Raw genomic sequence first — 57671 nt, forward strand, 5'->3', positions numbered from 1 at the left:
TCGGCGATAGGTTCCGTAGCCGGGTTTCAGAGGCGCGGGAGGCGCTCGCAGATGCTGTGGGTGAGGAGCGCCTAGCTGGCGTCGAGGATGCAACTCGGCGCAGTCTCGGGGTGGCCGGGCGCGTTTACGGCAAGGCTGAGGACACCGTTAGCCAGAACGGGGCCTGGGCTGAGGCGCGGTCCACTATGGAAGACCTAGTGGACGTCGTGAGTACCCAGCACGCGATGATCTTGGACCTCTTGGACCGTGTCGAACGCCTCGAGCGGGGACACGGCGGTGCACATGAGTAATGCTGGAGGGTTAGGTCCCGAGGCCGCTCAGGCGTTGCAGTGCCTGGCCTTGGACTGCCGTACTCGCGTGATCCCGGCGCCCAGCTGGCAGGACGTCGTTCGCGACACTGTGCAGCTGCGTGTGGCCTCGGGCTACTTCGAGGCGGCGACCGCGGCCGGCCTGCTCACGGATGAGGTCAGCCTCGCATCGGCTGACCAATGGCCGGCGGATGTGTCTGCGGCGTTGGAGCACCTGGGACGGTTGGACGCGTACTCGCCCACCACGCTGCGTGGGCTATTCACGCACCTGACGAGGGCCCAGACCAACGGTTTGATCAACTCGGTGAAGGGTGCCACGCTGGAGCTGCACGTGGTCGACCGAATTAACCACGGCGATACTTTGGATCTGCCGGGAACGCCTGACCACGCTGTCCTTGCCCACGATCTCAACCAACCGGGCTGGGACGTAGAGACGTTCCAACAGGGTCATCACGTCGGCTACCTCCAGATGAAGGAGAGCGCGCACCCAGGGCTCCTTGCGGAGCACTTGGAGCGTTACCCCCAGTACCCGGACGTTGCGACCAGCCACGAGGCGGTCGCTGCGGCGAGAGCGCGAGGCATGGACGTATCGCACTTTCATGCCGTCACTAACGACGCCGCAGTGACGCACCATGTGCAGGGCGCTCTTGGTCACCTAACTGCAGCGCACGCTGCTCATGAGGCGATTCCAGAGTTCGCGCTGGCCGCGATCCTGGTGGCCGGTGTGCTCCGGCTCCGCGCCGGTCAGCAGCCCCAAGAGGCCGGCCGGTGGGTAGCCGAACAAGCGGCCACGGCCGGTGTTGCCAACCTTGCCGGTTTGGCAGTCCAGGTCGCGACCGGCACGGTAATCCTCCGGCCCGTGGCAGCTATCGGAACGCGCTTCGCAGTTGCGCGTGCCCGGACAGGATGGGTGGCGCTCAAACACCTCGGGGCGCTGCGCCAGCAACTCGGTGGTGTGAGGAAAGCGGCGCGCGAGCGCGGCTACACGTCGTGGGTCCCGGCTGACCTAGCCGGCTCGAACTGAGGGTGGCGGCCGGGCGTTAAAGCCCCAATACGCAAGGGCGGGCAGCGGGGCATGCCATGGTGTCGTCGAACATCGGCTCCACAACAGGGCTTTGACCCGCCACGACGCCATCACCGGATACCTGCTCCATCTCCGCAAGCATGGCCTTGTCGCCTTCGAGACCGATGGCAGCACCATCAGCCACACATCCTCGTCACCGCGCCGGTTGGGCGCGGTGACCGCTCGGTCAGCTGTGCACTACGTAGTGCAGGATCACGTCGTGCGCGTGCCTGGCCTTCTCGTCGCCTCGGAATTCGACCTCATACATGCGGCTGCCGACCTGGATGGCCACGGTAGAGGAGGCGACGAACTTTCCGAACATGGACTTGTCCGAGACGAAGGAGACACTCTGGATGCGCTTGTAGGGCAGGCTCGTGACGGCTGATTTCCCACCCACGAACGAGTTGTCTTGGATGATCACGCGTCGATCGGTCAGGCCTATGAAGCCGGTCCCGACGCCCTTGCCGTCGTACACCGCAAACACCTGCTCTCCTTGGAGCAGGGCCGCCTGGATTTTGGCGAGCTGGTCCGGTTTGTCGTGAATGACTTGGGTCATGAATCTGCTCCGTTCCATCGAGTGCGATTCAGGGTCAGGTCCGCGGCGGGGAGGCCGGGCGGGCCGCACTCCCCGCCCACCAAGTGTTTGTCAGGAACCGGTGATGTCAAGCGTCGCCGCGCTGCTTCCGGTCCCCAGGCCTGCAAGAGCGCAGTGACCTCGGCATGCATGCTGTCGCGGGGAGGCCCTTTTGGCGGGATCGGGCTGGCGCCCTCCCCGCACCAGCCCTAGCGGGTCAGGACGGGTGCTGATCGGGATCCAGGGAGGCGATCCAGCGGGCGGCGTCGGGTTCGCGGTCGATCCAGAGGATCGACCCGGTGTCCTCGCCCTCGAGCCGTTCCAGGTACCTGACTGAGCCGTCGTCGTCCACGACCGGCCGGACGGACCCGGCCTTGATAAGCGGGACGTAGTAGAGCCGGCGTTGACGCACGTGCAGGCGCCGCCGGGCCTCGGCGGTGTCTGGGATGCCTTCCCGGTCGGCGAGCCACTCCGGGTCGAAGCGGTACCGCCACCAGCGGCGCTGGCCGTCGCGGAAGGCAAGGCCCAGCCTGTGGAGCTTGTTCAGGCGCCCGCGCACTGTCGAGGTGGGGACGTTCATCTCCTGCGCGAGCTGGGCCACGGTCTTTCCGCGACCGGTGGGCGGGTGCGGGATGGCCCGCGGCCCCTGGACGGGGTCCGCGGGCCTGGCGCCGGAGGCCGCGGTGCCGGGCGTGACGCGGACCAGATGGCCGGACCGGCCGCGGACACGTCGACGCCATTCGGGAAGCCGGGCGAAGGTGGCCGCAGCTCCGGGGCCCGCCCCGGCCGGCCCCAACACCTGGTGCACTCCTCGCGCGGTAACGAGAACAACTGAACTACCCGCTGCGGTGGGTTTTTCAGTTGTTCTCGTTACCGCTGCTTGGGGCACCAGAAGGTCAAGGCGGTCGGGGTAGCCGGCCACGCTGGTCCGCTCAACCCAACCCTGTTCTCTGAGTCGCTTGAGCGACTGGGAGACGTTGGCGAGCGAGACGTCGGCGGCCTCGGCGATCTGGCGCTGGGAGACCTGGATGCGACGCGACCGGCCCCGGCGGGCGCTACTGAGCAGGCAGTCGATGACCACCCGGTCCGTTGCCCGTTGCCGACCGTTGAGCGTGTGCAGGTGCGGGGGCGCTTGGTCGTAGTCGCGCAGGTACTGCTCAAGCCAGCAGTCGCAGGCTGCGGTAGGTCGCACCCCAGTCCCCTGGTGGGGGACCTTGGCGACCGCGCCCGCCAGGGCGCGGTCCCATTCCTGCACCGACGCCAGCTCGCGCACGCCCCCTCGGATCTGCGCCCGGGACACGAAGTCCTTGCGCAGCTCTGCCAGCGCGGCGTCAAGTCCCTGATGGCCGCTGGCCGCGCCGCGGACCATCCGCAGGACGGGCCCCATGATGCCCCGGTGAAGCTGGTCGCCGGTCAGCACCTTCGACGCCGCGTTCGCCGCGTCCCGCATCCACCCGCATGGAGGGCCGCCGGGGACCCGGGCCAGGAACGCCGCGACGACGGAGTCGGCGTCGGCGTCGTCGTCTGTGTCGTTGTCGTTGTCGAGGCGAGGGGGGAGGCTCTCAGCCGATCTGGGGCAGTTCGGCGCACGGGGACCACCGGCGCGCGTGCGACCCTCCGAGACCAGGGCCGCGATCGCCGCGCCACTGTCGTCGTCCTGTTCCGGACGACGTCTTGGCGGGATGACCCACGCATACTGCGACAGCTGCCCGGTCGACTTCGACAGCTTCACCGTCGGCGCCAGGAAGGCAATGCCGTGTCCACCGCCACCGGCCCCGGCCTTGACGTCCAAGCCAGGACGGACGCCGTCGCGGGACCGGACTCCCAGCGGGGCCACGAAGTCGTGCCGCCCGCCCGAGGGCGTCGCCGCGCTGCAGTACACCTCCGGCCACAGGCCATTGCGGGCGAGTTCGGCGAAGGTCGCATCCCCGCCGTTGCGGGGATCGAGGTCCAACAGGTCCAGTACGTGGCCCGTCACCGCGCACAGCGCGTCACCGGGCCGCCAGCGGTCGACCACCGACTGGTCGGGTCGCGACTCCTGCCAGCACTGCGGAAACCAGAAGCCCGTGCTGCCGTGCCCACCAGTGGGCCGCCACCGGCCCTGCTTGTCGAGGTCCGGCTTGGCGATGAACAGCGGCACTCCCCACGACACGAGGGTTCGGGCGGTGGTCAAGGCCTGTTCTACGTCGGCGTCCCCCGGGACCGAGGTGAGCCTGTGGTCGGCAGCAGCCCTGGGCGCCGCCTCGCCCCCGCTGGGGCGAGGCGGTTGCGACCTCACGGTGAGGACGAGGCCAAGGCCCGCCGGCCCGACGTGTGCACCGGGCCGGCGTTCCTGTCGGCTCACCGTGGTGTACCGGGCACGGTGGGGTCGGGATCGTCGCCCGCGCCGACCCCGGGGTCGAACAGCGCGCTGGGGGCGAAGGGCATCGGGGACAGGTCGCGTGGGTCTTCGAAGGTGACCCGCAGCAGTGTCTCGGGTGGGTCGTAGGCGTCATAGTGGTGCCGGTAGAGCCCGCCGCCGAAGAGGCGGTGTTCCTCCTGCGTGGTCAGCTCCACGAGCCGGATCCGGGGGGTGCCTTCGTCGACCCGGTCGGAGTAGGCCTCGACGTCGTAGGAGTGGGGGCTGGCGTGGATGTAGCGGTGTTCGTGGACGACCCGGTGACCCAGTCCGAACAGCACCATCCGGGCCGCCTCGGGCGGGACGCCGATGATGATGAGCTCGTGGTGGTTGAACTGGATCAGTCCCACCGTGTAGACGCAGTAGTTGGCCAGGGAGTCACCGCCGAAGTCGGCCACGGTGAAGCCGAAGTGTCCGTAGCACCACGCCATCTGACCGGTGACCGGGTGCTCCTGCGGTTCTTCCGGTTCCACCTGGTTCAGCTCCTTGGGGTCCGGACGCCGGAAGGCGTCGACCAGGAGGTCGCTTGAGTTCGTCATTTTCCGTTTCTCCTTGTTCGTTGTTGAGCGTGTGGCGGGGGCATCTGGTCGCGGTGAGCCGCCCCCGGTTGGCCGGCCCAGCGGGGCCGGCCCTGGCCGCGCTTTTGTTGTTGCGCCTGCCGTGGGCCCGCCCGCCCGGTGAGCCGGGATCAAGTGCCCGGCGGCGCTTGGGTGGGCGGCGTGCGGCGCGAGGCGTGTCGATGGCCGCATCCAGCGCCGCGCGCCGCCGTAAGGGGCATCCGATGATGCGCTTCTAGGCGGCGAAGGCCAGCACCTGCAGTGCGCGCGGCTGCCGGCCGTTGAAGGACCGCTCGGGGAACCCCGGGATCAGGCGCTGCGCGTCCTCGTGGGTCAGCTCGACCAGACGTACCCGGGCCCTGACGATGTCCAGCCCGTTGACGTGATAGAGCTCGCCGGCGCGCAAGCGCGTGCCGGAGCGCACGACCTGGTCCGCGAGACGGGAGAGCACCAGACTTGCCGTCAGCTGTAGCACATCGACGGTGACGAGCTCGGGGTGGTCGAACTGAGTCAGCCCGACCGTGTAGACGCAGAAGTGGTCCAAGTCATCGCCCCAGGAGTCGGCCAGGCCGTACCCGAAACGGCTGATCCCCCACGCCGTGTCCTCCGCGTTCTGGCGCTGCAGGCCCGTGGCGCCCGGGGGTGGACCGGGAAGGTCCGAGAGGCAAGCGGTGTAGGTCTCTCCCGGGGCGGTGGACCTCACCGGGCCCGTGGGGCCACGGTCGGTGTCGTCCGGCTCGCCGCCTTCCGTCGCCGGGCCCGGTTGCTGCGGGTCGGGGTGCCGCAGCGCCCCGTTTTCCTGTGGTTCTGAGTTGCGCATCATGCTTCCTTTCAGACTGCTGAAGGTTTCGTAGATCGGTCTTCAGTCGCGGCTAGCCGCGGAGGTGTCATGCGGACCGTTCACTTTCCGTTTCGCCTGGCGACTTTGTTGTCAGGCCGGGCGATGGGCGGGAGCCGGTCGGCCGACTCGTCGAGATGCGCGGCGCCCTTGCCGCCGGTGACCTGGCCCGTGGCGAGGACCTGGTCATCGGCCACCGCCGGGCACCCTGCCTCGCTGCCGCCGACACGTGCCGGCTGGCTCACCACGGCACCGGAGGTGGCCGCAGCGCCGAGTTGCGGGCGCTGTGGGCTGGCCTTCGGCGGTTCGGCGTGGTGGTCTGCAGGGTCCACCCGCGGTGGGTACGCCACGTGGCCGCGCTGGGTCTGGGGGACTATGTGGGCTCCCTGGCGTGCCCTGTGCGGGCCATCGGCGGCGCCGAGACACGGGGTGCTCAGGCGGGGCTCTGGACAGGTCTGAGCGGCTGCGGATACTCATCGGAGACTGCCCGGGCTCTTACCGCGCCTGTAGTCGGAGGGACGTCGACTTGCGAACGTGACGCCGGCGTTGATGAGCCGTGACTGGCGATCGGCCTCGCGGAGCGCGTCGCGGGCGCACGCCGCATGGAGCGGCGCACCCTCGATGTGACTGCTCCGCTGACGTGCGGTGATGGGCATGTCACACAGCAGGCAGATCCGGTTGGCGTCCACGCGTGCCCCGCCCCGGGTGGCGCCGACATCGCCTGCCGGGCCTTGCGGGGTGTTGAGCGGTTGGCGCCGTCCCTGAGGGCGGTCGCGGCGTGCCCCACTGGACGGCGTCACCGTGCCGGCTGTATCCGGCGGTGCCGACCCCCGGACCTCCGTGGCATCGTTCGTCGGCTGGTCCGGCCCGCCGATCGGGCGCGGTGCATCCGGGGTCACCGACGTGCCCCCTTCGCCACCGGGCGGACCTCGTGGAGGAGGGAGCGCAGGCGCGACAACTGGTCCGGCGTCAGCGCCGGGGCCTGCGCTAGGACCCGGTCGACGTACTCTGCGCTGCGCTGGGAGCACAGCGCAGAGTCATCTGGGTGGCGGTTCTGCTGTGGGCCGCTTGGCGCGCGCAGCTGCAACTCATCGTCGTGGCGTTTGGGCATGCTGAAACCCCTTGGAGTCTCAGGCCGCAACACCTGTCATTCTCACGCCGCCCGCGGCGCCCGTTTGGATGAGCGATGGATTTGTGTGCCAGCCAGGATAGCGACTCAGACCATGAGCTGGAAAGCCGCCGGATGACCTTCCTCGTCAAGGGCCCCTTCGAGCCAGGCCCTCAACCCGTTCGGCGCGTCGATGGGTACATGCCAGTCCCGGAGTCGAGCCTCGTATGCGCGCATAAGCTCCTCGTAGTGACGAAGCTCCTGGCTGGAGGCGAACCTTGGCGGCCGGGGGAGCGTCGGCTCCCGGCCGACCCCCTCGCGCTCATACCTGTCATAGGCCCTGCGGATCTTCGGTCCCAGGCTCGACGGTGCCGGCAGTCGGTAGCGCCGCTCACACTGGCAGGCGTTCCCTGGCTTAGCAGGTTCGCTCCACGTGGAGTGGTTGAGCACCTCCTCGACGGAGGAGGTGTACTCCTGGTCGACCAGCAGGTAGCCCATCGACTTCCGGCACAGACGACATCGCGCGTGGATGACGCGCCGGTTGCGAACCGCTGCGGCAAATTCCGCTGCACGCCTCCCAAAACTCGGCGTCACCATCGTCGCCTCGTCCCTAGCTTCCACGGCCGGTAGCTCCTCATCTCGTTCGGGCATCCTGAAACTCCTAGAGTCTCAGGCCGCAACACCTGTCGTGCACGCCACGCGCGGCGCCCGTTCCGAAGAGCGTTCTGGAAATGTGCCTCGACGATACAACTCAGCTCGCGCTCCGGCATCCCAAGCCTCCGCTCCCTGGACGGAAGAACGAGGTCACCTCGTCCCTGACGTCCGCTCACTGTGAGCGACTTGCGCCCTTCCAGGCGATGGCGACGGTGGAGGGGTCGAACGTTCGTCGGCCCCGCCCGCTGGGCCCGAGGGTGACGTCCATCAGCACGCGCAGTACCTCCCGCTGGTTGTCCACATGGAGCGCCTGCCAGGCGGTCTGGACGTCGTCGGCGGTGACCAGCCGGCCCAGGGCGGGGGAGCGGGCCGCCCTGGCCAGTGCCTGGGTGGTCTCGGCCAGCTGGGCGTTGAGGCGCCGCGAGCCGGCGGCGAGCTGGATCCGATCGATGTCGCCGGCCGCGTACGCCTCGGCCAGGCCGTCCAGCCGCTGCCGCAGCCCGCGTTCCTGCTCCACCAGCTGGGCGGTCTCGTCCCGGGCGTCGTCGCGGGCGAACAGGTCGACGGCGTCGGGCATCGACAGCCGGCCCACGACGGTCGCGACGACGAGCTGGTCGACCGGTTCGCCGCGGCGTACCACGTGGCGCCGGGTCTCGCACAGGTACACCGGCCCACGGGGTTCGGTGCTGCCGAAGATCCGGCCCCCGCACACCCCGCACCGGGCCACCCCCGACAAGAGATGGCTGCGGGGGCGGCCGCGCCGGTGCCGGGACGGGTCGGACAGGACCGCGCGCACGCCGACCCAGGTGTCGGCGTCCAGGATCGCCGGCCACGCCGCCGCGCCGACGACCTCGCCGCGGTGCACCCGAAGCCCGGCGTACCGGGGGTTGGCCAGCATCCGCCGCAGCTCGGTCGGATGCCACGGCCCGCCGGTCGCGGTGGTGACACCGCGGGCGTTGAGGTCAGCGGTGATGCCCCGCACGCTGGCGCCGCCCAGCAGGGCCTCGGCGGCCCGTTTCACCTCGATGGCCTCGTCCTCGCGGACCGTCATCGCGTCCGGCTCGAACCCGAAGGGGCGCCGCCCGCGGTGCGGGGCCCCGGCATCGGCCCGCTGGTCGCTGGCAGCCCGCTGCCGGGCGGTCTTGCGCTCCACCTCCGCCCGGGCCACGGCCCCCTTGATCCGGGCGAACATGCGCCCGTTGTCCGTGGCCAGGTCCACGTCCCCGCCCACCGACGCCAGCGCCACCTGCCTGCGGTCCGCCAGGTCGATGAAGTGCTCGATCTCGATCGGCCGCCGGGTCAGCCGGTCCAGGTCCCACACCACCACCGCATCCACCTCGCCCGCCTCCAGCGCCCCCAGCATCCGCTGGTACGCCGGCCGCGGCTTGGCACTGCTCGCGGACACGTCATTGTCCTCAAACACCTCGCCGACGGCCCAGCCCATCGCGGCCGCCTTCGCCTGGCAGTCCTTCAGCTGACGGGTCACGCCCAGGCGCTTGCCCTCCGGGTCGGAGGAGATGCGGACGTAGATCGCGGCGGTGCGCTGGGCCATGCGGGCTACTGTACTAAACCTGGGCTCGTTCTGAAGATCCCCTTGCGCGACGTGGCTTCGATGCAGTGCCGGCAGCCGAGCCTTGAGGGGACCGGCGAGATCCCGCTGCGCCGTCTGGTCAAGGAGGCCCTGCGGATGCGTCCCTCCCGGATCATCGTCGGCGAGGTACGCCAGGCTGAGAGCCTCGACCTCCTCATCGCCCTGAACAGTGGCTTGCCGGGGATGTGCACGATCCACGCCAACAGTGCCCGCGAGGCCATCACCAAGATGTGCACGCTGCCGCTGCTGGCCGGCGAGAACGTGGGGAGCCGGTTCGTCGTCCCGACGGTGGCCGGCTCGATCGACGTGGTCGTGCACGCGGCACTGGACTATGACGGCGTTCGTCGCGTGCGCGAGATCGTCGCCGTCCCGGGCAGGGTCGAGGAGGACGTCGTCGAGGTGGCTGACCTCTTCGTCGAGCGTGAGGGAAGGCTCGACCGCGCGGACGGCTTCCCCCCTCATGCTGAGCGGTTCCGCCGTGCGGGCTACGACCTGGCGACGCTCCTCGCTCCTGCGGATCGCAGCCGGTGACGGGCGTCCTGCTCGGCCTGACGTTGGGGTGCGGGCTGTTCTGCATGTGGTGGTCCACCTGGGCGCCGAGCGAGAAGCCCGATGAGCCGCGTTCGGCAACGATGTCGGACCGGCTCCGCGACCAGCTGGTCCAGGCCGGCTACCCCTCGGTAGGGCCGACCGCACTGCTCATGGCGAGCGCACTCGGGTTCGCCTTCGTCGCGCTCGCGATCTACGCGACCACCCGGGTCGCGCCGGTCGCCGGCTGCTTCGGCGCGATGGCGGGCTACGGCCCCCTCGCCCTGGTGCGGATGCGAGCGCGGCGTCGGCGGGCGAGCCTGCGTGACCTCTGGCCGGACGTGGTGGACAACATCGCCTCGGGCGTACGAGCCGGCCTGGCACTGCCCGAGGCGCTGAGCCAGCTGGCCCGCCGAGGACCCGAAGAGCTCCGGCCGGCCTTTCAGTCGTTCGCCGAGGACTACCGGACGTCGGGACGCTTCCATGACTGTCTCGACCTGCTGAAGGACCGCCTCAGCGACCCGGTGGCCGACCGGCTCGTAGAGTCGCTGCGCATCGCCCGTGAGGTGGGCGGAAGCGATCTGGGCCGGCTGCTGCGGACGTTGTCCTCGTTCCTGCGCGAGGACGGCCGCACGCGCGCGGAGCTGGAGACACGTCAAGGGTGGACGGTGAACGCAGCGCGTCTGGCCGTGGCGGCGCCCTGGCTCGTCTTGGGCACGCTGTTGGGCCGCCCAGAGTCCGTGCAGGCCTACAGCACCGGGCCTGGCATCCTGGTTCTGCTGGTCGGCGCTGGAGTGTCCCTTGCTGCCTACCGCTTGATGACCCGCATCGGCCGGCTGCCCGAGGACGGCCGGGTGCTCCGGTGACGGGCTGGTCGCCTGGCACGGAGAGCGCCTGGAGCCGTGCGAACGACGTGTCCTTCGCGGGAGCCGGCGTGGGTCTGGCCCTGGGAGTGGGTGTGCTCTTGGTGTGGCGCGGGCTTCCGCGCAACCGCCGCCCGACTCTCGAGCTGCGCCTGCGTCCGTACGTGCAGGATGCCCCGCGTCCCTCGCGGCTGTTGGCGAACCGTCAGGTGGGCGGGCGCAGCGTTCTCGTGGTGCTGGCCCGGCCCGTCGTGGCCGACCTCGGCGCACGGATAGGTCGGGTGCTCGGTGGCGGACCAGCTGTGCGCCGGATGCTGCTGCGGGCCGGTAAGCCGGCGGACCTGGAACGGTTTCGAGCCGAGCAGGTGCTGTGGGGAGCCGCCGGCCTGCTGGGCGGTGCCGCCTTGGGGAGTGTGGTGTGGCTCGGGCAGGGAGGTGCCGTCCTACCCCCTGTGATCATCACGCTGTGCTCGGGCGCAGCGGGAGTGGTGGCGCGTGACCAGTGGCTCACGCACGAGGCGAGGCGCCGGGAGGACCGCCTGCTGGCCGAGTTCCCGACCGTCGCCGAGCTCCTGGCGCTCGCCGTGGCGGCTGGTGAGGGGGCCGCCGGAGCCCTGGAGCGAGTGTGCCGGCTGTCGGGTGGGGAGCTCTCCGGAGAGCTCGGGCGCTGCCTCGCCGACGCCCGGGCCGGAGCAAGCCTGCCTGTTGCCCTCCAAGGACTCGCGGACCGCACCGGGCTGGTGAGCCTGGCTCGCTTCGTCGACGGCATGGTGGTCGCCGTCGAACGCGGGACGCCGCTGGCCGAGGTGCTGCGCGGGCAGGCGCAGGACGCCCGCGAGACCGGTCGTCGTGCCGTGATGGAGGCGGCCGGCAAGAAGGAGATCGCCATGATGGTGCCGGTCGTCTTCCTCGTGCTGCCAGTCACCGTCCTGTTCGCGGTCTTCCCCGGCCTCGCCTTCCTGAACTTCTCCATCTGAGCAGCTCACCGAGAGGAAATGATGATGACCTGGATGACCCGCACCGTGATCCGAGCCCGGCTGGCGCTGGACGAGGTGGTCCGTGGACGCGAGCGAGGTGATGTCCCAGGCTGGGTGATGGTGACCCTGATGACCGCCGGTCTCGTCGCAGCCTTGTGGACCCTGGCCCGAGGCGCACTCGAGAGCCTGTTCACCGAGGCGATGAACAGCGTGCGAGGGTAGCGCTGTGCCACCGGGGCATGCCCTCCCGCAAGGTCGCGAAGGAGGCGCCGCCGTCGCTGACTTCGTCATGGTCGGTGCTCTGGTGACCCTGCTCTTCGTCGGTGTGTTCCAGCTTGGCCTGGCCCTCCACATCCGCAACACCTTGATCTCGTGTGCCTCCGAGGGCGCACGCCTGGGGGCGAGGGCCGATGCAGACCCCGAGCTGGGCGCGGTGCGGACCAGAGAGCTCATCACCGAGTCGCTGTCCGGTCGGTTCGCCAAGCAGGTCACCGTGTCCCTGGTCGACGCGGCCGGCGTGCGAGCCGTGGCGGTGCGCGTGGTCGCGCCACTACCGATCCTCGGGCCGCTCGGGCCTGCGGGTGGTGTGGACGTCGTCGGCCGTGCCTTCCTCGAGAGCCAATGATGCAGCTTCAGACCATGGCGCGGCGCCCTCGGCCAGCTCCACGGTGTCTGGGAGCGCGTGAACGGGGGAGTGCCGTGGTGGAGTTCGTCTTCCTCGGCGTGCTGCTTCTTGTCCCGCTGATCTACCTGGTGATGACCCTCGCCAGGGCGCAGGCGGGGGCCTACGCCGTCTCGACCGCCGCCAGGGAGGCGGGACGGGCGTTCGTGACCGCGTCCACCGAGAGCGGTGCGCGCCAGCGCGCAGGCGTCGCCGCGCGCCTGGCATTCGAGGACCAAGGCTTCGGCGGCCGCGGGACGCTGTCGCTCTCCTGTGACGGCGCACCGTGTCTACGCCCGAACGGCCGGGTTCAGTTGACGACCACCGTGACCGTGCCGCTTCCACTCGTACCGAAGTTCGCTCGCGGCGTCGTTCCCTTGGAGCTGCCACTGCGCGCGACCCACGTGGCGGTCGTCGACCGGTTCCGCGCTGAGCCGTGAGGCGAGCCGTGGACTGGCGCGGACGGCTGCGTCAACCCGAGGCCGGGCAGGTGAGCGTCCTGATCCTGGGGTTCACCATGGTCATAGCTGTCCTCGTCATGGGAACCGTGGCGGTCACGTCCGTCCAGCTCTGCCGGATGCGACTGCTCGACGCAGCCGACGGGGCGGCCCTCGACGCCGCCGACTCCCTGGACGTCCGCAGCTACGAGACGGGACTGACCGGCGCGGTGGCGGTCAGCACCGCCACGGTGTCCCAGACCGCTGTCAGCTACCTGGCCGCGCGTCCGCGGCCGGTCGGTATGCGGTCGTGGCACGTTGCGCCCGGAACCGGGAGTCCGGACGGCCAGACGGCGGTGGTTCGACTTACGGGCCAAGCCGACCTGCCCCTGGTCGGTGGGGTGCTCTCTCGGTTCGGCGGCTCACTCTCCATCACCGTGGAGTCGCGCGCCCGAGCCGTGCTGCGCTGAGCCTCGCCGTCCAGGCTGACTGATCCCGGCCGTCGTGGACCAGCAGCCCGGACGCCACACGGTGAAGATCCCGGGCGTCGCAGCCTCAGCTCCGGCGCCGGCCCCGACCGCCCATGAGCCGCTCTCCGACTCCCTGCCGAACCTCGGAGGCGCGCTGCTGCTCGCCCGCGAACGAGCTGACGACGACGAGGACGCCGGTCAGCGCGGGCACCGCCCACTGCAGCATGCGCAGGCGGCGCTGGGCCGCCGCGACGTCCTCCGGGGTGGCGGCCGCCGGCTCCGTGCCTGACTGGGCCGGCACGTCGGTCTGGGCGGAGACCCGGCGGCCCAGCATCCGGCTGTAGGCGGTGGCGCCCAGGGCCGCGACGGTCAGTGACGTCTTCAGCGCCACCATCGACGGCACACCCCTTTGGGCGGTGATCCGGCCGGCGTTCCCGGCAAGCTGTCCGACGCTCCCGATCAGGTGCATGCCGATGGCCGCCGCGTTCACCGGCGTCCATCGATCCCACCCGGTGTTGGCCACCGACCCCGTGGCCGACTGCGTCCCGGCCTGCGCCGCTGCGGCGTTGAGCGCCACGGCATTGGCCAGGGTCCCGCCGAACCAGGCCGCCAGACCCACGTCGTGCATGGAGCGGGAGATGGTGTCACGAGCCACGACGGCCCTCCTCAAGCTAGGTGGACGTGCTGATGTGTGGGCTGGTTACCCGGCCGCCCCCGTGCCACGCAGGATCGGAGTGTGCTTTTCGCCAGTGGCGCTCGAATGCGTCACAGCCCCGCTCCCTGCGCAGGTTCCGCCGACAGGCGTGGTACGAGGGTGTTGTCGACGAGCGACATCGCCGAAGCGATGGCCATGTGCATGTCGAGGTACTGGTACGTCCCCAGCCGGCCGCCGAAGTAGACGTCGGGCTCGGCCGCTGCTCTCTCGCGGTACCGCTGGAGGACCTGTCGGTCGGCGGGGGTGTTGACTGGGTAGTACGGCTCGTCGGCGGCCTCGGCCGCGCGCGAGTACTCGCGCACGATCACGGTCCGGTCGCTCGGGTAGTCGCGCTCGGGATGGAAGTGCCGGAACTCGTGGATCCTCGTCCATGGCACGTCGTTGTCGGCGTAGTTCATGACCGACGTCCCCTGGAAGTCCCCGACCGGCAGCACCTCCTGCTGGAAGTCCAGTGTCCGCCAGCCAAGCCGTCCCTCGGCGAACTCGAAGTAGCGGTCGAGCGGTCCGGTGTAGACCACGGGAGTGCCCTGGGGGACGAGCTGTCGGATGTCGAAGAAGTCCACGTCCAGCGCCACGTCGACCAGGGGATGCGCAGCCATGCGCTCGAGCCACGCGGTGTAGCCGTCCACCGGCAGACCCTCGTAGGTGTCGTTGAAGTACCGGTTGTCGAAGGTGTAGCGGACCGGGAGGCGGCTGATGACCTCGGGAGGAAGCTCCCTGGGGTCGGTCTGCCACTGCTTCTCGGTGTAACCCCGGACGAACGCCTCGTACAGGGGCCTGCCGATCAGCGAGACGGCACGGTCCTCGAGGTTGGTGACCCGAGCGGGGTCCATCTCCCCGGACTGCTCCCGCACCAGCTCCCGGGCCTGCTGCGGGGTCAGCTGCATGCCGAAGTACTGGCAGATCGTCCCGAGGTTGATCGGCAGTGGGTACACCTGTCCCTTGCTGACGGAGAACACCCGATGCTGGTAGCCGGTGAAGTCGGTGAAGCGGCGGACGTAGTCCCAGACCCGCTGGTTCGAGGTGTGGAACAGGTGCGCGCCGTAACGGTGCACCTCGATCCCGGTCTTCGGTTCGAGCTCGGAGTAGGCGTTGCCGCCAAGATGGTTTCGCCGCTCGAGCACCAGGACTCGGCGGCCCAGCTCGGAGGCGACGCGTTCGGCGACGGTGAGCCCGAAGAACCCCGAGCCCACCACAACGAGGTCGCTGCTCTCCAGGCCTGCGGCGAGGTCTCGAGCCGTACGGGGCTGGGTGTGGGTCCCTGATGACGGGCGTGGGTGCACTCTCGGCCTCCAGAGAGACATGCCGGCGTGACGGCAGGTGGGTGCTCTGGGCTGGCTGTTCAACCGGGCAGGACCGACATACCCCGCTCCGGAGGCCCAAAACCGAGCCCGTAAGGGGGGCAGCGCAGCGCTGCCCCCCTTACGGGCGGACGGAGGTCAGCCTCGAGGTTGCGCGGGGTTCGTCGGGTCGCCCTGGGACGGCGGGTTGACCGGTGGGCCCTGGGTCGCCGGCGACACCATGGAGCCTCCGTCCGGCGGTGGCGCCTTCGAGGCGCTCTCGCCCTGCCGGGCCTCGGACGGTTCCTGGCCGGAGTCGAGCCTGTCCAGCCGATGCTCGAGGAGCTGCACCACCGGGAGGCGCGCTGCGTGGCTCTGCTCGTAGGCCAGGAGCTGCTCGACGCCGGTGCGATCTAGGCTCGCGATGCTCGCCGAGAGCGCGCCCACCTGCAGCTGGTCGTAGTCGGGCACCGGGAGGTCGCGCTTGGTCAGGTCGTCGGTCACGATGTCACCTTCTTCCCGCGCACCTGGGCGCGCAGTCGTGGGCCGTGGGTGGCCACCGGGACAGCTAGGGCGCGCCATGGCGACCGCTGCCACCGGCGGCCCCGGGCAGCGTCACGGATCCCTGGGATGCCGTCTCGCCTACCCTGCGCGGCTGGGCGGGAAACCGTCAGCCCGCCTTCATTCCCATCTCAGTCCTCCACGTGTCACTCGACAGGAGCCGTCGGCTCGTAGTCACCGTAGGCGAACTCGCTCACGGCATCTCCCGCCACCGCAGCCGAGACCCGCGAGGTGACGGCGCGAAGGCGTTCGGGAGCCACCTTCGGGACGCGGTCCGCAGTGAGCAGGCCGTTGCGCTCCTGCTGGGTGTCGGTCAGCTGGGTCCAGCAGAACCCGGCGATGGCCGGGCTGGACAGCAGCGCGCCCACGAGATCCGCGTAGCGCTCCAGCAGCGCCTCCGGGGACCCCACCGAGCCGTACCCTCGCCATCCCGCACGACGCTCGAGGTCGAGGGAGATCCCGCCGAACTCGCTGATGAGGACCGGCACCTCCTCGTGGTGCTCTCCCGGAAGGAGCACGGAGCGGTACATCGGCTGGATGTGCTCCAACGTATGGCGTAAGGCGTGCCGGTCCCCGTAGCGCTCACGGAGCACGTGGCCCTGGGACGTGTAGTCGTGGACGGTCAGCATGTCGGTGACCGGCTGCTCCCAGCCGTCGTTGCCGACGACCGCCCGGTGCGGGTCCATCGTCTTGGTGAGGTGGTAGAGCGCGCGCACCAGGTCGCGCTGCTGAGCCGAGCTTGTGAGCGCCGGCACTCCCCAGCTCTCGTTCACCGGGACCCACGCCACGACACAGGGATGGCTGGCATCGCGCTCCAGCACGTCCAGCCACTCCCGGGTGATACGGCCGACGGTCTGGGTGGAGAACTCGTACGCAGCGGGCATCTCCGCCCAGACCAGCAGACCGAGGCGGTCGCACCAGGCGAGGAACCGCGGGTCCTCGACCTTCTGGTGCAGCCGCACCCCGTTGAAGCCGAGGTCCTTGACGAGCTGCACCTCGCGGCGCAGCGCGTCCGGGTCCGGGGCTGCCAGGTGCGACTCGGGCCAGAAGTTCTGCGCCAGGACGAGCTTGAGGTAGTAGGGCCTGCCGTTGAGCAGCACCCGGTCGCGGGAGGTGGTGAAGCTCCGCAGCGCGGTGTAGCTGCCCACCTCGTCGACCACCGTGTCGCCGTCGAGCAGGGTGATGGTGGCCTCGAGCAGGTTCGGCGTCTCGGGCGACCACAGCAGGTTGGAGCGTCCCAGGCTCATGTCGCTGTCCGCCAGGGTGATGCGTCTCTGGACCTCCTGGGAGCAGACGGCGTAGGTGTCGTCGGCCACCAGGCCGCCCTCGCGGCGGATCACGACGCGAAGCCGCAGGTCGTGGTCGACTGCGAGAGCGCGCAGCCGTACGGTGAGGTCGAGGCTCCGGTTCTCCACGTCGGGGGTCCAGCGCAGGTAGCCGATCCGGGTCTCCGGCACGTTCTCGAGCCAGACCGACTGCCAGATGCCGGTCGTCCGGTCGTACCAGATGGCGTGCGGCTCCCGCTGCCAGTCCTGCTTGCCTCGGGGCTGCCGCAGGTCCGCCGGGGGGTCCTCGGCGCGCACCACGACGACCTGTTCGCCACCCGGGTGCAGGACCGAGCTGATGTCCGCCGTGAACGGCGTATGGCCCCCTTCGTGCGAGGCGACCGCATGCCCGTTGACCCACACCTGCGCCCGGTAGTCCACTGCCCCGAAGTGCAGCAGCAGTCGCCGGTCTGCTGGTACGGGGTCGGTGTGCACGACGCGCCGGTACCAGACGACCGGATGGAAGCCGGTGTCGCCGATCCCGCTGGCAGAGGACTCGAACGGGAACGGCACCTGGATGACTCTGTCGAACACGTCGTCACGTCGCTGCCACTGCTTGGTCATCCCCTCTCCGGCGTCGTCGAACGCGAACTGCCACGGTCCGGAAAGGTCCTCCCACGACGGTCTGGTCAGCTGCGGCCGCGGGTGGTCGACGGGGCTGGCGTTGCTGGGGCGCTCAGGCATGACGTAAGAGTTCCACCGTCGTGCGGGTGCAAACCCTCGGCCACACGGACAATTTCACCTGTGGCCAAGGCCACCCGTGGACCCCTCCGGAGCCGATCGGCTCACGGCTAGAGTGAAGTGAGGTAATCCCCCCGATGGCGTTGGAGGCCTTCACCATGACCGCACAGACCGACCGCCCGACCTCCGTGATCGTCGCGGGCGCTCGCACGCCGATGGGCCGCCTCCTGGGCTCGCTGAAGGAGTTCTCCGGCTCCGACCTCGGCGGTTTCGCGATCAAAGGTGCCCTGGACCGGGCGGGGGTCGCCCCGGACCAGGTCGACTACGTGATCATGGGCCAGGTGCTGCAGGCGGGCGCGGGCCAGATCCCCGCTCGCCAGGCGGCCGCGAAGGCGGGCATCCCGCTGAACGTGCCCGCGCTGACCATCAACAAGGTCTGCCTCTCCGGGATCAACGCTATCGCGATGGCCGACCAGCTGATCCGCGCCGGCGAGGTTGAGATCGTGGTGGCTGGGGGTCAGGAGTCCATGTCCAACGCGCCTCACCTGCTGGAGAAGTCGCGCGAGGGCTACAAGTACGGCGACGTGACCATGCGGGACCACATGGCGTTCGACGGCCTGTGGGACGCCTTCACCGACCAGGCCATGGGCCTGCTCACCGAGCAGGCCAACACCGGAGACCAGCACTTCACGCGCGAGCAGCAGGACGAGTTCTCGGCCCGGAGCCACCAGCTCGCCGCGCGGGCGTGGAAGGACGGGCTGTTCGACGAGGAGGTGGTCGGCATCTCCATCCCCCAGCGCAAGGGCGACCCGGTCGAGCTGAAGAACGACGAGGGGGTGCGGGCCGACACCACCACAGAGACGCTGGCGCGGCTGCGGCCCGCGTTCTCCAAGGACGGCACGATCACCGCCGGCTCGGCCTCGCAGATCAGTGACGGTGCGGCCGCCGTGGTCGTCATGAGCAAGGCGAAGGCCGAGGAGCTGGGCCTGACCTGGCTCGCCGAGATCGGGGCTCACGGCATGGTGGCCGGCCCGGACTCCACACTCCAGCAGCAGCCCGCCCGAGCCATCAGCAAGGCCTGCGAGCGCGAAGGCATCGCCGCGGCGGAACTCGACCTCGTGGAGATCAACGAGGCGTTCGCCGCGGTCGGTCTGGCGTCCGCCCAGGAGCTGGGCATCGGGCTGGACAAGGTGAACGTGAACGGCGGAGCGATCGCTCTCGGGCACCCCATCGGCATGTCGGGGGCCCGGATCGCCCTGCACCTCGCGCTGGAGCTCCAGCGTCGCGGGGGCGGCGTCGGCGCTGCCGCGCTCTGCGGTGGCGGTGGGCAGGGCGACGCGCTCATCGTCCGGGTTCCTCGCGCCGGGAACGGCTGACGCTTGGCCCCGCGTCCCGTCGACGTCCCTGCCCTGGTCGAGTCGGCCAGGGCAGGCTCGCCTCGCGCCGTCGCACGTCTCATCTCCCTGGTGGAGGACGCACACCCGGCGCTCCGCGAGGTCATGGCGGCCCTCGCACCGCATACCGGGTCGGCCCACGTCATCGGCGTCACGGGCAGCCCGGGCGTCGGGAAGTCCACCTCGACGAACGCCCTCGTAGCCGCCTTCCGCGCCCAAGGCAAGCGGGTGGGCGTGCTCGCCGTGGACCCCTCGTCACCGTTCTCCGGGGGTGCTCTGCTCGGTGACCGGGTCCGCATGCAGGACCACGCTCTCGACCCCGACGTCTACATCCGCTCGATGGCCAGCCGGGGGCACCTCGGTGGGCTGTCGTGGACGACGCCGCAGGCGTTGCGGGTGCTCGACGCGGCGGGCTGCGAGGTGATCCTGGTGGAGACGGTGGGGGTCGGACAGTCGGAGGTCGAGATCGCCGGCCTCGCCGACACCACCGTGGTGCTGCTGGCGCCCGGCATGGGGGACGGCATCCAGGCCGCCAAGGCCGGGATCCTCGAGATCGGCGACCTCTTCGTCGTCAACAAGGCGGACCGCGAGGGGGCCGATGCGACGGTACGCGACATCCGGCACATGATCTCCCTCGGTGACCGGACCGAGCCCAACCTGTGGCGGCCGCCTGTCGTCAAGACGGTGGCTGCGCAGGGCGTCGGAGTGGAGGAGGTCATGGAGGCCCTCGAGAAGCACGTGGCGTGGATGGCACAGACGGGGACGCTGCGCGCCCGGCGCGTGCGCCGGGCCGGTGACGAGATCGAGTCCATCGCCCTGCAGCAGCTCCGCGCGAGGATGGGCGACCTTCGCCACGGCAAGGGCGTGGACGAGCTGGCGGGCGCGGTGGTGGACGGCACCACTGACCCGTATGCCGCCGCGGACGAGGTCGTCGCCGCTCTCGGCTGAGTGTCCCGGGGGCGGTCCCCGTCATAGGGTGAGCCCCGACCCCACGGAAAGGATCCCTGTGCAGCCCCAGCTCATCGCCGGACGCTACGAGGTCCTCCGCTCCATCGGCAGCGGCGGGATGGGGACCGTCTGGCTGTGCCGTGACAAGGTGCTGGGACGCGAGGTCGCGGTCAAGCGGGTCGGCGCCCTCCCCGGCGAACCGGCCGCGGCGGCAAGGGCCATGCGCGAGGCCCGGATCGCGGCGTCCCTCAACGACCCGCACGCCGTGGGCGTGTACGACATCGTGGACGAGGACGACGCCCACTGGCTCGTCATGGAGTACGTGGAGGGGCAGAGCCTGGCGGAGAAGATCCGCGACGAGGGCGCGCTGCCGCCCCTGACCGTGGCCGCCATCGGCAGCGCCATGGCCGGCGTCCTCGCGCGCGCGCACGAGCGCGGCATCGTGCACCGCGACATCAAGCCCGGCAACATCCTCATCGACCGGGCCGGTACGCCGAAGATCAGCGACTTCGGCATCGCCCGGGCCCAGGCGGACGACCAGCTCACCCAGACCGGCTTCATGACGGGCACGCCGGGTTACCTCTCACCGGAGCTCGTTCGCGGCGGCGACCCGACGTCGGCTTCTGACGTGTGGGCTCTCGGAGCGACGCTCTACTACGCCGTCGAAGGCCACCCGCCGTACGAGGCGCAGGCGAACCCGCTGGCGACGCTCCAGGCGATTGCGCAGGGCCGACCCCGGCCGATGCAGCACGCCGGCCCGCTCGGCGGGGCCATCGCGGCGATGATGGAGCCCGACGCCTTGCGGCGGTGGGACATGCGGACCGCATCGGAGCGTCTGGACCGGGTGGCCCACGGCGACCGCACCCTGGCGTTGCCAGCCGGTGCGGTCATCGGCGCCGCCCCCACCGAGGTCCTGCCCGACCCTGTGGAGTCGGCCCCACGCACCTCCCCCCTCCCGCTCGCGGCGCCGCCGTTGGGGGCGCCCGCCTTCGACCCGACGCCATACGGCGCAGGACCCGACGACCCGGGAAGGCCGGTGCCGCCGGACCAGCAGCGGGGCTCCGGCCGCGGCTGGGTGGTCGCGCTGGCCCTACTGGCCCTGCTGGCAGCCCTGGCGCTGGCGTATGTCCTGACCGACGGCTTCGGCGCCGGCCGGGACACGCCCGCGGCCGGGCAGACGACGACGGTCACCTCCACGAGGACCCAGACCCAGTCGGCATCCTCCTCCTCGTCCTCGAGCAGCAGCACCTCGTCCTCGTCCACGACCAAGCCGACGACCACCACCTCCACCACCACGAGCACCACTACCACCGCGGCGTCGGGCAAGGACGCCGCGGCCATGCAGAAGTTCGTCCGCGACTACTTCAAGGACGTCACGAACGCCGGAAAGCGCGACGACACGTTCGCCCGGCTGACCCCCGCCATGCAGGCCAGGGCCGGAGGCCGGGCGGGGTACGAGGCCTTCTGGAGTGGCATCGACTCCGTGCGCGTCGGCGACCTTCAGGCGAACCCCTCGGCCCACACCGTCCTCGCAGCCCTGACGTACGACCGCAAGAGCGGCGGGTCCTCCCGGGAGATCCACCAGCTCACGCTCGTCGACTCCGGCGGCTCCTTGCTGATCGACAAGGACGAGAAGATCGGATGACGGTCGACGCGCGGACACGCCCGGCCATCGTGCTGGTCGTCGCCGCCGACCACCTGCCCACGGTCGAGAGCGAGTTCGCGCGGTACGGCAGGGACTACGAAGTGCGGTGCGCCGACTCGGCGGACTCGGGCCGGGCACTCGTCCAGACGCTGGAGGCGGCCGGCCAGCCGGTGGCTCTGCTGGGCATCGGGTGGCAGCTGCCCGGCGTCGGCACCGGGCTCGAGCTCCTCGACGAGCTCCATGTCATGGTCCCCACCGCCCGCCGCGTCTGCCTCACGGCGCGCGACGACTACGCCCGGGCCATCCCGGCGTTGCGCGAGGCGCTGGGTCAGGGGCGGCTGGACACCTACCTCCTGGTCCCGCAGGGCCCTCGCGACGAGGAGTTCCACACCGCGATCACCGAGTACCTCTCGGACTGGGGCTGGACGGCGTCCACCCCCGAAGTGGAGGGAGTGCAGATCGTCGATGGCAACGGGTCGGCGGAGGTGTCCCGGATCCGGGACTTCCTCGACCGCATGGGCATCCCGCACCGCGTCTACAGCCCGGACAGCCCGGTCGGCCGTGACCTCATCAGCGACCTGCCTTCGGTCCGGAGCGGGGCGTCGCCGGCGTTTCCCGTCGTCGCCGCCGGCATCGTGGCCGGGGTTCTGGAGGGTGCCACCGCCCGCCAGGTGGCGAGGCTGGTCTACGGCTCACCGCTGACGGTGGACCGTGAGGAGGTGGACCTCGTGGTGATCGGCTCCGGCCCCGCAGGGCTCGCGGCCGCGGTCTACGGCGCCTCAGAAGGCTTGGAGACGGTGGTGATCGAGGCGGACGCCGTCGGAGGCCAGGCCGGGACGAGCTCGATGATCCGCAACTACCTCGGGTTCCCGCGAGGGATCTCGGGGATGCGGCTGGCTCAGCGCGCGCGGTTCCAGGCTGCGAGGTTCGGAGCCCGCATCTACACCGGCGTCTCGGCAGAGGCCATCGTCCCCGGAGACGGCGCGGGACGGCCGCACGTGGTGCGCACGGAGGGTGGCGACCTCAAGGCCAGGGCCGTCGTCCTCGCCACGGGGGTCAGCTACCGCCGCATCGGCATCGAGGCGCTCGAGGACCTCGTCGGTCTCGGGGTCTACTACGGCGCGGCCACCAGCGCCGCGCGGGAGATGGAGGGCAGGGACGTCTTCGTGGTGGGCGGCGGGAACTCGGCTGGCCAGGCTGCGGTCTACCTCGCCCGCTACGCACGGTCGGTGGCACTGCTGGTGCGTCGGCCAGACCTGGCGGCGACGATGTCGGACTACCTCGTCCGCGAGATCGACTCGACCAGCCGCATCACGGTGCGGACCTCCACCCGGGTGCTGGACGGCGGCGGGCACGGCTACCTCGAGTGGCTGTTGCTGACCGGGCCCGGGGGCACCGAGCAGCTGCCTGCCGGGGGCCTGTTTCTCCTCCTCGGGGCGGACCCCTGTGGAGAGTGGCTTCCGGACGCCGTCGTGCGCGACGCGCGAGGCTTCGTGTACACCGGACGGGAGGTCCCCATGGAGCTGTGGGCGCACGGTCGCCCCCCCGCAGCCCTGGAGACGACCGTCCCTGGCATCTTCGCGGCCGGTGACCTCCGGGCGGGATCCATGAAGCGCGTCGCCTCAGCCAGCGGCGAGGGTGCCGCGACGGTCTCGCTGGTGCATGCCTACCTGAGCCCGTAAGGCACGTCCCGCCTCGGGCCGTCCCGGTGCCCGTGTCGGGCCTCGACCATGCCTGGGTGGCGCAGACCGGGCATGCGGCGAAAACCAGTGGCTCAGTGCGGGAAGGCGTCTCTACCGTGGGCCGTATGGAGATCCGCCCCCTCGACCGCGAGGATCCCACGGAGCTGGCGCGGTACCACGCCATCAGCGTGGCGGCGGAGCGGTTCGAGCGACCGTACGCGGCGACGTGGGGGCTGCGAGAGATGACGGTCGAGCTGACCGAGGACGACCCGATGGAGCGCAAGGACGCCGTCGTGGCGGTGGATGCAGACACGGTCGTCGGGGCCGGCATCGCCTGGTCCTCGCTGACCGACAACCTCCACCTGTCATGGCTCATGCCGTGGGTGGAGCCCGACCGCCGGCGCCGTGGCATCGGGTCCGCGGTGCTCGCCGAGCTCGTCGCCCTGTGCCGAGCCGACCGCCGCACCGACCTGGTGATGGAGACGTCGTACCCGTTCGAGCGCCGGGAGGACCATCCCTACCGCCGCTTCGCCGAGAAGAACGGGTTCCAGCTCGCCAACACCGAGATCGGCCGCGTCCGTGACCTTCCGGTCGAGGACGTGGACCTCGACGCCCTGGTGGAGGAGGCGGCACCCCATCACGCCGGCTACCGCGTCGAGACCTTCGAGGACCCGCTCCCGGACGAGCTGCTCCCGTCGTTCTGCGCCGCCCACAACCGGCTGGCCGTCGACGCGCCGGGAGGCGACCTGACGTTCGAGCAGGAGGCGCTGACCCCCGAGCTCGTCCGGGTGCACGAGGACCAGCGGCGTAGGCAGGGCCGGCGCAAGATCACGACGGTCGCGATGACCGAGGCCGGGGAGGTGGTGGGGTACAACGACCTTGTCGTCCCCGACGAGGACCTTCCCAACGTCTGGCAGTGGGGCACGCTGGTCGTGCCTGCCCATCGTGGCCACCGCCTGGGCCTGGCCATGAAGGCGCGCGGCCTCAAGGAGCTGCAGGGGCGGGTCGGGCCAGAGCGCACCAGGGTGCTGACCTGCAACGCCGAGCAGAACGCCCCCATGGTGTCGATCAACGTACGGCTGGGGTTCCGACCGGTCGAGGTGACGCCCGCGTTCCTGCTCCGTGTGCCATGAGCTGTGATGACCGCAGGCTGGTCGTGTCCTACCCCGGCGGGGTGCGGCACCGTCGGCGGCGCGGCATACGGTGGGCCCATGCTCGTTGCCTTCTCCGTCGCCCCGTCCATGGCCGCCGACTCCACCGGCTCGGTGAGTGAGGCGGTCGCGGCCGCCGTCACCGTCGTGCGCGAGTCGGGACTGCCGCACCGCACCGACTCCATGTTCACCACTGTCGAGGGCGAGTGGGACGACTGCCTGGCCGTGGTGAAGCGGGCAGTGGACGCCGTCGCGGCGTTCGGACCCCGGGTGAGCCTGGTCCTGAAGGCCGACATCCGGGAGGGGTTCAGCGGCGAGCTGACCGGCAAGCTCGACCGGCTGGAGGCGGCGATCGCCGCTCAGGGATGAGGGCTTCCGTGGTGTGACGCGCGCGTGGACGGTCGCCGTCGGGCCGCTGGACAGTACCCATCGTTGCGGGAATGTAGCCGTCCACGGCGCCACGTGAGCCTAGGGTCGAGCGGGAACACCGATCTGCGAGACGCGACAGGGAGGCGCTGCGACGTGTGGGCTGCCATCCGCTATCGCCGCGCCCAGGCAGCCTTCCTGGTCCTGCTCTCCACCCTGGTGAGCGCGTGCGCCGCCTTCGCGCCCCTCTACCAGCGCTCCCTCGAGCAGGCGCTGCTGAGGACCGCTCTGAGCTCCGCCAGCGTGGCCGACACGGCGCTGGTCGTACGCGGCGGTCGGGGGCCGGCCAACCCGTCGTTCACGAGTGCCGCACTGGAAGCCAGCGTCCCGCAGCGCGTGAGAGCTCTCTACCGGACTCCGATCGGGGCCATGACGGACTCCGTCGAGATCCGGCCCGCGCCGAACAAGAAGCCGTCGCCCGCCACTCTCGTCAGCCGCGACCGGGTGTGTGAGCACCTGCGGATCGTCCCCGGCACGTGCCCTTCGGCCAAGGACGAGGTGCTCGTGTCCCGGGCGGACCTTCGCAGCTGGGACTGGAAGCTCGGGCAGGTGCTCGCCACCCCGGTCCCCGGAGCCGGGGGAGCTGCGCCCGCCCTGACCCGAAACCTGAAGATCGTCGGTGCCTACGAGGTCCTGCCCGCGCCGGCGTACTGGATGCGGACCCGGCTCGACGGCAAGTCCGGAACCCCGCTCGTGGTCGGAACAGAGGTCCTCCCCGGGGTCGACGACCTTGTCACGTCCGAGGCGACGTTCGACTCGGACTGGCGCCAGGCGCAGGCCACCCTCGCCTTCCCCCTGGATCGCCGGCTCTTCACCCTGGACAGCCTCGGCGAGATCTCGGAGCTTCTGCACGGCTCGGGGACCTCGAGCCGGCAGGGCATCGACGGCGCGTTGGTGGAGACTCGGCTCCCCGTCCTCATCGACGGCATCAGGGTCGGGCAGCAGCGGCTCCAGGTCATCGTGCCCCTGCTCATGGCGCAGCTCGGGCTCCTGGCAGCCGCGGTCCTCCTGCTGGTGGCGCAGGCGGCGGTGGAGCAGCGACGCCCCGAGGCGGCCTTGGCGCGGCTGCGCGGCCATAGCAGCCACGGTGCTGCCCGGCTGGTCAGGCGCGAGCTCACCGTCACCGTCGCACTGGGCCTCCCGCTTGGCTTCGCCCTGGCCGTGGTTCTCACCGCCGCGCTGCGCAGGGTCGTGCTCCCCGCCGGCGTGCCCTTCGAGGTGCCGTGGCAGTCGCTCGCCGGCCTCGCGACCGCAGCGCTGGTCTGCGTGGTGATGATCCGACTGGCGGCCAGCCCGGTCCAGCGGCTCACCATCTCGGCCCTGCTGCGCCGCGTCGGGGGTGAGCGCAGACGCCGGGTCGGGCTGGTGGATGCCCTTGCAGTGGCGCTGGCCGCCTTCGGCGTCATCGGTCTGGGCACGGGAAGCCTCCAGGGGCCGCTCGCCCTCATGACTCCGACCCTGGTCGCGCTGGCCGCCGGACTGGTGACCTCCCGCCTCGTGGTGCCCGTCGTGGCAGCCTCCGGCCGGGCCAACGTCCGGCGGGGCAGGGTTGGCGCTGCCCTGACGGCCTTCGGGCTCGAGCGCCGCCCGGCTCTGCGCACCGTTGTCACCGTGGTGAGCGTCGCGGTCGCGCTGACCGTGTTCGCCGCGAACGCCGTGGTGGTGGGGGAACGGAACTGGACCGCCCGGGCGCAGCTGGAGACCGGCGCTCCCGTGATGCTCGACACAGACAGCCGTAGCCCCACCGCCCTCCTGTCGGCGGTGCGCAGAGTCGACCCCAGCGGAGACGTCGCCACTCCGGTCGCGGTGGTCCGCAGGACGGACCCTGGGTCCACCGCCACGCTGGCGGTGGTGAGCGGCGACTTCGACGGCCTGGCGTTCCAGCCTCGTGGAACGACGTACCGCCTGGGCGCCCTCGCCCCGCCGGACGTCGCCTCTGTGCAGCTGCGGGGGACCCGCGTCACCGGGCGGATCACGTGGGACCTGGCCATCCCGGCCGGCGAGACGGTGCAGCTCCCTTCGGGTCAGTCCGGTCGGCCACGCCCCCCGGTGACCGAGCCAGGTGGTGACCCCTCGGAGCTCCGGATCAGGGTGACCACTCCCGATGGCCAGCGGCTGACCAGGCTGCTGGCGCAGGTGCCCCTGCAGGGGAAGGGCTCGGCGGACCTCGACGCGCCGCTGCTGTGTCCACGCGGGTGCCGGCTGGACGGCCTGGAGTTCCGCAAGACGGCCGAGCTCGTCAGCGCGGTGACCGGCCGTCTGACGATCACCGGTCTGGGGCTCGACGGCAGGTCGCTCCGCCTGTCCTCGCCGCGCCAGTGGAACCGGTTCACCGCTCCCGCGACGTCGAGCCAGGACACGCTGCGGCTGCTCCCGAGCCGGGGCGACACGATCGCGTTGGAGATCGTCAACACAGGGTTCTCGGTGGAGCTCGACCACGCCGACGTCCCTGCGGTTCTTCCGGGGCTGCTCGCCGGACCCGTGCCGCCCGGAGGCTCGGTGGCGGGCTTCCAGGCGCTCGGAGTCAACGGGACGCCCGTGACGGTCTCGGCCGAGCAGACGGTGCCCGCTCTGCCCGTGCTGGGTGGCCAAGGCGTGCTGGTCGACTACGAGACGCTCGCCCGGCTGGGCGGAACTCTCCCCGATACCGGCCGCCTGTCGGTCTGGGTGGGTTCGCCGGCTGATGCCGACCGCGTGTCCGCCGGCCTGGCCGCCCAGGGCGTCACCGTGCTGGGTCGCCATTCCGAGGCGGAGAGCAAGGCAAGGCTCGACGAGTCCGCCGCTGCTCGCGGCCTGCGCCTCGCGGTGTTCACGGGGGTCATGGCCGTGCTCCTCGCGGGACTCGTCGTCATCGTCCTGACGGTCACGGGTTGGCGGGTGGTCGCCCGCGACATGGCGGCCCTGCACCTGTCAGGGGTGCCGCTGGCCGTGCTGCGCCGGGCGCTCGTCGCAGAGCATGTCGTACCGGTCGTGGTGGGGGCCGTCGTGGGCCTGGTCTGTGGCCTCGTCAGCTCGGTGCTGGCCATGCCGCTGGTTCCGTTGTTCGACAGTGCCGCTGACCCGGTGCCGCCGCTCGACCTCGGGCCGGCCCTGCCCGCGGTGGCTGCCGTCGCTCTGCTCGTCGTGGGGGTTCTGGTCGCGGTGGCCTGCGCCGCCGCGCTGGGGGCCGGTCGCCGGATCGCTCTGCGCCGCATCAGGGACTCGCTGTGACGCGCGGCCTCAGGGTGACGACGCGCGGGCTGGTGCACATCTACCGGGCCGAGGGCCACGACGTCGCGGCGCTGTCCGGCGTTGACCTCACCGTTGCGCCCGGGGAGGTCGTGGGACTTCTGGGGCCGTCCGGTGCGGGCAAGTCGACGCTGCTGACCCTCTTCGGCGGACTGATGCGGCCGAGCGCCGGCCGGGTGCTGGTGGGGGACCACGAGCTGTCCACGATGAGCGAGGCCGACCTCGACGGGTTCCGCGCGGCCGAGGTCGGGCTCGTGCTGCAGGGCGCTGCTCGCAACCTGTTGCCATACTTCACCGCCCGCCAGAACGTCGACTTCGCCCAGCAGCCGGCGCGCCGTGCCGGGCGAGACGTCCCGCCCCCCGGCGAGGTCCTCGAGCTGGTCGGTATGGACGGTGCGGCGACCCGCCCTCTTGGCTCGCTTCCGCCCGGCCAGCTGCAGCTCGCGGCCCTGGCCGTGGCGCTGGCCAGCCGCCCGGGGCTACTGCTGGGCGACGAGCCCACCAGCCAGCTGCACCACTCCTCCCGTGACCTCGTCCTCGACACCCTGCACCGGGTCAACCGCGAGTGGGGCACCACCGTCGTCGTGGTGACGCACGACCCCGATGTGGCGGCCCGCCTTCCGCGCACGGTCACCATCCGGGACGGTCGCGTCGGTGGGGAGGGTCGCTCGGGTGAGGAGTACGCGGTCGTGTCGGCCGACGGTTCGCTGCCCCTGCCTCCGGCCGCGGTCGACGCGTTCCCTCCCGGAGCGCTGGTCCGGGTGCACGAGATCGAGGGCGTCTGGACCCTGGTCCCGGAGAGCGGGGGTCTTCAGGATGGCTGAGGGCGAGAGCCTGCGCGGGTCGCTCGCGCCTGTCGGGGCGGTCGGGCCGCAGGAGTGGATCGAGTCTGTCGACACCCCGCCCCTGCGGCTGTCCGGGGTGACGGTGCGGTATGGCGACACTGTGGCCGTGGACGCTGCCGAGCTCGAGGCGTACGCCGGTGAGCTCATCGCCGTGACAGGGCACAGCGGCGCGGGGAAGTCGTCCCTGCTCTGGGCAGTCGCCGGCGCCGTGCCGTTCGACGGCACGGTCCTGCTCGGCGCGGATGCCGTCACGGACAGGGCGCAGGCGGCCTCGTTGGGGATCGAGGTCATCCCGCAGGGAAGCGCTCTGGCCGTGCTGCTCTCGGCGCACGAGAACGTTGCTCTGCCGCTCCTGGCCCGTGCCGTACCGGCGGATCTGGCCCACCGTCGTGCGTCGAGTGCGCTGCGCGCCGTAGGCCTGGAGGAGTCGGCCGCCCATCTGGCCGAAGAGCTCAGCGGAGGACAGCAGCAGCGCGTGGCCGTCGCCCGCGGTCTGGCGCTGCACGGGCGGGTCCTGCTCGCGGACGAGCCGACCTCGGAGCTCGACCACGACAACCGGGAGAGGGTCCTGGCCCTGCTGCGGGCCGAGGCCGACCGTGGTGCGATCGTCCTGATGGCGACGCACGACCCCGAGGCGGCCGAGGCGGCCGACGGGGAGATCCGGCTCGACGATGGACGGGTCGACAGCGTGAGGTTGCCGCAGGGCTAGCCTGCTGCGCGTGCCGAAGCCGATCCGCCTCCCCTTCGACCCGATCGTCCGGGCGGCCCAGCTGTGGACCCAGCGCTGGGGGCGCAGCTCGCAGCCCCTCGCGATGGCGAGCGCGACCTCCGTCATGCGGGTGCAGCAGCTGCTCATCAGCGAGTACGACGCCGTGGTCGGCAGGCACGGGCTCAGCTTCGCCCGGTACGAGGCGCTGGTGCTGCTTGCCTTCAGCCGGGAGGGCCGACTGGGGATGAGCAAGATCGGGCAGCGGCTCATGGTCCACCCGACCAGTGCGACGAACATCATCCAGCGTCTCGCGGCGCAGGGGTTCGTCGAGCGCATCCCCAACCCGCACGACGGCCGCGGCACCTTGGCGGTGATCACGACGGCGGGTCACGACGCCATGGAGGCCGCCACGGCCGACCTCGTGGCCATGCGCTTCGCCCTCGGGATGCTGTCGGCGCAGGAGCACGAACAGCTCTTCGAGCTGCTGCGGAAGGTGCGGCTGGGCGCCCACGACTTCGAGGCCTGACACCCCAGCCGTGCGGGGGGGGTGGGGGTCAGGCCGACCCCGACGTGACATTTACTAGGACGTCCTAGTAAATTGAGCCCCATGCCCGACACCCCTGCCGATACCTCCGCCGCCGCCTCCGCTCACCGCTCCCAGGGCGCTGCCCGTTGGCAGGCCCGCTATGACTCCGCGCTGGCCAAGGGCCAGGTCCGCGACGCAGACTTCACCACGCTCTCCGGTATGCCGGTCGAGCCGGTGTACGGGCCGGCGGAGGGCGAGTCGCCGGACCGGATCGGCTGGCCGGGCGAGTTCCCCTTCACCCGAGGGCTCTACCCCACCGGCTACCGCGGCCGCACCTGGACGATCCGCCAGTTCGCGGGCTTCGGCAACGCCGTGCAGACCAACGAGCGGTACAAGATGATCCTCGAGCGCGGTGGTGGTGGCCTGTCCGTGGCGTTCGACATGCCGACGCTCATGGGCCGCGACTCGGACGACCCGATGAGCCTGGGGGAGGTTGGGCACTGCGGCGTCGCCATCGACTCGGCGGCGGACATGGAGGTCCTGTTCCACGAGCTGCCGCTCGCGGACATCACCACGTCCATGACGATCAGCGGCCCCGCCGTGCCGGTCTTCTGCATGTACCTCGTGGCCGCGGAGCGCCAGGGGGTCGACCCGGGCGTCCTCAACGGCACTCTCCAGACCGACATCTTCAAGGAGTACATCGCCCAGAAGGAGTGGCTCTTCGCTCCTGAGCCACACCTGCGCCTCATCGGCGACCTCATGGAGTACTGCGCGAACCACATACCGGCGTACAAGCCGCTGTCGGTCTCCGGGTACCACATCCGCGAGGCGGGCTCGACGGCCGCGCAGGAGCTCGCCTTCACCTTGGCCGACGGCTTCGGGTACGTGGAGCTGGGCCTGGCGCGCGGGCTCGACATCGAGACCTTCGCCCCCGGACTGTCCTTCTTCTTCGACAGCCACCTCGACTTCTTCGAGGAGATCGCCAAGTTCCGGGCCGCGCGCCGGATCTGGGCCCGTTGGATGCGCGACGTCTACGGCGCCCGGACCGACAAGGCCCAGTGGCTCAGGTTCCACACCCAGACGGCGGGCGTCAGCCTCACGGCCCAGCAGCCGTACAACAACGTGGTGCGCACCGCGGTCGAGGCGCTCGCCGCGGTGCTGGGAGGGACCAACTCGCTCCATACCAACGCCCTCGACGAGACGTTGGCCCTGCCGACCGAGCAGGCCGCCGAGATCGCGCTGCGGACGCAGCAGGTGATCATGGAGGAGACCGGTGTCGTGAACGTCGCCGACCCGCTCGGCGGAAGCTGGTACGTGGAGGCGCTCACCGACCAGATCGAGGCGGAGGCCGACAAGATCTTCGACCGCGTCCTGACCCTCGGCGGCAGCGACCTCACCTCCAGGGACACCGAGAAGCTTGCCGAGGCGGTCCACCGAACCGCTGAGGCGGGGCCGACGGCCTTCGCCCGGATGCCCATGACCAAGGGCATCCTGCGAGGGATCGAGGAGGGCTGGTTCATGTCCGAGATCGCGGAGGCGGCGTTCCAGTACCAGGTCTCCCTCGAGAAGGGTGACAAGCGGGTGGTCGGCGTGAACTGCCACACCGGGTCGGTGAGCCACGAGCTCGAGATCCTGCGGGTCAGCCACGAGGTGGAGCGCGAGCAGGTCGCTGCCCTCACCGCGCGCAAGGCCGCCCGCGACGAGGCGGCGGTCGGGCAAGCCGTCCGGCACCTCGTCGACGTGGCGCGGACCAGCGACAACATGGTCCCCGCCATGCTGGAGGCGGTGCGTGCCGAGGCCACCCTGGGAGAGATCTGCGACGCGCTTCGGGACGAGTGGGGGGTCTACCGGGAGCCTGCGCGGTTCTGACGCTGGGGCTTGCGTCCCGGCGTCCTCTCCCGCTGGCCCGTCGCACGAGATTTGTCCTCGCGGGGGGCCGTGGGTCATGGTGGAGGACATGCCGGCTCGGGGCCGCTCCCACGCCGGTCCTCTCACGTAAGGAGCCTCGCTGTGTCGACGCTGGCCAAACGCGCCGCGCTGGTGGTGGTGGGCGTGGTGGGACTCGCCCTCGTGGCGGTCGGCGTCTGGTTCACCGCCCACCTCGGCGTCTCCGGCAGCGCCAGCTTCACGGCCACACCCGCCAAGGGCGCGGTCGTGGTGCTGGAACCGTCCCTGCTCAACCGCGTAGACCGGCCGGTGCGAGTCAGCGCCGTCGCCCGGGAAGGTGGGGTGTGGATGGGCCGGGCCGCGCCCTCCGACGTGCGCGCCATCGTCGGCAACGCGGCGCGGACCACCATGACGACCGCCCGGGTGGGCGACTGGTCGCTGCGGCAGTCCCGCGCCGGCGCCGGTCCCGCGGGCTCGCCGGACAACGCCGACGTCTGGCGCCAGACCTCCGCTGGCAGCCGCCGGGTGAGCCTGCTGCTCCGCCAGGCCGACGCCCCCGAGGCGGTCCTCATCGCCGCTCCCGCCGGCGGCGCGCCCGACCTTCGATCCGTCACCGTCACGATCGAGCGGCGCACCTGGGCGTTCCAGGCGCTGCTGGTCACCCTCGTAGGGCTGATCGTCCTGTCCGCCACCCTCGGCGCGCTCTGGTATGACAGGCGTGGGGGAGCACAGTCCAGGGAGGTCGGGGAGCAGGCGGCGGCAGCCGAGGACGAGACGGGCCCCGCCGGTGCCCCGGCCTCCGCACGCCGGTCGACGAGGGGGGCCTCTGCATGAGCGCGGACTCCCTGAGGCGACGTGGGCCCCTCGTCGCCGTTGTCGGCGCAGCGCTCGCTCTCGGCGTGACGGCCTGCGGCTCGGTCGCCGGCGTCCACGAAGCCCCCAGCCAGGTGACGACCGTTGCCCCACTGGGCGGGCTCAAGGCCCAGGAGATCACGGCCCGTGTCCTGGCCGAGGCCGAGTCCGCAGCAGTCGCCCCGCCGGGCCAGGCAGCGGTCATCCGACGCCGCGCGCTCACCGGCCCGGCACTCGCGGTGGCAGAAGCAGCCGCCCGCCTGGGTCCCAACCCAGGGAGTCCCGGGGCGCCGATCCGCAAGAGCGAGCCGCCGAAGGTCCTGGCCGTCTCTCGAGGGACCGGCTGGCCTCGCGTCATCCTCGCCCGGACGACCGGAGCCGACGGCGCCACCCGGCTCAACCTGCTCAGCTCACCGGACGCCCGCACGGCCTTCAGGCTCGCCTTCGCGGCCACCATGCACCCTGGGGCCACCGTGCCGGCGATCGACCCCCTGCCACAGGGCTCACCCCTGGTCCTCGACGGTGCGGGCCTCACCGTGGCGCCGGACGCGCTCGTGCGCGAGCTCGCAGCCGGGCTGGCCTACCCCAGACCCGCCGCGACGCCGCACGTCCTGACCACAGACCCGTTCTCCGTCGCCGTGCGGGCCAACGCCGCGGCGCAGGCGAAGGCGTTCGGCGGACTCGCGACGTTGACGCGCAGCCACCAGCCGCAAGCCGGGGCGAGTGTCGCGCTTGCCCTTCACGGGGGTGGGGCCGTCGTCTTCGCGCTGCTGCAGCGGACCGACTCCATCACGCTGAAGCCCGGGGGGAGGTCGCTGACGCCGAACGCGCAGTTCCAGCACCTCGTGGGTAAGAGGACCCTGACCCGCAGCGCAGAGCTCAAGACGTACGAGACCGTCGTCCTCACGCTGCCGCCCGAAGGCAAGGCGAGCGTGGTCGCCGTGGACGAGGTGCTCTTCTCGGCCAAGGGCGCCTGAGCGTCAGCCACGGCCGTACGCAAGAATCGTTGCCATGAGTGATCAGCCGTTGACCGCTGGAGGCCTTCGGGGCGCCGTGGACCTCACCGCCCTGCAAGGCCGGCCCGCTGGCGGAGCGGGAGCCGCCGGAGGAACCGCAGGCGCCGGAGCCGCCGGGGCGTCGGGCGGGAACCGTCCCTCACAGTCGTCGGGCGCCGCAGCGTCGGGCCCGGGCGATGGGGTGCCGGGCCGCTCCGGCATCCTGGTGCAGGGCACGGACACCAACTTCACCGAGGTGGCGAACGCCTCTGTCGGGGTGCCGATGCTCGTCGTGCTGTGGGCCTCGCAGCTGCCGGCGTCCCGCGACTACCTCGACACCGTCGTGGCGGTGGCCCGCTCCTACGAAGGCCGCTTGCAGGTGGTCGGCATCGACGTTGACCAGAACCCCGCCCTGTTCCGGGCCTTCCAGGTCCAGAGCGTTCCCGTGACCCTCGGGCTGCTCCAGGGCCAGCCCGTCCCCATGTTCGCCGGCGCCCAGCCGCCGGAGGCGCTGCGCCCCATCCTCGACGAGCTGCTCGCGCTCGCCGTGCAGCACGGGGTGACCGGGCGCGTCGAGGTGCTGCCGGACGACGACGGGGCCGGCGTGGACGACGCAGCCGAGGCTCCCCTGCCACCGCTCCACCAGGAGGCCTACGACGCCATCGAGCGCGGTGACCTCGCGGCAGCGCAGGCGGCGTACGCGCAGGCCTTGAAGGAGAACCCGGGCGACGCTGAGGCGGAGCTGGGCCTGGCCCAGGTCGGGCTCCTGCAACGCACCGAGGGGGTGGACCTTCAGGCCGCCAGGGCCGCGGCCGCAGACCGTCCCACCGACGTGGCCGCACAGACCCTCGTCGCCGACCTCGACGTGCTAGGTGGCCATGTGGAGGACGCCTTCCTTCGGCTCGTCGACCTCGTCAGGGCCACCAGCGGTGAGGACCGGGAGGCTGCCCGCGGTCACCTGCTCCAGCTCTTCGCCGTGGTGGGCGCGCACGACGAGCGCGTGCGCAAGGCCAGGACAGCGCTGATGAGCGCACTTTTCTGAGAGCACCGCTTTCGGGGTCGGCGATCTGCCGACAGGATGGGCCCATGCCCACATCGCAGGAGCACCTCGTCGGACTGTTGCTGGGAGCGGAGGGGGACTGGCCACGCGCCTTCGAGACCCTCGCCGCTCGGCTGGGGGTGGTGAAGGCCAAGGACGGCTCCACCCATTCGCTTCGGACCGAACGTGTCAGCATCGAGCCCTTCAACCTGCGCGACAAGCCGCGGCACGAGCTGGTCATCGACCGCCTCGCGTACTGGTACTACCACCCGCGGGAGTGGCTGAAGAAGGTCGCGCTCATGGACGACGTGTACCTGCTCAACAGCCCCTTCACCTTCCAGTCCATGGAGAAGCACTCGGCGTACTGTGCACTGCTCCGCCTGGGCATGAACGTGCCGGACACCGTGCTGGTCCCGTACAAGAACCCCGTGGACAACGCCCGCTGGGCGTTCACCTCCGCCAAGTACAACAGGCCGTTCGACCTCGACGCGATCGCCGAGCAGGTGGGCTACCCCATGTTCATGAAGCCGTTCGACGGTGGAGCGTGGCGCGGGGTGTCGATGATCCGCACCAAGGACGACCTGCACGCCGCGTACGACGACTCCGGCGAGATGCTGATGCACCTGCAGAAGGCGGTCGACGGCTACGAGGTCTTCGCCCGAGCGCTGACCATCGGCCCCGAGACCATGGTCATGAAGTTCCGGCCGGACGAGCCGATGCACAACCGGTATGCCGTGGAGCACGGCTTCCTCTCGCCGTCGGTCGGCACCGAGGCCGTGACCATCGCCCAGACGGTCAACGCGTTCTTCAGGTGGGAGTTCAACTCCTGCGAGATGCTCGTCAAGGACGGTGTCGTCTACCCGATCGACTATGCCAACGCCTGCCCGGACGTGGCGGTGACGTCGCTGCACTACTACTTCCCGTGGGCGATGAAGGCCCTGCTGAAGTGGTCGGTGTTCTGCCTGGTCACCGGCCGCAGAGCCAAGACGCAGGTGGACACCGGTCCCTGGTTCGACGTGGCCGACGACCCGGACCTGGACTACGCCGAGAAGCTCCAGGCCTACCAGGCGCTCGCCGACGCGCACTTCGAGACGGAGCGGTACCGCGAGTTCTGCGAGACCGCCCTGCCCCACCTCGACGAGCGCGTCCTGGAGTGGGTCGACTCGCCGGACTTCAGGAGCCTTCTCACCGACACGATCCGCTCGACCTACCCGGAGCACGAGTGGGACTCGTTCGAGGGCCACTTCGGGGGGTTGACCGGTCTGTGGGTCTCCGACGAGCGGTCCCGCCTGGGCGCCGGCGCGTCGACTGCCGACGAGGCCGCGGTGGGTGGCCCCGCGCCGGCAGTCGCCGACTGAGCCCGCGGGCGCTCACGCACCCGATGGGGGCCGCGCGCTCACGCGCCCAATGCAGCCCCCACGACCTCCTTCGCCTCGGCCTGCACCTGTGCGAGGTGGTCCGGCCCCCTGAACGACTCGGCGTAGATCTTGTAGACGTCCTCGGTGCCCGACGGCCTCGCCGCGAACCACGCGCTCTCCGTCGTGACCTTCAGGCCACCGATGGCGGCGTCGTTGCCGGGGGCCCTGGTCAGCTTGGCGGTGATGGGCTCGTCCGCAAGAGAGTCCGCCACGACGTCCTCGGGCGAGAGGGCTCCCAGCTTGGCCTTCTGCTCGCGGTCGGCAGGTGCGTCGATCCGGGCGTACGCCGGGTCACCATGGCGCGCCGTGAGCTCGGCATAGTGCTGGCTCGGGGTCTTGCCCGTGGTGGCGAGGATCTCGGAGGCGAGCAGCGCCAGGAGTATGCCGTCCTTGTCGGTCGTCCAGGCATGGCCGTCCCGCCTGAGGAACGACGCCCCCGCGGACTCCTCCCCGCCGAAGCCGAAGCTTCCGTCGATCAGCCCGGGGACGAACCACTTGAACCCGACAGGCACCTCGACGAGCCGGCCGCCCAGGTCTGCCGCCACCCGGTCGATCATCGAGGAGGACACCAGGGTCTTGCCGATCGCTGCCGCCTGCGGCCAGTCCGGCCTGGCACCGCCGAAGAGGTACTGGATGGCGACCGCCAGGAAGTGGTTGGGGTTCATCAGTGCGCCGTCTGGAGTGACGATGCCGTGCCGGTCGGCGTCGGCGTCGTTCCCCGTGGCGATGTCGTACTCGTCCTTGCGGGAGATCAGCGACGCCATGGCGTACGGCGACGAGCAGTCCATCCGGATCTTGCCGTCCCAGTCGAGGGTCATGAAGCGCCAGGTGGGGTCGACCAGGGGGTTCACCACGGTGAGGTCCAGTCCGTGACGGTCCGCGATCTCGCCCCAGTAGCCAACCGAGGCGCCACCCAGCGGGTCGGCTCCGATGCGCACGCCGGCGTCCTTGATCCTGGCGAGGTCGAGGACCTGCGGGAGGTCGTCGACGTACGTCCCCAGGAAGTCGTACGGCTGCGCGTGGGCCCGCGCACGGGTGAACGGCACGCGCCGCACGTCCTGGAGACCACCCCTGATCAGCTCGTTCGCCCGGCTGGCGATGGCCTTGGTGGCGTCGGTGTCGGCCGGGCCGCCGTGTGGGGGGTTGTACTTGAAGCCGCCGTCGCGAGGCGGGTTGTGCGACGGCGTGACGACGATCCCGTCGGCAAGGGCCGACCCGGTGGTGCGCCCCTCGTTCGCCCGGATGATCGCGTGGCTGACGGCCGGGGTCGGGGTGTACCCGTCCCGGTCGTCGACCAGCACGATGACGTCGTTCGCCGCGAGCACCTCGAGCGCCGAGGCCCAGGCAGGCTCGGAGAGGCCGTGGGTGTCACGCCCGACGAAGAGGGGACCGTCGTATCCCTGGGAGGCGCGGTAGTCGCAGATCGCCTGGGTGGTCGCCAGGATGTGCGTCTCGTTGAACGCGGTGGCCAGGCTGGAGCCACGATGACCCGAGGTGCCGAACGCGACCTGCTGGTCCACGTCCTGTGGGTCGGGGGTCAGCGTGTAGTACGCGGTCACGAGATGCGCGACGTCCACGAGGTCGGACGGCTCGGCGGGCCGGCCGGCGCGGGGGTCGCTCATGACGACGCCCCCTGCTCCTGCACGTCCTGCCCGGCCCGCAGCTCGCCGGAGCCCGCCTGCCCTTCGTCCAACGGCACCAGGTACAGCGCCGCCAGTGGGGCGACCCGGAGCTCGACGGAGTACGGCTGTCCGTCCGCCGGCTGCGGGCTCGCCTCGAGCACGACGTCGGCCTGGCTGGGTGTGCCGAACTCGTCGAAGCCGCTGGTGTCCAGGAGGACCTTCCAGCGGCCTGCCCGAGGGACTCCGAGCCGCAGCGGGTCGCGGGCCAGCCCACCGAAGTTCACCGCGACGGCGACCACAGGACCCTGCCGGTCCTGGGTCCCGAAACGTAGGTAGGAGTAGGTGTTCCACGCGTTGTCGTCGGCGTTGAGCCACTCGAAGCCGGCCGCGTCGGAGTCCAGCGCCCACAATGCCGGGTTCTCCCGGTAGACCCGGTTGAGCTCCTTGACGAGGTTGTGCACGCGGTAGTGCGCGGCATGGTCGAGCAGCCACCAGTCCAGGCCCCTCCCGTCGGCCCACTCGGCCTCCTGCGCGAACTCCGTCCCCATGAAGATGAGCTGCTTGCCCGGGTGGCTCCAGATGTAGGCCAGGAACGCGCGCACCGTGGCGAGCTGGTCGTACCGGCTGCCGGGCGCCTTGCGGAGCAGAGAGCCCTTGCCGTGGACGACCTCGTCATGGCTGATCGGCAGCAGGTAGTTCTCGCTGAAGGCGTACATCAGCGAGAACGTGAGCAGGTTGTGGTGGTACTGCCGGTGGATCGGGTCCTCCTTGAGATACCTCAGGGAGTCGTTCATCCAGCCCATGTTCCACTTCAGCCCGAAGCCGAGCCCGCCGGTGTTGGTCGGCTTGGTGACCCCGGGCCAGGAGGTCGACTCCTCGGCGATGGTGACGATGCCAGGCACCCGCCGGTACGCGGTGGCGTTCGTCTCCTGCAGAAGGCCGACGGCTTCGAGGTTCTCGTGGCCACCCTGGACGTTCGGGACCCACTCGCCGGGCTTGCGGGCGTAGTCCAGGTACAGCATGGAGGCCACCCCGTCCATGCGCAGTCCGTCGACGTGGAACTCCTCCAGCCAGTAGATCGCGTTGGCCACGAGGAAGTTGCGAACCTGCATCCGGCCGAAGTCGAAGATGTAGGAGCCCCACTCCGGGTGCCATCCGCGCCGGGGGTCCGGGTGCTCGTAGAGCGGGAGCCCGTCGAACCTGGCCAAGGCCCAGGGGTCGGTCGCGAAGTGCCCCGGGACCCAGTCGAGGATCACTCCGATGCCGGCCTGGTGCAGCCGGTCCACGAGGTAGCGGAAGTCGTCAGGCCTGCCGAAGCGGGCGGTGGGCGCGTAGTAGCTCGTGACGTGGTAGCCCCAGGAGGGCGGGTAGGGGTGCTCCATCACCGGCATGAACTCGACGTGGGTGAAGCCGAGGTCCTGGACGTAGTTGACCAGGTGCTCCGCGAGATCGCGGTAGCTGTGGTGCTGGCGCCACGAGCCCAGGTGCACCTCATACACGCTCATGGGGCCGGTGTGGGGGTCGCTGGCGGCGCGACGCTGCATCCACTCCTCGTCCTGCCACGTGTGGCTGGACGCGACGACCGACGACGCCCGCCCGGGTGGGAGCTCGGTGGCGCGGGCCATCGGGTCGGCCTTCTCGCGTACCTTGCCGTCGGCCCCGCGGACCAGGAACTTGTAGAGGGTCCCGTCGCCTGCTCCGGGCACGAAGAGCTCCCACACGCCCGACTCACCCAGCAGCCGCATGGCGTGGCTACGTGTGTCCCACCCGTTGAAGTCGCCGCTGACGTGGACGGCCTGGGCACGCGGGGCCCACACCGCGAACGACGTGCCCACGACGGTGCCGAGCGGCCCCGGGTACTCCCGGACGTGCGCGCCCAGAACGGTCCACAGCTGCTCGTGCCGTCCTTCCCCGATGAGGTGCAGGTCGAGCGGTCCGAGGGTGGGGGCGAAGCGGTAGGGGTCGTCCTGTTCGTGCTCTATGCCGTCCGCGTAGGCCACGAGGATGCGGTAGTCCTGGGTCTGTGTCGCCCCGCCCCGTAGGCCACCCCAGACGCCGTCCGACTCGTGCTCGAGCTCGATCCGCTCGCCGTCCTGGAAGCGGACCGCCACGCTGGAGGCGAAGGGCCGGTACGCCCGGACCAGCAGTCCGCCGGGCTCGAGGTGGTGGCCGAGCAGGTCGTGCGGCTGCTGGTGGCGGCCGTCCACGAGGGCGCGGATCGCCTCGGCGGGCGTGGCCGGGCGGGGCACCGGTTCCGGCTCCCGGCTCACCGGAGGCTCGACACCCGCCGGACGCTCGCTCGGGTCGCTCGCCGTGGTGGGCAGGTCCTCCGGGGGCGCGGCGACCGGCGGGAGCGTGACCCGCTCCTGCGTCCCGGACGGTGCGGTGAGGTCGGGGTCGGGCAGCCCGAAAGCAGGACCACCGCTGTCGACGGTGCCCGCGTCCGGCGAGGTCTGCGCGTCGGCGCCGTACGAGCTCTCCGGGCCGGCATCCGGCGATGGCCCGGGCTCCACCGGGGGCAGCTCGGACCCACCCGGTTCTTGGGACGGCTCGACCGGTTCGGGGGCGTCCGGCGTGTCCAGTGCCTCCGGCGGGCCGAGAGGCTCCGGCGTGGCGGTCGGGCCGGCTTCGGACACGTCGGTCTTGTTGCTCTTCTTGCCAAACAGGGGACTCACAGAGGGTCCTTCCTCGCGTCATCGAGCAGTCGGACGACCGCGGTGGTGGGGATGGTCAACCAGGTCGGGCGGTTGCGGGCTTCGTAGACGACCTCGTACAGGGCCTTGTCGAGCTGGAAGGCGGTGAGCAGCGCGGAGTCCTCCCGGGGGTCACGACCGGACTCCGCGGCATACCCCCGCAGGAACGCGTCCTGCGCCGACTGGACCCAGGCCCGCGCACTACGGCCCTCGTGTGCCTGCTCCCACGAGCCTCCCGCATAGTCGAAGGAGCGCAGCATGCCGGCCACGTCGCGCACGGCGAGGTCCGGCTGGTTCCGTTCGGCCAGCGGCCGCAGTGGCTCGCCCTCGAAGTCGAGCAGGACCCAGCCGCGCCCCGCCACCTGGAGCACCTGGCCGAGGTGGTAGTCGCCGTGGATGCGTTGCAGCGCAGGCCACTTCGTGTCGGCGGCCCGGTCGAACACCGCTGCGATGCGCTGCTCGTGAGCCGCGAGGGCGGGCACCTCCGAGGCGGCCGCGGCGTAGCGGCTCCGCATGCCGGCCACCACTGCTGCGACCGTCTCGGCGGTGATCGCCCACGTCTGCATGACCTCCGCCAGCCGGGCGTGCACCTCTGCGGTCGCCGCTCCCAGCTCGCCGGCCGGTCCACTGAAGTCCTCGTCGGCGGCGACGGCGCGCAGCGCAACGCGCCAGGCATCCTCGGTCCCGGGGAAGAACTCCTGCGCGAAGGCCAGGTGCCCCCATGAAGGCTCGTCACCGTCGTCGAGGCCGGGCCACGTGGCGCTGACCGCGCCGACCATGCCGGGCACTCGCGTCGACCCCGCCTCCGAGAGGGCGCCCTGGACCGTGACATCCGGGTTCTCCCCGGCCTGCAGCGTCCGGAAGACCTTGCAGATCAACGGCTTCGGGGCGCCGGTCTCGTCCACGGACTCGAAGATGATCGAGGAGTTGGACTGCTCGCCGGACAGCACCCGCGACGACCTCAGGCTCGTGCGCGTGGTCCACGACGGATGGCGACGCGCCACTACCGCCGGCTCCGGTGTGGCGGACTCGGCGCTCGACTGGGGCACCGCCTCCTCGAGCACCAGGGCCAGCAGCTGCGCGGCGTAGACCGGGTCGTGCACCCCGTCGTACACCCACCTCGGGCCCAGGACGCTGTGCTCCATGGTGCCCACCAGCCACTGGTGCCCGCCGTCGAGCGGCGCGGCCCGGTACGTCAGCGGGACCTGGTAGATGACCCGCTCGTCGCCTCCCTCCTCGACCAGGAGCAGAGTCTCGATGCCCACCTCGCCGGCCGGGTCGTCGAGCCGCCAGGACCAGAGCTTGCGCAGGCGCGGCAGCCGCCCCTTGGCTGCGTACCAGCGCTGGCGCGCCATCCACGGTTCGACCAGCTCGACCTTGGTGGGGGTGAGCGTCGCGGTCTGATGGATCTCAGCCATGAGCGGCCCCCGGCACCATGCGCAGCCAGAAGAAGTCACGGGAACCGAGGGTCAGGGTGATGGTGCCGTCGTCGGAGATCTTGGGGAAGCCCTGACCGCCGAAGAGGTCGGCGAGCTGGGCGCCCTTGAAGTCGTCCGGAACGCGGATGGTCGTGGCCTGCGGACGGGAGGTGAGGTTGTTGACGCACAGCACGGCCTCGGAGTCCGCGCCGGCGTCGTGGTCCCACTCGACCCGCAGGAAGGAGAGGACGCCCTCGTTGTCGGACGGGCAGACCTCGAACTCGCCGCGTCCGAAGACCGGGTGCCGCTTGCGGATCTCCAGCATCGCGCGCAGCCAGTGCAGCAGCGAGGCACTGCTGGCCATCTGCGCCTCGACGTTGACGTTGTTGTAGTGGTAGACGAGGGACGACACGACCGGGAGGTACATCTTCCCCGGGTCGGCGGTGGAGAAGCCGGAGTTGCGGTCCGGTGTCCACTGCATCGGCGTGCGCACGGCGTCGCGGTCATTGAGCCAGATGTTGTCGCCCATCCCGATCTCGTCGCCGTAGTACAGGCAGGGGGACCCCGGCAGGGACAGCAGCAGGGCGTGGATGAGCTCGACCTCGGCGCGGCTGTTGTCGAGCAGGGGCGCCAGCCGCCGCCTGATCCCCACGTTCGCGCGCATGCGTGGGTCGGGGGCGTACCAGCCGTACATCGCCGCGCGCTGCTCGGGCGTCACCATCTCGAGCGTGAGCTCGTCGTGGTTGCGCAGGAAGGTTCCCCACTGGCTGCCCGACGGGATCTGCGGGGTGTCGGCCAGCACGTCGATGATGGGCGACGCCTTCTCCTCCCGCAGCGCGTAGTAGAGCATCGGCATCACGGGGAAGTGGAAGCACATCTGGCACTCGGGCTCGTCCGCCGTGCCGAAGTAGTCGACCACGTCTGCGGGCGGCTGGTTGGCCTCGGCCAGCAGGATGCGCCCGGGGTACTCCTCGTCGACCATCTTGCGGAGCTTGGCCAGGAAGGCGTGCGTCTTCGGGTGGTTCTCGCAGTTGTGGCCCTCCTCCTCGTAGAGGTAGGGGACCGCGTCCAGCCGGAAGCCGTCGATGCCCATGTCCATCCAGAACCGGACGACGTCGAACATCGCCTCGTGGACCGCTGGGTTCTCGAAGTTCAGGTCCGGCTGGTGGCTGAAGAACCGGTGCCAGAAGAACTGGCGCCGCACCGGGTCGAAGGTCCAGTTGGAGACCTCCGTGTCGATGAAGATGATGCGGGCGTCCGAGTACGGCTCGTCGGTGTCCGACCACACGTAGAAGTCGCCGAACGGGCCCTGCGGGTCCGAACGCGACGCCTGGAACCAGGGATGCTGGTCGCTGGTGTGGTTCATCACGAAGTCGGTGATGACCCGGATGCCTCGAGCGTGCGCCTGCGACACCAGCTCCTGGAAGTCGGGCAGCGTCCCGAACTCCGGGAGCACCGCGGTGTAGTCGGCGATGTCGTACCCACCGTCCCGCAGCGGCGAGGCGTAGAACGGGGGCAGCCACAGGCAGTCGACGCCCAGCCACTGCAGGTAGTCCAGCCGGTTGATGAGCCCCGTGAAGTCACCGGAGCCGGTGCCGTTGGAGTCCCCGAAGGCGCGCACCAGCACCTCGTAGAAGACGGCTGTCTTGAACCACTCGGGGTCGTGTCTCAGGCCGGGTTGGGAGAGGTTGAGTCCCTGCATCAGAACCTCCGGATCTCGACGATGTGCACGGGTTCGGTCTCGGGTCCCAGCCGCAGGTAGACGTGCTCGCCCCAGTGCCAGGACGCATCGGTGAGAAGGTCGTGGGCCGCGATGTCGTCGTGGTAGTCCAGGCCGAGGGCAGGCATGTCGAGATGCATCATCGACTCGCGGGTGCTGTGCGGGTCCAGGTTGGCTACGACCACGACGACGTCCTGCGTCCCGTCGGGCAGGACCCGGCGCTTGGAGAACGCGATGATGTTCTCGTCGTCGACGTGGTGGAAGTCGATGTTCCGCAGCCAGTGCAGCGCGGGGTGCGCGCGGCGCAGCTCGTTGAGCCGGGTCAGGTAGCCGGCGAGCGAGCGGCCCTCCTTGGGACCACCGGGCTCGTAGTCCTCCCAGTGCCTGTTCTTGTACTGGTACTTCTCGTTGTCGATCTGCTCCTCGGCCCCGGGTCGTGCGACGTGCTCGAGGAGCTCGTACCCCGCGTAGATCCCGTAGGTCGGGACGAGCGTGGCGGCCAGGGCAGCGCGCAGCTTCCACGCGGCCGGCCCTCCGAACTGCATGTAGGGCGTGAGGATGTCGTGAGTCGTGGGCCAGAACGACGGTCGCATGTACGCGGCGGCGTCACCGGCCAGCTCCTGGAGGTACTCGGTGAGCTCCCACTTCTGGTTGCGCCACGCGTAGTACGTGTAGGACTGCTGGAACCCGACCTTGGCCAGGGCGTGCATCATGGCCGGCTTGGTGAACGCCTCGGCCAGCCAGATGACGTCGGGGTGGTCCTTCGCCACGTCGGCGATCAGCCACTGCCAGAACTCGACTGGCTTCGTGTGCGGGTTGTCCACCCGGAAGATCTCGACCCCGTGGTCGATCCAGACCTGGATCATCCGGCGCATCTCCGCATAGGAGCCGACCGGGTCGTTGTCGAAGTTCAGCGGGTAGATGTCCTGGTACTTCTTCGGCGGGTTCTCCGCATACGCGATGGTGCCGTCCGCGCGGGTGGTGAACCACTCCGGGTGCGAGGTGACGTACGGGTGGTCCGGTGAGCACTGCAGCGCGATGTCCAACGCCACCTCCAGGCCCTGCTCGCGGGCCTGGGCGACGAAGAAGTCGAAGTCGTCGAAGGTCCCGAGGTCAGGGTGGATCGCGTCGTGGCCGCCGTCGGGGGAGCCGATGGCATAGGGGCTGCCTGGATCGTCAGGTCCGGCGTCGAGAGTGTTGTTCGGCCCCTTGCGCGCCGTCGTGCCGATGGGGTGGATGGGCGTGAGGTACACGACGTCGAACCCCATGCCGGCGATCGCGGGAAGCCGCTGGGCCGCCGTGCGCAGCGTCCCGGAGGTCCACTTCCCGGTCTCGGGGTCCTGAACCGCACCCTCGGAGCGCGGGAAGATCTCGTACCAGGCTCCATACAGGGCGCGCTCGCGCTCCACGAGGAGCGGGTAGGCCGTGGACGGGGTCACGAAGTCGCGCAGCGGACGGGCCGCGAGCTCAGCCCGCACGGAGGGGTCCGTCGCCGCGTGCAGGCGGGCCAAGGCCGGACGACGGGTGTCGCGCAGCGCGGTCACCGCGTCGGCCAGGACGCCCTGCTGCTCCGCCGTCCGCTCCACCTCGTCGAGCGCCCGCTGCAACGTGCGCGCGCCCTCCTCGAGCATCAGCTCGGCGTCGATGTCGGCGGCGACCTTGATGGAGGCGTCGTGGTCCCACGTGCCGTAAGGGTCGGACCAGCCCTCGACGCGGTAGGACCACAGGCCGGTGGCGTCGGCCTCCACCACCGCCTCCCAGGCGTTGAGGCCCGGGTTCGTGCAGACCATCGGCCGGACGCGTTCCTTGCCGTCCGGTGCGGTCAGCACCACCGAGGCGTTGACACTGTCGTGGCCCTCGCGGAAGACGGTGGCGCGGACGACGAACTGCTCGCCGACGACCGACTTGGCGGGTCTGGCACCACAGTCGACGACCGGGCTGAGGTCCTGCACGGGGATGCGGCCGATGGGCACCTGGGGGGCTTCCGAGCGCGGTGGGCGAGCCGACGAGGGCCGGTTGCCGTGGCTGCCCGCACCTGCGGCGTCGGGGGTGTCTGGCGTGGTTGCCGGGGGAGTCGCAGTCACGCAGGCGACGCTACTCGGTCACGGGTTGGCTCGCTCCTCACGGCTCCTGGCGTGCCAGAAGGTGAAACTTTTTGAAGCGGCTGCAAGAAGACGTCAGAGCAGTGCCCTCCAGGCCCTAGGATGGCCCCTCGTGAAGGCCATTCGACGCTTCAGCGTCCGTACCGTTCTCCCCGAGCCCATCGCGCCGCTCGGTGACCTCGCCAGCAACCTTCGGTGGTCCTGGCATCCCCCCACCCGTGACCTCTTCGAGCGTATCGACCCCGTCCGCTGGAAGCGCGTCCGCAAGGACCCTGTGCGGCTGTTGTCCGCGCTCTCGCCCCAGGAGCTCGCGGACCTCGCGGGCGACCAGGACTTCGTCGGTGCGGTGGCCGAAGCGAAGGCCGACCTGGACACCTACCTGTCCGAGCCCCGCTGGTTCCAGGCGTGGGCCGACGAGGTCGAGGGCGGCGCCCCCAAGGCGATCGGGTACTTCAGCCCGGAGTTCGGGATCACCGAGGTGCTGCCGCAGTACTCCGGTGGCCTGGGCATCCTCGCCGGAGACCACCTCAAGACCGCATCCGACCTCGGCGTCCCCATCGTGGGCGTCGGGCTGTTCTACAAGACCGGCTACTTCAAGCAGAGCCTCAACCGCGACGGCTGGCAACAGGAGACATACCCGGTCCTCGACCCGGACGGCCTCCCGCTCAGCCTCCTGCGCGAGGAGGACGAGAGCCCGTGCGTCATCAGCCTCGACCTGCCTGGTGGCCGTACGCTGCACGCCCATGTCTGGCGGGCCCAGGTGGGCCGTGTCCCGCTCCTGCTGCTCGACTCGGACGTCCCGGACAACGACGAGGCAGCCCGCAACATCACCAACCGTCTGTATGGCGGCGGGGGCGAGCAGCGCCTGCAGCAGGAGATGCTGCTGGGCATCGGTGGCGTGCGCGCGCTGCGCCTCTGGTCGCGCCTGACCGGCGCACCGACGCCGGACGTCTACCACACCAACGAGGGTCACGCGGGCTTCCTGGGCGTCGAGCGCATCCACGAGCTCACCCAGAGCGCGGGTCTGACCTTCGACGAGGCGCTCGAGGCCGTGCGCGCCGCCACCGTGTTCACCACCCATACTCCCGTCCCCGCCGGCATCGACCGGTTCGGCGCCGACCTCGTCACGCTGCACTTCGGCGGCGAGCAGGCCGTGGCCGGGGTCCCGGTGGAGAAGCTGCTGGAGCTCGGCGCCGAGGACTACCCCGGTGGCCAGGCGGGCATCTTCAACATGGCCGTCATGGGGCTGCGCCTGGGGCAGCGCGCCAACGGGGTGTCGCAGCTCCACGGCGTGGTGAGCCGCGAGATGTTCGACGGCCTGTGGCCCGGGTTCGACGATGACGAGGTCCCGATCACGAGCGTCACCAACGGTGTCCACGCCGGCACCTGGGTGGACCGCAAGGTCTACGAGCTCGCGGACAAGCACCTCGGGACGCACCACATGGAGCGCGACAACGCCTGGGAGCGCATCTCAGAGGTGCCCCGTGACGCGATCTGGAGCACGAAGCGCGAGCTCCGGAAGCAGCTGGTCCTGGAGGCGCGTCGCCGGACCAGGTCCTCGTGGGCCAAGCGCGGTGCCAGCCCGGCGGAGCTGGGCTGGGTGGACGACGTCCTGGACCCGGACGTCCTCACCATCGGCTTCGCCCGACGGGTGCCCACGTACAAGCGGCTGACACTCATGCTCCGCGACCCGGCGCGGCTCAAGCGGCTGCTCCTGGACGAGAAGCGTCCGATCCAGCTCGTCATCGCAGGGAAGTCGCACCCTGCCGACGAGACCGGCAAGCAGCTGATCCAGCAGATGGTCCGGTTCGCCGACGACCCGGAGATCCGGCACCGCATCGTCTTCCTGCCGAACTACGACATCGCGATGGCCCAGTACCTGTACCCCGGCTGCGACGTCTGGCTGAACAACCCGCTGCGCCCCTTCGAGGCCTGCGGCACCTCCGGCATGAAGGCCGCCCTGAACGGTGGGCTCAACCTGTCCATCCTCGACGGCTGGTGGGACGAGTGGTACGACGGCGAGAACGGCTGGGCGATCCCCACCGCCGACGGGGTGGAGGACGCCGAGCGGCGGGACGACCTCGAGGCGGCCGCGCTGTACGACCTCATCGAGAACTCGGTGGCACCGCGCTTCTACGACGTCGACGAGGCGGGCATCCCGCAGAACTGGCTGTCGATGATCACGCACACGCTGGCCACGCTCGGCCCGAAGGTGCTCGCGAGCCGCATGGTGCGCGACTACACGACGCAGCTCTACGGACCGGCGGCCCGCGCCGGCTGGTCGCTGAACGGCTCCACGTTCCAGGGGGCGCGGGAGCTCGCGGCGTACAAGAAGAAGGTCAAGGCGGCGTGGCCGTCGGTGCACGTGGACCACGTCGAGTCGTCAGGCGTGTCCGACTCGCCGCAGATCGGCGAGACCCTGCACGTGGGCGCGTACGTCTCGCTGGGCGACCTCACGCCGGAGGACGTCGACGTCCAGGTCGTGCACGGCAAGGCCCAGGACAGCGACGACCTGAGCGACGTCGTGAGCGAGCCGCTGAAGTTCGTCGAGTCGTACGAAGGCGGGCGACACCTGTTCGCGGGCGACTTCGCGCTGGCTAGGACCGGGTCCTTCGGCTACACGGTGCGGGTGCTGCCGCAGCACGAGGGCTTGGCGAGCACGAGCGAGCTCGGCCTGGTCGCCAACGCCTGACCCCCCCTTCACCCTGGGTATGCCGCGCGCGGGCTTCCGCGCGCGGCATACCTGTGTGGCCTGCGACTCGGCGGCAGAGGCTCTCCTGAGTTTCGTCGCGCGTGGCCTTCTCAGTGACGTCCCGGGCCTGGTCCAGCCCTCATCTCAGGTGACGTCGAACGCGCGGTAGACCTGGAGGCTGCACGGCCCCATCTCGATCGTGCCCGGGGCGACCTTCCCCTCGGGTTCGCCGGGCGTCTCGTCGGTCGAGTCCCACAGCAGCTGGTATGCCGTGAGCCCGGGCGGTCGCGGAAGAGTCACCGTGACCGCCCGCATATCGCCGTTGAGCACCAGGAGCAGCGAGCCCTCGCCCATCCAGGCGCCGTTGAGGAACATCATCAGCGTGCGTGTGGCGGGGTCCTCCCACCGGCCGTTCCCCATCGGCTCACCGTCGACGTCGAACCAGGCCAGGTCGGTGGAGCCGTCCGCGTGCACCTCGCGACCGGTGAAGAACGTGCGCGGCCTCAGGACCGGGTGCTCGGCCCGAAGCCGGGACAGGAAGCGCGTGGTCTCGACCAGGTCTCGCTGCCAGTCCTGCAGGTCCCAGTCGAACCACGACGTCTCGTTGTCCTGGCAGTAGGGGTTGTTGTTACCCCCCTGCGTGCGGCCGAGCTCGTCGCCCCCGTTGAGCATGGGCACCCCGGTGGCAAGCAGCGTGGTGGCCAGGAGGTTTCGCATCGACCGTCGGCGCGCGGTTTCGACGACCTCGCAGTCCGCGCCGGTGGCCAGCCCCTCGACGCCGTGGTTCCACGACCGGTTGCCGTCGGTCCCGTCCCGGTTGCCCTCGCCGTTGGGACCGTTGTGCTTGCTGTTGTAGCGGGTGAGGTCCGCCACCGTGAAACCGTCGTGGGCAGCGACGAAGTTGACCGATGCGACGGGTCCGCGGTCCCTGTCCCAGAAGAGGTCCTGCGAGCCAGCGAGCCGGGTGCCCAGCTCGCGAACGCCATGGCCCAGGTGCCCGGACTGCTGCGCGCCCACGTCCTGGAGCCAGAACGTTCGCACCGAGTCGCGGAACCGGTCGTTCCACTCGGAGAAGGGGGGCGGGAACTGTCCGGTCCGCCACCCGTGGATCCCCAGGTCCCACGGTTCGGCGATGAGCTTGACCCGGGACAGCACCGGGTCGGTCCGCAGCGCCACGAGGAAGGGGTGGTTGGGGTCGAAGTCGTCGTTCCGGCCCCGCCCAAGGGCGACCGCCAGGTCGAACCTGAACCCGTCGACGTGGCACTCGTCCACCCAGTAGCGCAACGAGTCCAGGACCATCCGGCAGACCATCGCGTGGCGAAGGTCCAGGGTGTTCCCGCACCCCGTCACGTCGATGTCCTGACCGCGCTCGTCGAGCCGGTAGTACGCCCTGTTGTCGAGCCCGCGCCACGAGAGCGACGCCCCCTGCCGCCACTGCTCCGCCGTGTGGTTGTAGACCACGTCGAGGATGACCTCGATGCCCTCCTGGTGCAGGGCTCGCACCATCGCCTTGAACTCGTCGACGGCACCCTGAGGGTCGGAGGCCGAGGCATACCTGGCGTGCGGGGCGAAGAACCCCAGCGTGTTGTACCCCCAGTGGTTGGTGAGCCCCCGCTGCACCACCTCGGGCTCCGACGTGAACGCGTGGACCGGCAGCAGCTCGACCGCAGTGACCCCGAGCGACCTCAGGTGTCCCACCACCGCGGGGTGGCACAGGCCGGCATACGTGCCGCGCAGGTGCTCGGGCACCTCGGGGTGCGTCATGGTCAGGTTGCGCACATGCGTCTCGTAGACCACCGAGTCCGCCCAGGGGGTGTGCGGCGGGCGGTCGTCGCCCCACGCGAACCGTTCGTCGACGACGACGCACCGGGGCATCGACGCGGCGCTGTCGAGGTCGCCGGGGATGACGTCGTCACCCTTCAGGCGGCCGTCCACCTGGTGCGCGAAGACCGACGGGTCCCACGTCACGTCGCCTTCGATGGCCCGCGCATAGGGGTCGAGCAAGAGCTTCGCGGAGCTGTACCGCAACCCCTCGGACGGGCGCCATGGACCGTCCGCGCGCACACCGTACCGCTGGCCGGGGCCGACGCCCGGGAGGAACCCGAACCAGATGCCGTGGGTCCGCTCGGTCAGCGGCACCCGGCGCTCGTTGGCCCACCGCTGGGCTCCCTCGGCATTCTCCGGACCGAACAGGCAGACCTGCACCGCGTCCGCGTGGCCGGCGTAGACCGCGAAGTCGGCGCCCCCCTCGACCAGCGACATGCCCAGCCGGGGAGGAAGGTCGCGCGACCGGCGGGCAGGGCACATGGTCCTCAGCCTAGGCAGTGGTTACGGTTGACCACATGACTGACCCGACCTCGCTGCCCAACTTCCCACCACCGGCGGACGAGCATCCGTTGCGCGGGCGCGTGTTGGATGCGCTCATCGACCAGGGCCTCGGGCCCGACATCGACTCCGACGGCGACGTCGCCTTCACCGTCCAGGACCAGCAGCTGTTCGTCCGGTGCACCGAGGGCGACTTCCAGATCATGCGGCTCTTCGGGCAGTGGGCGATCAGCGACGCGGTGCCGAGCGACCCCCTCACGCGCCTGGCGACCTGTAACGAGATCACGCTGCAGCTCAACATCGTCAAGGCGGGGCTGGCCAACGACACCCTGGTCGTGACGGCCGAGCACGTCGTGACGCAGCAGAGTGACGTCCACGCCCTCGTGAACGTGTCGATCCAGCTCGTCCTCGCCGGGGTGCAGATGTGGCACGAGCGCATCATGGGCAGCGACGGCGAGTCCGGTCCCGGAGCGGGCCACGCGGGTCCCGAGGACGGCCCGGCGTGAGCGAGACCGCGCCGTCCACCGTCTCCCTCACTGTCGAGTCCGGCATCGCGACGATCCTGCTGGACCGCCCGCCCATGAACGCCCTGAACGCACAGGTGCAGGGCGCGCTCGCCGCCGCGGCCGCCGAGGCAGGGCAGCGACACGACGTCTCCGGCGTCATCGTGTACGGCGGCGAGAAGGTGTTCGCCGCCGGCGCGGACATCAAGGAGATGGAGGCCATGTCCTACACGGACATGGCGGACCACTCGCGCTCGCTGCAGGACTTCACCCGGGCGCTGGCGCGGATCCCCAAACCCACCGTCGCCGCGATCACCGGCTACGCGTTGGGCGGTGGCTGTGAGGTGGCGCTCGCGTGCGACTTCCGGGTCGCCGGAAGGAACGCCAAGCTCGGCCAGCCGGAGATCCTCCTCGGCATCATCCCCGGGGCCGGGGGCACGCAGCGGCTGGCGCGGCTCGTCGGCCCCGCCAGGGCCAAGGAGCTCATCTTCTCCGGTCGCTTCGTCGACGCGCAGGAGGCACTCGCGATCGGGCTCGTCGACGAGGTGGTCGAGGCGGAGGACGTGTACGCCGCGGCGAAGGCGCGCCTCGCGCCATACGTCGATGGGCCCGCGTACGCCATCGCGGCGGCGAAGGAGGCGATCGACCGCGGCGTCGAGGTCGACCTGGAGACCGGGCTGGAGATCGAGCGGATGCTGTTCAGCTCGCTCTTCGCCACCAAGGACCGTGAGATCGGCATGAGGTCGTTCGTGGAGAACGGCCCGGGCAATGCGAAGTTCCAGGGCGCCTGACCGATGGCGAGTTCGACGAGGGGGCTGTTACCGGCGTCATCGCGTCGCGACGGAGACGGACGCCGGGTCTCGTGGCAGGCCGTGAAGACGACTGTCACGCCCGGTCGGCGGGCCTGAGGCACGGCCGGGGAGCGTGAGGTGACCACGGCCCCCGATGCCGACATGTCGCCGGCCGACCACGGGGAGCACCCCCCATGGGCGCTGCCCCGGCCCGGGGCCGCGCTGCGCCGGCCTCTCGCGTCACTGCGGTGGGTGGCCTGGGCGGTGCGTAACGGTGCGTTCACGCGGCATCACCTGCTGAGCTACGTGCGGATGGCCCGAGCTGGCCTCAGGTGCCCTTCGCTGCGTTTCGAGGGCCCGTGCTTCATCGGACCGGACGTGCGCTTCGAGGTGCGCGAGGGCTATGGCCGGCTGGTCGTCGGCGCGTACACGCACTTCGGCGCGCACAGCCGGGTCCGGGCCCATGAAGGCACCCTGCGGATCGGCGCCAAGACCGTGATCGGCATCCGCAACACGGTCAACTGCTGGCTGGACATCTCGATCGGGGCGGCCTGCCTGTTCGGCGACGACGTGTACGTGTGCGACTTCGACCACGTCACGACTCGCCTGGACGTGCCCGTCAAGGACCAGGGCATCGTGAAGTCGCCGGTGCAGGTCGGTGACGATGTCTGGGTCGGCACCAAGGTGGTCATCACCCGAGGGACCCGGATCGGTGACCAGAGTGTGGTCGCGGCGTCTGCCGTGGCCCGCGGGGACTACCCCGCACGTTCGGTCGTCGCCGGCATCCCCGGCAGGGTGGTCAGGACCAGGACCTGAGGGCCGGCGCCGCGCCCGCCAACCGCCCTTGTCCCAGGCGCTCGCGTGTTGAGGGTCACGCCCTGCGGACATGTCGATTGCGAGGGCGGGCTGTAAAGATGGCACCTGACCTCACTGCTCCCTACCTGGAAGAGGACGATCACCGCATGAACATCGTCGTCTGCGTGAAATACGTGCCGGACGCACAGTCCGACCGCACCTTCAGCGACACCGACAACACCACGGACCGGGTCGGTGTCGACGGGCTGCTGTCGGAGCTCGACGAGTACGCGGTCGAGGAGGCCTTGAAGATCGTCGAAGCCTCCGAGGGAGAGGTGACAGTGGTGACGGTGGGCCCTGACCAGGCTGCCGACGCATTGAAGAAGGCCCTGCAGATGGGGGCGCACAAGGCGGTTCACGTCAAGGACGACGCGATCCACGGTTCTGACGCGCCCGCCACGTCGCTGGTGCTGGCGGAGGCCATCAAGAAGGTCGGGACCCCGGACCTCGTGGTCACCGGGATGGCGTCGACCGACGGCACCATGAGTGTGGTCCCGGCGATGCTTGCCGAGCGGCTCGGGCTGCCGCAGGTGACGTTGGCCTCCGAGCTCAGCGTCGACGGCGGCCAGGTCACGATCCGCCGCGACGGGGACGCGGCCTCGGAGACCATCGTGGCGTCGCTGCCGGCTGTCGTGTCGGTGACCGACCAGATCAACGAGCCGCGCTACCCGTCGTTCAAGGGCATCATGGCGGCGAAGAAGAAGCCGGTCGAGCAGTGGGCGCTTGCCGACCTGGGCCTAGACGCCTCGCAGGTCGGTCTCGACGCCGCGTGGACCCGCGTCGACTCGTTCACCAAGCGGCCACCGCGCGAGCAGGGCCAGATCGTCAAGGACGAGGGCGACGGGGGCACCAAGCTCGCCCAGTTCCTGTCCGCCCAGAAGTTCATCTGAGCCGGCTCCGCCGCGCCGACGAAGCAGAGAAGGAACGCACTCATGGCTGAAGTACTCGTCCTGGTCGACCACGCGAACGGCACCGTTCGCAAGACAACCGCTGAGCTGTTGACCATCGCGCGCCGTCTGGGGGAGCCCTCGGCGGTGTTCGTCGGCGAGGGGTTCGAGACGGTCGCGAAGGAGACCCTCGCGAAGTATGGCGCGGCGAAGGTGTACCGCGTGGAGGCACCGGAGGTCACCGACTACCTGGTGGCACCGCAGGCCGAGGTGCTGGCGCAGCTGGTCGAGAAGACGTCCCCCGCGGCGGTGCTCATCGTGAGCAGCTCGGCCGGCAAGGAGATCGCCGCTCGTCTGGCCGTCAAGACCGAGTCCGGTCTGGTGACCGACGCCGTCGACGTGCAGGCGGGCGAGGCCGGCGGCGTGTCGACGACCCAGTCGGTGTTCGCCGGATCGTACAGCGTCAAGGCCACCGTCACCAGGGGCACGCCCATCGTCACCGTGAAGCCGAACTCCGCCACCCCGGAGGAGTCACCCGCCGCCGCCGCGGACGAGGTGTTCGAGGCGACCATCTCCGAGGCGGCCAAGACCGCGAGGGTGACCGAGTCGAAGCCCAAGGCGGCCACCGGCCGCCCGGAGCTGACCGAGGCGGCGATCGTCGTCTCGGGCGGCCGCGGCACCGGTGGCGACTTCGCGCCGGTGGAGGAGTTCGCCGACTCCCTGGGCGCCGCAGTGGGCGCCTCGCGCGCCGCGGTCGATGCCGGCTGGTACCCGCACACGTCCCAGGTCGGCCAGACCGGCAAGCAGGTGTCTCCGCAGCTGTACGTCGCCTGCGGCATCTCCGGGGCGATCCAGCACCGAGCCGGCATGCAGACCTCGAAGACGATCGTGGCGGTCAACAAGGACGAGGAAGCCCCGATCTTCGAGCTCGTCGACTTCGGCGTGGTGGGGGACCTCTTCACGGTGCTGCCGCAGGCGACCGAGGCGGTCAAGGCCGCAAAGGGCTGAGCCCGCGCCGGGCACCACCGACGACGTACGGCAGAAGCGCAGGGCATCCATCCACGCCCGTGGCCGGGCTCCCCGGGTCGAGGCCGCCGTCGGTGACGCCACACCCGGCGACGGGCTGTTGACGCGTAAACTTCGCGGGTGACCGCCTACCTCGACCACGCCGCCACCACGCCGATGCTGCCGTCGGCCATCGCGGCGATGACCGAGCAGCTGGCGGTGACCGGTAACGCATCCTCGCTGCATACCTCCGGGCGGCTCGCGCGCCGGGTCGTCGAAGAGGCGCGGGAGCGGTTGGCGAAGGCGCTGGGAGCGCGTCCCTCGGAGGTGGTCCTCACCTCGGGAGGCACCGAGGCGGACAACCTGGCGGTCGCCGGCACGTGGGCGGCTCGGCGCGCGGCGGACCCGGCGCGCGTGAGGATCGTCTCGAGCTCCATGGAGCACCACGCGGTGCTGGACTGCATCGAGCACCTGGTGACACACGAGGGCGCCAAGGTGACATGGGTGGACCCCGACCGCACCGGCCTGGTGAGCGAGGCCTCGGTACGAGCGGCGATCGAGCAGGACCCCGAGTCGGTGGCTCTCGTGACGGTCATGTGGGCGAACAACGAGGTCGGGACCATCCAGCCGGTGGCTGCACTGGCCGCGGTCGCGCACGAGTTCGAGGTCCCGTTCCACAGCGACGCCGTGCAGGCGGCGGGTCATGTCCCGGTCGACTTCTCGGAGTCGGGAGCGGACCTGCTCACCGTCACGGCCCACAAGCTCGGCGGCCCCCTCGGCGTGGGCGCCCTCCTGGCCCGACGTGACGCGGTACTGGTCCCGCAGACCTTCGGTGGGGGGCAGGAGCGCCAGCTGCGCAGCGGGACGCTGGACGTCCCGGCCATCCGGGCCTTCGCCGTCGCCGTCGAGGAGTCGGTCGAACGGCTGTCCCTGGAGTCGCAACGCCTTGTCACGCTGCGGGACAGGCTCGTGACGTCCGCCCTAGGGCTGGGCTACGGGGTCGAGGTCACCGGCCCCTGGGAGCCCGGCGACGCCGTACGCCGGCTGCCGGGCAACGCGCACCTGCTCGTGCCCGGCTGCGAGGGCGACTCGCTGCTGTACCTGCTCGACGCCGCGGGAGTCGAGTGCTCCACCGGCTCGGCCTGCCAGGCCGGAGTCCCGCAGCCCTCCCATGTGCTGCTCGCCATGGGTCTGCCGGAGAGTGTCGCCCGAGGCGCTCTGCGGCTCACGCTGGGACACACGTCCACCGACGCCGATGTCGATGCGGTGGTCGCCGCGCTTCCGCCGGCGATCGAGCGCGCACGGCGCGCGAGCGGGGCGGTGACCTGATGCGCGTCGTCGCGGCGATGTCCGGGGGCGTGGACTCCGCGGTGGCGGCGGCGCGCATGCTCGACGCCGGCCACGAGGTGGTGGGGGTGCACCTCGCGCTCTCGCAGAGCGCCGCCACCCTGCGCCAGTCCGCCCGCGGCTGCTGCACCATCGAGGACGCCGGCGACGCCCGGCGCGTCGCCGACATGCTGGGCATCCCCTTCTACGTCTGGGACATGGCGGCCCGCTTCGAGCGCGACGTCATGGAGGACTTCGTCGCGGAGTACGCGTCCGGCCGGACGCCCAACCCCTGCCTGCGGTGCAACGAGAAGATCAAGTTCGCCGCCCTGCTCGACAAGGCGCTGGCCCTCGGGTTCGACGCTGTCGCGACCGGTCACTATGCCCAGGTGGTCACCCGGCAGGACGGCACGCGGGAGCTGCACCGAGCGGTCGACCACGCGAAGGACCAGTCCTACGTGCTCGGTGTGCTCGACGCCGCCCAGCTCGCCGGAGCGTTCTTCCCACTGGGAGACACCACCAAGCCGGACATCCGGGCCGAGGCACGGGAGCGCGGCTTCTACGTGGCGAACAAGCCGGACTCGCACGACATCTGCTTCATCGCCGACGGGGACACCAAGGGCTGGCTGACCGAACGGCTCGGCGAGCACCCCGGGGATGTTCTCGACGCGGTGACGGGATCGGTGGTCGGCTCGCACACCGGCTCCTACGGGTTCACCGTGGGCCAACGACGGGGTCTGGGCCTTGCCCGCTCATCGCTCGATGGGGACCCGCGGTTCGTCGTGGGGGTCGACGCGGCGAGGAACACGGTGACGATCGGCACCGCCGACCTCCTCGGCGTGAACGCGCTGCGCGGTGACCACGCGCGGTGGTGTGGACCTGCGCCGGAGGGCGTGGTCCCGGTCGGGGCGCAGGTTCGGGCGCACGGCGCAGAGGTTCCAGGGCTCGCCTGGGCCAGTGGGGACGAGGTCGAGGTGCGGCTGGAGACCCGGCTGCGCGGCGTCGCGCCCGGACAGTCCGTGGTCCTGTACGACGGCACGCGCGTGGTGGGGTCGGCGACCATCGCGTCGACCTGGCTCGCGAGCTGACGGCATGCCGGGCAGGCACACCCGGCGGGGGTCGGCTCTCGACCGGGTGCGCGCCCTGTGCCTGGCATTCCCCGAGACGCAGGAGCGCCTCTCGCACGGAGAGCCGGCCTGGTTCGCCGGGGGCAAGAGGCTCTTCGTCGTGGCTGCGGACCATCACCATGACAGCCGCGTGGCGTTCTGGGCGGCGGCACCCGAAGGGGTGCAGGAGTCGTGCACCGAGTCAGACCCGCGTCGCTACTTCCGACCACCGTATGTCGGTCCCCGTGGCTGGGTGGGCGTCTACCTCGATGTGCCGGACCTGGAGTGGGAC

General features: G+C 70.7%; 49 protein-coding genes and 1 pseudogene (1 of these 50 running past the window's edge). 33 read left to right on the forward strand and 17 right to left on the reverse strand.

Annotated elements, in window-relative coordinates; genetic code table 11:
• Positions 1-290: hypothetical protein (locus tag PHA84_RS02940; RefSeq protein ID WP_270886589.1), on the forward strand; the 290-nt coding region annotated here is incomplete at its 5' end.
• A gap of 67 nt (positions 291-357) precedes the next feature.
• Positions 358-1332 (forward strand): hypothetical protein, encoded by a 975-nt coding sequence (locus PHA84_RS02945; RefSeq protein ID WP_270886590.1) that lies wholly within the window; start codon positions 358-360, stop codon positions 1330-1332.
• A 226-nt stretch (positions 1333-1558) separates the two neighbouring features.
• Here the strand turns inward: PHA84_RS02945 and PHA84_RS02950 are convergent, their stop codons facing one another.
• From PHA84_RS02950 to PHA84_RS02980, 7 genes are all read right to left on the reverse strand, one after another.
• Positions 1559-1927 carry a PH domain-containing protein gene (locus PHA84_RS02950; protein WP_270886591.1) on the reverse strand — a complete coding sequence of 123 codons (369 nt, stop codon included), beginning with the start codon at positions 1925-1927 and terminating at the stop codon, positions 1559-1561.
• A 235-nt stretch (positions 1928-2162) separates the two neighbouring features.
• Positions 2163-4118: a MarR family transcriptional regulator gene (locus tag PHA84_RS02955; RefSeq protein WP_270886592.1), complete on the reverse strand. Its 1956-nt coding sequence runs from the start codon at positions 4116-4118 to the stop codon at positions 2163-2165.
• Positions 4119-4285: 167 nt separating this feature from the next.
• Positions 4286-4882, reverse strand: coding sequence for a DUF4262 domain-containing protein (locus tag PHA84_RS02960; protein ID WP_270886593.1), 597 nt, complete (start codon positions 4880-4882; stop codon positions 4286-4288).
• A 253-nt stretch (positions 4883-5135) separates the two neighbouring features.
• On the reverse strand, positions 5136-5720 hold the full coding sequence (locus PHA84_RS02965; RefSeq protein WP_270886594.1) for a DUF4262 domain-containing protein: 585 nt from the start codon (positions 5718-5720) through the stop codon (positions 5136-5138).
• Positions 5721-5800: 80 nt separating this feature from the next.
• Positions 5801-6070: a hypothetical protein gene (locus tag PHA84_RS02970; protein WP_270886595.1), complete on the reverse strand. Its 270-nt coding sequence runs from the start codon at positions 6068-6070 to the stop codon at positions 5801-5803.
• Between the two features lie 884 nt (positions 6071-6954).
• Positions 6955-7344 carry a hypothetical protein gene (locus PHA84_RS02975; protein WP_270886596.1) on the reverse strand — a complete coding sequence of 130 codons (390 nt, stop codon included), beginning with the start codon at positions 7342-7344 and terminating at the stop codon, positions 6955-6957.
• A gap of 328 nt (positions 7345-7672) precedes the next feature.
• A complete protein-coding gene (locus tag PHA84_RS02980) occupies positions 7673-9052 on the reverse strand; it encodes a recombinase family protein (RefSeq protein ID WP_270886597.1) in 1380 nt (459 codons plus the stop codon).
• Between the two features lie 30 nt (positions 9053-9082).
• On the opposite strand from PHA84_RS02980, the pseudogene PHA84_RS02985 reads away from it, so the two are divergent.
• From PHA84_RS02985 to PHA84_RS03015, 7 genes and pseudogenes are all read left to right on the forward strand, one after another.
• A pseudogene (locus tag PHA84_RS02985) lies at positions 9083-9622 on the forward strand (ATPase, T2SS/T4P/T4SS family); the annotation flags it as partial.
• Complete coding sequence (locus tag PHA84_RS02990) at positions 9619-10485, forward strand: type II secretion system F family protein (protein WP_270886598.1); 867 nt, start codon at positions 9619-9621, stop codon at positions 10483-10485. The pseudogene PHA84_RS02985 and the gene PHA84_RS02990, both read left to right, overlap by 4 nt.
• A complete protein-coding gene (locus tag PHA84_RS02995) occupies positions 10482-11459 on the forward strand; it encodes a type II secretion system F family protein (RefSeq protein WP_270886599.1) in 978 nt (325 codons plus the stop codon). Before PHA84_RS02990 ends, PHA84_RS02995 begins: the two co-directional genes overlap by 4 nt.
• A gap of 24 nt (positions 11460-11483) precedes the next feature.
• Positions 11484-11681 (forward strand): hypothetical protein, encoded by a 198-nt coding sequence (locus tag PHA84_RS03000; RefSeq protein WP_442952805.1) that lies wholly within the window; start codon positions 11484-11486, stop codon positions 11679-11681.
• A 4-nt stretch (positions 11682-11685) separates the two neighbouring features.
• Positions 11686-12084 carry a TadE family protein gene (locus tag PHA84_RS03005; protein WP_270886600.1) on the forward strand — a complete coding sequence of 133 codons (399 nt, stop codon included), beginning with the start codon at positions 11686-11688 and terminating at the stop codon, positions 12082-12084.
• Positions 12085-12161: 77 nt separating this feature from the next.
• A complete protein-coding gene (locus PHA84_RS03010) occupies positions 12162-12560 on the forward strand; it encodes a pilus assembly protein (RefSeq protein WP_270886601.1) in 399 nt (132 codons plus the stop codon).
• A 50-nt stretch (positions 12561-12610) separates the two neighbouring features.
• Positions 12611-13027, forward strand: coding sequence for a pilus assembly protein TadG-related protein (locus PHA84_RS03015; RefSeq protein WP_270886602.1), 417 nt, complete (start codon positions 12611-12613; stop codon positions 13025-13027).
• 85 nt (positions 13028-13112) lie between these two features.
• Here the strand turns inward: PHA84_RS03015 and PHA84_RS03020 are convergent, their stop codons facing one another.
• The 4 genes from PHA84_RS03020 to PHA84_RS03035 all read right to left on the reverse strand — a co-directional run bounded on the left by PHA84_RS03020 (position 13113) and on the right by PHA84_RS03035 (position 17592).
• Positions 13113-13682 (reverse strand): hypothetical protein, encoded by a 570-nt coding sequence (locus tag PHA84_RS03020; RefSeq protein WP_270886603.1) that lies wholly within the window; start codon positions 13680-13682, stop codon positions 13113-13115.
• A 110-nt stretch (positions 13683-13792) separates the two neighbouring features.
• Entirely contained in the window at positions 13793-14959 is a 1167-nt protein-coding gene (glf, locus tag PHA84_RS03025) for a UDP-galactopyranose mutase (protein WP_270886699.1), read from the reverse strand.
• A 222-nt stretch (positions 14960-15181) separates the two neighbouring features.
• Entirely contained in the window at positions 15182-15526 is a 345-nt protein-coding gene (locus PHA84_RS03030; protein ID WP_270886604.1) for a hypothetical protein, read from the reverse strand.
• A 203-nt stretch (positions 15527-15729) separates the two neighbouring features.
• Positions 15730-17592: a sugar-binding domain-containing protein gene (locus tag PHA84_RS03035; RefSeq protein WP_270886605.1), complete on the reverse strand. Its 1863-nt coding sequence runs from the start codon at positions 17590-17592 to the stop codon at positions 15730-15732.
• Positions 17593-17747: 155 nt separating this feature from the next.
• On the opposite strand from PHA84_RS03035, the gene PHA84_RS03040 reads away from it, so the two are divergent.
• From PHA84_RS03040 to PHA84_RS03110, 15 genes are all read left to right on the forward strand, one after another.
• Complete coding sequence (locus tag PHA84_RS03040; protein ID WP_270886606.1) at positions 17748-18965, forward strand: acetyl-CoA C-acetyltransferase; 1218 nt, start codon at positions 17748-17750, stop codon at positions 18963-18965.
• Positions 18966-18968: 3 nt separating this feature from the next.
• Positions 18969-19931 carry a methylmalonyl Co-A mutase-associated GTPase MeaB gene (gene meaB, locus PHA84_RS03045; protein WP_270886607.1) on the forward strand — a complete coding sequence of 321 codons (963 nt, stop codon included), beginning with the start codon at positions 18969-18971 and terminating at the stop codon, positions 19929-19931.
• 58 nt (positions 19932-19989) lie between these two features.
• Positions 19990-21576 carry a serine/threonine-protein kinase gene (locus PHA84_RS03050; protein WP_270886608.1) on the forward strand — a complete coding sequence of 529 codons (1587 nt, stop codon included), beginning with the start codon at positions 19990-19992 and terminating at the stop codon, positions 21574-21576.
• Complete coding sequence (locus PHA84_RS03055; protein WP_270886609.1) at positions 21573-23258, forward strand: FAD-dependent oxidoreductase; 1686 nt, start codon at positions 21573-21575, stop codon at positions 23256-23258. The genes PHA84_RS03050 and PHA84_RS03055 overlap by 4 nt, the downstream gene beginning before the upstream one ends.
• 125 nt (positions 23259-23383) lie before the next feature.
• Positions 23384-24391: a GNAT family N-acetyltransferase gene (locus PHA84_RS03060; protein ID WP_270886610.1), complete on the forward strand. Its 1008-nt coding sequence runs from the start codon at positions 23384-23386 to the stop codon at positions 24389-24391.
• A 78-nt stretch (positions 24392-24469) separates the two neighbouring features.
• Positions 24470-24778, forward strand: coding sequence for a thiamine-binding protein (locus PHA84_RS03065; protein WP_270886611.1), 309 nt, complete (start codon positions 24470-24472; stop codon positions 24776-24778).
• Between the two features lie 153 nt (positions 24779-24931).
• Positions 24932-28045 carry an FtsX-like permease family protein gene (locus PHA84_RS03070; RefSeq protein ID WP_270886612.1) on the forward strand — a complete coding sequence of 1038 codons (3114 nt, stop codon included), beginning with the start codon at positions 24932-24934 and terminating at the stop codon, positions 28043-28045.
• Positions 28042-28887 (forward strand): ABC transporter ATP-binding protein, encoded by an 846-nt coding sequence (locus PHA84_RS03075; RefSeq protein ID WP_270886613.1) that lies wholly within the window; start codon positions 28042-28044, stop codon positions 28885-28887. Before PHA84_RS03070 ends, PHA84_RS03075 begins: the two co-directional genes overlap by 4 nt.
• Complete coding sequence (locus tag PHA84_RS03080) at positions 28880-29617, forward strand: ABC transporter ATP-binding protein (protein ID WP_270886614.1); 738 nt, start codon at positions 28880-28882, stop codon at positions 29615-29617. Before PHA84_RS03075 ends, PHA84_RS03080 begins: the two co-directional genes overlap by 8 nt.
• 10 nt (positions 29618-29627) lie before the next feature.
• The gene (locus tag PHA84_RS03085) at positions 29628-30143 is read left to right on the forward strand and encodes a MarR family winged helix-turn-helix transcriptional regulator (RefSeq protein WP_270886615.1); all 516 of its coding nucleotides are present in this window, start codon (positions 29628-29630) and stop codon (positions 30141-30143) included.
• 81 nt (positions 30144-30224) lie between these two features.
• Positions 30225-32012, forward strand: coding sequence for an acyl-CoA mutase large subunit family protein (locus tag PHA84_RS03090; protein WP_270886616.1), 1788 nt, complete (start codon positions 30225-30227; stop codon positions 32010-32012).
• A gap of 141 nt (positions 32013-32153) precedes the next feature.
• The gene (locus PHA84_RS03095) at positions 32154-32864 is read left to right on the forward strand and encodes a hypothetical protein (RefSeq protein WP_270886617.1); all 711 of its coding nucleotides are present in this window, start codon (positions 32154-32156) and stop codon (positions 32862-32864) included.
• On the forward strand, positions 32861-33859 hold the full coding sequence (locus tag PHA84_RS03100) for a hypothetical protein (protein WP_270886618.1): 999 nt from the start codon (positions 32861-32863) through the stop codon (positions 33857-33859). Before PHA84_RS03095 ends, PHA84_RS03100 begins: the two co-directional genes overlap by 4 nt.
• Before the next feature lie 34 nt (positions 33860-33893).
• A complete protein-coding gene (locus tag PHA84_RS03105) occupies positions 33894-34919 on the forward strand; it encodes a tetratricopeptide repeat protein (RefSeq protein ID WP_270886619.1) in 1026 nt (341 codons plus the stop codon).
• A 44-nt stretch (positions 34920-34963) separates the two neighbouring features.
• The gene (locus PHA84_RS03110; protein ID WP_270886620.1) at positions 34964-36274 is read left to right on the forward strand and encodes an ATP-grasp domain-containing protein; all 1311 of its coding nucleotides are present in this window, start codon (positions 34964-34966) and stop codon (positions 36272-36274) included.
• Positions 36275-36312: 38 nt separating this feature from the next.
• On the opposite strand, the gene pgm is transcribed toward PHA84_RS03110, so the two are convergent.
• Genes pgm through PHA84_RS03135 form a run of 5 tightly spaced genes read right to left on the reverse strand, consistent with a single transcriptional unit; the run spans position 36313 to position 45871 of the window.
• Positions 36313-37956 carry a phosphoglucomutase (alpha-D-glucose-1,6-bisphosphate-dependent) gene (gene pgm, locus PHA84_RS03115; protein WP_270886621.1) on the reverse strand — a complete coding sequence of 548 codons (1644 nt, stop codon included), beginning with the start codon at positions 37954-37956 and terminating at the stop codon, positions 36313-36315.
• Positions 37953-40631 (reverse strand): 1,4-alpha-glucan branching protein GlgB, encoded by a 2679-nt coding sequence (glgB, locus tag PHA84_RS03120; protein WP_270886622.1) that lies wholly within the window; start codon positions 40629-40631, stop codon positions 37953-37955. The genes pgm and glgB overlap by 4 nt, the downstream gene beginning before the upstream one ends.
• Positions 40628-42067, reverse strand: coding sequence for a maltokinase N-terminal cap-like domain-containing protein (locus PHA84_RS03125; protein ID WP_270886623.1), 1440 nt, complete (start codon positions 42065-42067; stop codon positions 40628-40630). Before PHA84_RS03125 ends, glgB begins: the two co-directional genes overlap by 4 nt.
• Complete coding sequence (gene treS / locus PHA84_RS03130; RefSeq protein ID WP_270886624.1) at positions 42060-43769, reverse strand: maltose alpha-D-glucosyltransferase; 1710 nt, start codon at positions 43767-43769, stop codon at positions 42060-42062. Before treS ends, PHA84_RS03125 begins: the two co-directional genes overlap by 8 nt.
• Positions 43769-45871 carry a maltotransferase domain-containing protein gene (locus PHA84_RS03135; protein ID WP_442952806.1) on the reverse strand — a complete coding sequence of 701 codons (2103 nt, stop codon included), beginning with the start codon at positions 45869-45871 and terminating at the stop codon, positions 43769-43771. The genes treS and PHA84_RS03135 overlap by 1 nt, the downstream gene beginning before the upstream one ends.
• Before the next feature lie 130 nt (positions 45872-46001).
• Here PHA84_RS03135 and glgP point away from each other — a divergent pair, with 130 nt between their 5' ends.
• Positions 46002-48581 carry an alpha-glucan family phosphorylase gene (glgP, locus tag PHA84_RS03140; protein ID WP_270886625.1) on the forward strand — a complete coding sequence of 860 codons (2580 nt, stop codon included), beginning with the start codon at positions 46002-46004 and terminating at the stop codon, positions 48579-48581.
• 144 nt (positions 48582-48725) lie between these two features.
• Here glgP and glgX read toward each other — a convergent pair whose 3' ends face one another.
• Positions 48726-50888, reverse strand: coding sequence for a glycogen debranching protein GlgX (gene glgX, locus PHA84_RS03145; protein WP_270886626.1), 2163 nt, complete (start codon positions 50886-50888; stop codon positions 48726-48728).
• A gap of 35 nt (positions 50889-50923) precedes the next feature.
• Here glgX and PHA84_RS03150 point away from each other — a divergent pair, with 35 nt between their 5' ends.
• The 8 genes from PHA84_RS03150 to PHA84_RS03185 all read left to right on the forward strand — a co-directional run.
• Positions 50924-51412, forward strand: a complete 489-nt coding sequence (locus PHA84_RS03150) for a T3SS (YopN, CesT) and YbjN peptide-binding chaperone 1 (protein WP_270886627.1) — start codon at positions 50924-50926, stop codon at positions 51410-51412.
• Positions 51409-52200: an enoyl-CoA hydratase/isomerase family protein gene (locus tag PHA84_RS03155; RefSeq protein WP_270886628.1), complete on the forward strand. Its 792-nt coding sequence runs from the start codon at positions 51409-51411 to the stop codon at positions 52198-52200. The genes PHA84_RS03150 and PHA84_RS03155 overlap by 4 nt, the downstream gene beginning before the upstream one ends.
• A 138-nt stretch (positions 52201-52338) precedes the next feature.
• Positions 52339-53016, forward strand: coding sequence for an acyltransferase (locus tag PHA84_RS03160; protein WP_270886629.1), 678 nt, complete (start codon positions 52339-52341; stop codon positions 53014-53016).
• A 146-nt stretch (positions 53017-53162) separates the two neighbouring features.
• A complete protein-coding gene (locus tag PHA84_RS03165) occupies positions 53163-53945 on the forward strand; it encodes an electron transfer flavoprotein subunit beta/FixA family protein (protein WP_270886630.1) in 783 nt (260 codons plus the stop codon).
• Positions 53946-53987: 42 nt separating this feature from the next.
• Entirely contained in the window at positions 53988-54950 is a 963-nt protein-coding gene (locus tag PHA84_RS03170) for an electron transfer flavoprotein subunit alpha/FixB family protein (RefSeq protein WP_270886631.1), read from the forward strand.
• Positions 54951-55088: 138 nt separating this feature from the next.
• The gene (locus PHA84_RS03175; protein ID WP_270886632.1) at positions 55089-56276 is read left to right on the forward strand and encodes a cysteine desulfurase family protein; all 1188 of its coding nucleotides are present in this window, start codon (positions 55089-55091) and stop codon (positions 56274-56276) included.
• On the forward strand, positions 56276-57361 hold the full coding sequence (mnmA, locus tag PHA84_RS03180) for a tRNA 2-thiouridine(34) synthase MnmA (protein WP_270886633.1): 1086 nt from the start codon (positions 56276-56278) through the stop codon (positions 57359-57361). The genes PHA84_RS03175 and mnmA overlap by 1 nt, the downstream gene beginning before the upstream one ends.
• A gap of 4 nt (positions 57362-57365) precedes the next feature.
• Positions 57366-57671, forward strand: partial view of an MmcQ/YjbR family DNA-binding protein gene (locus tag PHA84_RS03185; protein WP_270886634.1) — the 5' portion only. Its footprint extends 153 nt past the window's final position; the window shows 306 of its 459 coding nt (coding positions 1-306); the start codon lies at positions 57366-57368; its stop codon lies beyond the right edge, outside the window.

This window comes from Pedococcus sp. 5OH_020 (genome assembly GCF_027812955.1).
GTDB lineage: Bacteria > Actinomycetota > Actinomycetes > Actinomycetales > Dermatophilaceae > Pedococcus.

Excerpts from the sequence above, each read along its gene's own strand:
- PHA84_RS03065 (WP_270886611.1), top strand. The coding sequence starts at position 24,470 with ATGCTCGTTGCCTTCTCCGTCGCCCCGTCCATGGCCGCCGACTCCACC.
- PHA84_RS03110 (WP_270886620.1), top strand. The coding sequence starts at position 34,964 with ATGCCCACATCGCAGGAGCACCTCGTCGGACTGTTGCTGGGAGCGGAG.
- treS (WP_270886624.1), bottom strand. The coding sequence starts at position 43,769 with ATGCAGGGACTCAACCTCTCCCAACCCGGCCTGAGACACGACCCCGAG.
- PHA84_RS03170 (WP_270886631.1), top strand. The coding sequence starts at position 53,988 with ATGGCTGAAGTACTCGTCCTGGTCGACCACGCGAACGGCACCGTTCGC.
- PHA84_RS03080 (WP_270886614.1), top strand. The coding sequence starts at position 28,880 with ATGGCTGAGGGCGAGAGCCTGCGCGGGTCGCTCGCGCCTGTCGGGGCG.
- PHA84_RS03150 (WP_270886627.1), top strand. The coding sequence starts at position 50,924 with ATGACTGACCCGACCTCGCTGCCCAACTTCCCACCACCGGCGGACGAG.
- PHA84_RS03100 (WP_270886618.1), top strand. The coding sequence starts at position 32,861 with ATGAGCGCGGACTCCCTGAGGCGACGTGGGCCCCTCGTCGCCGTTGTC.
- PHA84_RS03055 (WP_270886609.1), top strand. The coding sequence starts at position 21,573 with ATGACGGTCGACGCGCGGACACGCCCGGCCATCGTGCTGGTCGTCGCC.
- PHA84_RS03165 (WP_270886630.1), top strand. The coding sequence starts at position 53,163 with ATGAACATCGTCGTCTGCGTGAAATACGTGCCGGACGCACAGTCCGAC.
- pgm (WP_270886621.1), bottom strand. The coding sequence starts at position 37,956 with ATGAGCGACCCCCGCGCCGGCCGGCCCGCCGAGCCGTCCGACCTCGTG.
- PHA84_RS02950 (WP_270886591.1), bottom strand. The coding sequence starts at position 1,927 with ATGACCCAAGTCATTCACGACAAACCGGACCAGCTCGCCAAAATCCAG.
- PHA84_RS03060 (WP_270886610.1), top strand. The coding sequence starts at position 23,384 with ATGGAGATCCGCCCCCTCGACCGCGAGGATCCCACGGAGCTGGCGCGG.
- PHA84_RS02975 (WP_270886596.1), bottom strand. The coding sequence starts at position 7,344 with ATGGGCTACCTGCTGGTCGACCAGGAGTACACCTCCTCCGTCGAGGAG.
- PHA84_RS03035 (WP_270886605.1), bottom strand. The coding sequence starts at position 17,592 with ATGCCTGAGCGCCCCAGCAACGCCAGCCCCGTCGACCACCCGCGGCCG.
- PHA84_RS03105 (WP_270886619.1), top strand. The coding sequence starts at position 33,894 with ATGAGTGATCAGCCGTTGACCGCTGGAGGCCTTCGGGGCGCCGTGGAC.
- PHA84_RS03090 (WP_270886616.1), top strand. The coding sequence starts at position 30,225 with ATGCCCGACACCCCTGCCGATACCTCCGCCGCCGCCTCCGCTCACCGC.
- glgX (WP_270886626.1), bottom strand. The coding sequence starts at position 50,888 with ATGTGCCCTGCCCGCCGGTCGCGCGACCTTCCTCCCCGGCTGGGCATG.
- mnmA (WP_270886633.1), top strand. The coding sequence starts at position 56,276 with ATGCGCGTCGTCGCGGCGATGTCCGGGGGCGTGGACTCCGCGGTGGCG.
- PHA84_RS03125 (WP_270886623.1), bottom strand. The coding sequence starts at position 42,067 with ATGGCTGAGATCCATCAGACCGCGACGCTCACCCCCACCAAGGTCGAG.
- PHA84_RS02960 (WP_270886593.1), bottom strand. The coding sequence starts at position 4,882 with ATGACGAACTCAAGCGACCTCCTGGTCGACGCCTTCCGGCGTCCGGAC.
- PHA84_RS03040 (WP_270886606.1), top strand. The coding sequence starts at position 17,748 with ATGACCGCACAGACCGACCGCCCGACCTCCGTGATCGTCGCGGGCGCT.
- PHA84_RS03000 (WP_442952805.1), top strand. The coding sequence starts at position 11,484 with ATGACCTGGATGACCCGCACCGTGATCCGAGCCCGGCTGGCGCTGGAC.
- PHA84_RS02965 (WP_270886594.1), bottom strand. The coding sequence starts at position 5,720 with ATGCGCAACTCAGAACCACAGGAAAACGGGGCGCTGCGGCACCCCGAC.
- PHA84_RS02980 (WP_270886597.1), bottom strand. The coding sequence starts at position 9,052 with ATGGCCCAGCGCACCGCCGCGATCTACGTCCGCATCTCCTCCGACCCG.